Raw genomic sequence first — 44287 nt, 5'->3', positions numbered from 1 at the left:
ATTAATAGCGGTGCTGGGAATGATAGCATTAATGCAGGTACTGGGAACGATACCATTAATACTGAAGATGGGAACGATAGCATTAATGCGGGTGATGGTAATGACACTATTGATGCAGGTAATGGAGCAAGTCTTACTCCCGGATTAGGAGAGAAAGATATCCTCACAGGTGGAGCAGGAAGCGATCGCTTTATCTTAGGAAATGCTACCAAGGTTTATTATGATGATGGCAATACTCTAACTAATGGTAGTAACGACTATGCCGACATTACCGACTTCAACATCGGAGATATTATTCAACTGCAAGGAACAAGCAGTAATTACCTCCTGGCTGTTGTCAGTGTGGACACTCAAATATTAATCAATAAACCCGGAACAGAACTAGATGAACTCATTGGTATAGTCCGAAATCAAACAGGTTTGAGTCTCACAGGAACTTATTTTAGCTATACTCTTCCCATCATTACCTTAGCAGTATCTCCCACCAGCGTTAGTGAAGACGGTACAACCAACCTAATTTACACCTTCACCCGATCTGGTGGTATTACCACCAATGCTTTAACCGTCAATTACAGCATTGCCGGGACTGCCGACAGTAGCGACTACACTGGTGCAACACCCGGAACAGGTAAAACAATTACCTTTGCTGCGGGTGCAAGTACAGCCACTTTAACCATAGACCCCACAGCCGATACCATTGTTGAAAGTGATGAAACTGTGGCTTTAACATTGGCAACAGGAACAGATTACACCATTGGGACAACCACAGCCGTCATAGGAACTATTACTAATGATGACTTATTGCCTAATCTTAACCTCAGTGCTAACCAGACCATAGTTGAAGGTAATACCAACCCTCAAAACGTTACTTATACCGTTACTCTTTCCAGCACTAGCACCCAAACTATTACCGTCCAATATGCCACTGCTAACGGTACAGCCATAGCAGGATTAGACTATACCAGCACCAGCGGAACTCTCACCTTTGACCCTGGTGTTACCAGTCAAGTCATCAATATTCCCATTCTCAATGATTCTCTGAATGAAGCTAATGAAACCTTTACTCTCAACTTGACTACCGCCACCAATGCTACCCCTGGCACTGCAATAACGGCTACCACAACCATCACCGATACTCTCAGTGCTTCTGTGACTACTACTCTGCCCAGTGGTGTGGAAAACTTGACTTTAACCGGAACAGCAGCTATCAACGGTACAGGTAATGCCGTGGGTAATGTTCTCCAAGGTAATAGCGCCAACAATATCCTGATCGGTCTTGATGGAAATGATACCTATAGTTTCCTAGCTTCCAGCCCCTTGGGAACGGATACAATTACGGAAACGACCACAGGGGGTATTGATAATCTTGACTTGACGGGGACGACTGCTGCTGTAAATGTGAATTTGGGTGTTGCAACTTCACAAACGGTCAATAGTAATCTTAAACTGATTCTCTCTGCTAATAATGTGATTGAAAATGCCACAGGTGGTACAGGAAATGACCGTCTCACAGGTAATGCTCTAAATAATACCTTAAATGGTGGTGATGGAAATGACCAACTGCAAGGACTAGGAGGAGATGACATTTTGTGGGGAGGACTCGGTGATGATATTCTCACAGGAGGACTCGGTAATGATCAATATCACTTCCAAGGTAATGGGGTATTTAGCAGCAGTTTAGGTGTTGATTATATTACTCAGTTTGATGCCGGACAGGACAAAATTGCTCTCAATCTGGGAACTTTCAACGCCATTACTAACACTTTAGGACAGTCTCTAACTGATTTCGCAGTTGTTAATGATGATGAATTGGTCAACGCTAGTAATGCCCGGATTGTTTATAGTCAAAGCACTGGTAGTTTATTTTATAATCAGGATGGTAATATTTTGGGTACAGGAACGGTGTTTGAGTTTGCTCGTTTAGGGAATCTTGATATTACCCTTGCTAGTAGCGATTTTATTTTGATTGCTTTAGTTTCCTGATTTGGGATACAGCAATGCTGTATCTCCCAACATATAGCAAAATTCAAGCTATATTACAACATGAAGTGCAAAATATGGGATATGCGGCGTAAATCCTATTCATGTTGGCACAAAACCGCTAAACAAAACCGCTAAAATAGTACCAAAGAGTAAAAACTGTAGAGTAAAAACTGTAAAACTTGGATATGACCACAGCCACACCCGTTAAAACTGAATATGAAGCAATTATTGGCTTAGAAACCCATTGTCAACTCAGTACCAATACAAAAATTTTCTCCAGCAGTTCTACTGCTTTTGGCGCTGACCCTAATACTAACATTGACCCAGTTTGCATGGGTTTACCTGGTGTTTTACCTGTACTTAACGCTAAAGTTCTCGAATACGCTGTTAAAACCGGTTTGGCTTTGAATTGTCAAATCGCTCGGTATAGTAAATTCGATCGCAAACAATATTTTTATCCTGATTTACCTAAAAATTACCAAATTTCCCAATATGATTTACCCATAGCTGAACATGGTTGGATAGAAATTGAATTGGTAGATGATACAGGAAACCCCAAACGTAAACGCATTGGTATCACCCGCTTACACATGGAAGAGGACGCGGGTAAGCTTGTTCACGCAGGGAGTGAACGGCTTTCTGGTTCTACCTACTCTCTTGTAGATTATAACCGCGCTGGTGTTCCTTTGGTGGAAATTGTTTCTGAACCGGATTTGCGGACGGGACAAGAAGCGGCTGAATATGCCCAAGAACTACGGCGCATTGTCCGTTATCTTGGTGTTAGTGATGGTAATATGCAGGAAGGTTCTCTACGTTGTGATGTGAATATTTCTGTGCGTCCTGTGGGACAAGAGAAATTTGGTACTAAGGTAGAGATTAAGAATATGAACTCCTTTAGTGCGATTCAAAAAGCGATTGATTATGAAATTGAGCGTCAAATAGCCGCTATTGAATCAGGAGAGAAAATTATTCAAGAAACTCGTCTCTGGGAAGAAGGTTCACAACGCACCAGCAGTATGCGGGTTAAGGAGGGTTCTAGTGATTATCGTTACTTCCCTGAACCAGATTTAGCACCCATTGAGGTTACTCAAACAGAATTAGATACATGGTTAAATGAATTACCCCAACTACCCGCCCAAAAACGCCATGATTATGAGAATCAGTTGGGACTTTCAGCTTATGATACTAGGGTTTTAACTGAGGATAAACCAGTCGCAGATTATTTTGAAAGGGCGATCGCTTTAGGTGCAAATCCCAAGGCCGCAGCTAACTGGATTACTCAGGATATTGCGGCTTACTTGAATAAACAAAAACTGACTATATCAGAAATTAAACTGACTGCTACTAATTTGGCTGATGTAATTACCCGCATTGAAAATGGTAAAATCAGTAACGCCCAAGCTAAGGAAAAACTCACAGATTTATTAAATGGTGTTTCTCCAGAAACGGCTTTTGCTGGTCAAGAACTCATCTCAGATCGTACCATTCTTGAACCCATTATTGATGAAATCATTGCTACTAACGCTCAACAGGTAGAAAAATACCGCAAAGGTAATACCAACCTGAAAGGCTTTTTCGTGGGACAAGTCCTGAAAAAAACCGATAAACGCGCAGAACCGAAACTGACTAATCAATTAGTAGAGGAAAAACTCAATAGTCCAATGTAGGGTAATTATTATCTGATAACAAGACGCAACTTGATGATTGGGAGAGCTAATTTAGCTCTTTTTTTATCGGTAAAGTAAAAAAAGGGGTTTAACCCCTTGGCGCTAGAATTATATAATGTGCTAGGTAGATGCACCCTGATGATTTTAGAGAGCCATTAAATGGCTCTCTTTTATTTTTGAGGATAATTAAACGCAAATGAACGCAGATAAACGCAGATAAAGATAAATTATTTGATTTATTTCGTAATTTGTGATTACTTATGGTCTTTAGGGTCGGTTTATGGTCGGTTGGTTGGAAATTTTTTGAGAAAAAAATTGTCATCAACGGATAAAATTACTTATAGACATAAATACTGGACGCTGATATCAAACTAGCAGCAGAATGTATTTTAATAACAAAGGCAATATAATAATTGTGGACAAAATTATGGCAAATTGGCAAATAATTCCGGGTGGTGTGACAGCAGCACGAGGATATAAAGCAGCGGGAATTACAGCAGGACTAAAGGCTTCGGGATTACCAGATTTAGCTTTGATTGTATCAGATGTGGAAGCGATCGCCGCTGGTGTATTTACTACTAGTCATGTCAAAGCAGCTTGTGTAGATTATTGTCGGCAAGTGTTACAAGGGAAACATAGTGCTAAAGCTATCCTTTGTAATGCGGGACAAGCTAACGCTGCAACCGGTGAACAAGGAGTTAAGGACGCTCAAGAAAGTGCTGATTTATTAGGGAAGGAATTAAATATTAACCCGGAATCTATTTTATTAGCTTCCACTGGTGTAATTGGTCAAAGAATTAAAATGGATATCCTGCGGGATGGTATACCCAAGGTAGTCGCAGCGCTTTCCGACACAGGTTCGGATGCAGCCGCAGGGGCAATTATTACCACAGATTTAGTCACAAAATCTATTGCTTTAGAAACCATTATACATGATCGTCCCGTGCGTATCGGTGGTATTGCTAAGGGTTCGGGAATGATTCACCCCAATATGGCGACAATGTTAGCTTTTGTTACCTGTGATGCTGCTGTATCCTCTACACTTTGGCAACAAATGTTAACTAGAGCAGCAGATAGAAGTTTTAATTCGATCACAGTGGATGGTGATACGAGTACAAATGATTGTTTAATCGCTTTAGCAAATGGTGAATCTCGCACTCCCGCAATTACAGAAATGGGTGCAGAAGCGGAGAAGTTAGAAGCTATGTTAACTTATGTCTGTCAACATTTAGCTAAAGCGATCGCCCGTGATGGAGAAGGTGCAACTTGTTTAATAGAGGTACAGGTTACGGGTGCTTATGATGAATTATCAGCCCGACAAATCGCCAAAACCATTGTTGGCTCGTCTTTAGTGAAAGCGGCCATTTTTGGTCATGATCCGAATTGGGGACGGATAGCGGCGGCTGCGGGGCGGTCTGGTGTACCTTTTGAACAAGACAACCTCTCCATTAAATTAGGGGATATTTTACTCTTTGAAAATGGTCAACCTTTAGCTTTTGATAAAGCCGCAGCTAGTGCATATTTAAAAGCAGCGGTTCACGGTGAGTATTTACAGTCAGATACGGTGTTAATTTCCGTTGGTGTGGGAAATGGTCATGGTACAGGTAAAGCCTGGGGTTGTGATTTGAGTTATGATTATGTGAGGATTAACGCTGAGTATACAACTTAGAAAAATCGTGGCTTTAGCTCCTAGTATCTCGAACACAGGACTAAAGTCCTCAATACCAGTTAGAATATTATATCAGTTGCTTAAGTCCTGCCATTGCTCGCACCTGAAATTAGTCTAGAATTAGGTTTAAATAACAAAAATATACTGATCATAGAAACCGTTGGGGTGCGGCTTGTAGTTAGTCCTGTAAGGTAATTGAGGATATCCAAACAGTTAAAACTGTTCCCTCTTCCCTCTTCCCTGTTCCCTGTTCCCTGTTCCCTTCCCTCACAAACAACTTATTCAGCAAGCCCTATTTAAGAAATTTTCACTGGTGTATTTTATGCGTTTAAACTCAATTCGCTTCATTGTTATTGCTGGTTTTATGGGGTTACTTTCCTGGATAGGGACTCCCACCGCTTTAGCTTTAACACAGATTAAATTATCTGATATTTCCTACCATGATTGTCCTTTAGAACTAGCGACTGGAGTGGTAACTAGCAGCGGTTCAAATTCTGCTACTTGTTTTATAGTCACAGGTAAAGCTAACAACAGCACAAATAAAACCGTCTATGATGCGGACATTTTTGGGCGCATTTATGATAGAAATAATGATCCTATACTACAAAATCGTACTCGTCTCGGTGGCATAGCTGAAGTTCCCCCAGGAGTCAGTGATTTTGAATTGAGAATTTCTGTACCTAGTAATCAACCTTTACCATTGAAATTGAAACAGTTTAAAGCGGCTGGCTTCAGCGGTAAAGTAAGAAGGTAATCTTTGGATATAGATATATTTTACATGATATATAGTGAGAGTAATTCATCAGAAAACGCTGTAATACCCCATCCCTCTACAGGGTGGGGATGTAAGGCGGGTAAAAATTAAACACCCTTCAAGGGATATTAAGCGCAGCTTAATCGTGAGAGAGGGTAGTTTCATTTTTACCAATCTTAGGGATTGACTAATTCCCTAAAGTATACTATACTGAAAACAGGTCGAATTAGTAATAAAAAAATGATTGTTTTTGAATTTAAAGCCAAAGGCACAAAGCAGCAATATCAAAAAATTGATCAGGCTATACGGATAACCCAATTCATCCGTAATAAGTGCTTGCGCTTTTGGATGGACAATCAAAATGTTAAATATTACGACCTGAATAAACACACTGCGGTATTAGCTAATGAATTTGATTTTGCTGATAAATTAAATTCCATGGCTAGACAAGCAGCAGCAGAAAGAACTGCTTTTGCAATTAAGCGATTTTTTGATAATTGTAAGGCAAAAGTTCCAGGTAAGAAGGGTTATCCCAGATTTCAAAAAAATAACCGTTCAGTTGAATATAAGACAAGTGGATGGAAACTTTTAGATTACCGTAAGCACATTACTTTCATAGACAAATGTGGTATTGGTCAGTTGAAATTAATTGGAACTTGGGATTTACATTTTTACCAGATTAAGCAAATAAAGAGAGTTAGGATAGTTAAACGTTCTGACGGTTACTATATCCAGTTTTGTGTAGATGCAGAACGGAATATTGACATCAATGCTACAGGTAAAACCGTTGGTTTAGATGTTGGTCTTAACAGTTTCTACACTAATTCTCAAGGGGATAAAATTGATAATCCTAGGCATTTGCGGAAATCAGAAAAATCTTTAAAACGATTACAGAAAAAAGTTAGTCGCAAAAAGAAAGGTTCTAATAATCGCAAAAAAGCTATTAACCGTCTTGGTAGAAAACATTTGCAAGTTTCACGTCAACGTAAAGACTTTGCTGTGAAAACAGCATTGTGCGTAGTTAAATCTAACGATTTAGTGGCCTTTGAAAAACTGCAAGTGAAAAATATGGTTAAGAATAGCAAATTAGCCAAATCAATTAGTGATGCTGGATGGTCATTGTTTACTCAATGGTTAGAATATTTTGGTAAAGTCTATGGTCGTGTAATTGTACCTGTTGCACCACAATATACTTCTCAAAATTGTTCTCATTGTGGAGAAATAGTTAGAAAATCCCTATCAGTTAGAACTCATGTTTGTAAATGTGGTTGTGTTCTCGACCGTGACCACAATGCTGCAATTAACATCCTAACTAAAGCACTAAAACAAACTGGCTATGATTTAAGTACCGTCGGGCGGACGGAAACTAATAACGCTTGTGGAGAGATTACCCTCTGCTCAGACTTGGTAACAAGTTTGAATAAGGTTGCTCATTGAAACAAGAATCCCCGTCCCTCTATAGGGCGGGGAGCGTCAAGAATTACCCTCACTATCTTGAGTAAGTGACCTGTGCCTTAAAACCCTGTGACTAAAGTAACACGGGCTAAATTATTCAAAAGATCACCAACTATGTTTAAAGCCAGAAATGCTAGGATAGGAGAAAAATCCATACCACCCAAAGGAGGAATAATGGAACGAAATAGATTTAAATATGGGTCACTAATTTGACTTAAAGCCGCAAATGGTTGACTAGACCAGTCAACAGTGGGAAACCAAGTTAGTAAGACCCGAATAATCAGCAAATAGCTGTAAAAAGTGACAAAAGTGGCTAGGGTTGTAATGAGTAAATTCATGGCCGGGTGACTTTCCTGTTAAATGTCAAACATAGATTCATGATTGATTTTAATTTAGTGCAAGTCATATTGTGTGGCTTGTAATCAATATACAATATAACTACTAATTACTGGTAATGGGTAATGGGTAATGGGTAATGGGTAATGGGTAATTGGTAATGGGTAATTGGTAATGGGTAATTTGTGATACAATCTCTGTCTTCATCCTTTAATCTCGGACATTATTTCGACTTCGCTCGATAACCACCTGATTCTGACACCGGGTTATTCATTGCCAATATTAATACTCTTGACATTTCCCAATTGCTGCCGCACATCATCAATTGTGGCATTAAGTTGGGCGATTTTATCTTCGAGCGATCGCCTGGTGGCTTCTATCTCTAAATTTTCATTAGCTGAAGCCCGCATTCGTCTTTTTCTATTTGCCCCTGGTTCATTATTTTCGCCAACAGTTAACCCATTATCCTCTTCTGAGTTTGCTGTTAAGTCTAATCTAGAGGTAATCACCGCACCCAAAACACCCCCAACCACACCACCAATTAATGTTCCCAGGAGAAAACCACTACCAAAACCATCTTGCTGACTCATATTTTTAACGCCTTTTAGAAAATAAGCAACTTTGAAAATACCTTAGCTATTTTCCAGCCTTAGCTGCACCCTAGCTTAAGTCCCAAAAATGCGATCGCCCGCATCTCCCAATCCTGGTACAATATATCCCTGATCATTAACCGTTTCGTCAATAGTAGCGGTGTAAATGGTTAAACCGGGATAGACAGCAGCCAACTTTTGTAAAGCCACAGGTGCAGCAACCACAGAAACAATCCGAGTTAAAGTGGAATCAACACCTCTTTGGGTTAATTCCGCCATTACTGCCATTATAGAACCTCCTGTAGCTAACATTGGTTCGGTAATTAATACCCTGGTTTCCGGGTCAAATTTTTCGGGGAGTTTATTCAAATAACAAGTAGGTTCTAAGGTTTCTTCATTGCGTACTAAACCAAAATGATAAATTGAAGCCAAAGGTAGTACACCGGCAGATCCCTCCAATAAGCCCAAACCAGCCCGCAAAATCGGCACAACAGCCACAGGTATGCGAGAGTCAATAAAAGTCGCTGGACAGGCAGCTAGGGGACTCTGGACCATTGTTTCTTGGGTGGGCAACCATTCCCTAGTAGCTTCATAAGTTAGCCACCTGCCCAACTCAGTGATAGCAGAACGAAATAATACCGATGGCGTAGCTACATCACGGGCAACTCCCAACCAGTGCTGAATTAAGGGGTGAGGTGGGACATAAATACGCAGTTGTTGTTGCGTCATAAAGAAAAAAGGCAGCCCGTTATTATATTAAGAACTAAAAAACTATCATACTGCTATATAAAGTCAGATCCCTGACTTCTTTAAGAAATCAGGGATCTTCTTCAGGACTGAAGCAACTGGCACCTTGGTAGGGTGTGGTTCGGCAAGCTCACCAACCACTTCAGATATCAACAATCTGTTTATTTGCAGGCATGCAGTAGTAAAACACCCGACAACAGATTTTTGGTGTGACACTTACATAAGTCCCATTGTTGTTTTTACAGCAGTTCCCGGTCTGATCAAGTACAGATATTAATCATAAAACTCTTGTGGTGCGGGCATCTTGCCCGCATAAGATGTACCTCACTCAAGCAGTAGTAAAACACCCGACAACAGATTTTTGGTGTGACACTTACGTAAGTCCCATTGTTGTTTTTACAGCAGTTTCCGGTCTGATCAAGTACAGATATTAATCATAAAACTCTTGTGGTGCGGGCATCTTGCCCGCATAAGATGTACCTCACTCAAAGCTACTTGCTGTAAGTCAATGGTCGAGAGGATTTCTGGATAAAACCCTCTTCTAGAATAATCAACTATGGCTTTGGTTTTAGGTAGTCAAGAATTTGATCAAGTTTCTTCTCTAATTCTTGGTTTTTCTTCTCCAAATCGCCAATTTTATCCATGAGTCTTTGATTTTCGGAACTCTCAGCAGCCGCCCGTAACTTGCGAACATCATGACCAAAACCCATCAAAGCTGGACGTTCCACATAAGTCACACGGTGTAAAACCCGCCAGGCTTTATTGGGTTTTCCGGCTTGAGCTTGACGTAACGCTCGTGCTTCCTCATCATTACTGCGTAACCATTCTGGATCAACCACATAGTTAAAGAAGTCTTGGAAGTGATTGGTGCTACCTTCGAGGTAGAAACTCATAAACCGATAGCGGTCTACTTTTTGACCGGGTAAAATGGGTCGGTCTTTGTAGTCGGTGATGCCTTTATATTCCAACCCACTCAGGTCTACATTTAACTCAAACCCCCTACTCCGCAGTTCCGTTTTACTCATGGTTTGAGTCAAGTTTACCGTAGCTTGGGCAGTGAGTTCAACAGCAGCACCAGCAGCAAACTTTCCTTCAACCCCTAACCCTGCATTCATGCTAAAGGACCCACCAATGGTATGCTCTACCGTGTTGGCAAAACTTTGAGTTTCTGTGCGTAGTCCGCCATCGGCATCCCAAACGTAGGTATTGACAATATTACGCTTACCGGAGCGAATTTGGATACTTTCCATGCGTTTTTGCCAACCCGCAAAACTGTCAGTAGCTTGTGCCCGTTTCTCTTGGTCGTTAATTTTGCTTTGGATTTCGGCTTGTTTTGCCTTGGTGGCGGCACTTTTCTCATTGACGTTCGCCTCAGCATCCGCCTTCCCATTTTTCAGTTTTTCCTCTTCGGCTTTTTTCTTTTCCTCCTCAGTCATCTCAGTGCTGGGTTTGTCTTCTTCCCGTTGTACCGCAATTGTGCTGGGTGCAGGGCCACTGTCGATATTCCGATCCAAAGAGGTTTCATCCACTAAACGCACATCAAAGTTAGAGAAATAGGATTCTCGGCGTTTATCCTCCGCTTCAATTTGCCGTTTCAGGTCGTAGGCTTCTTGCAGACGGTAGTAACTAGCTGGATAGAGAGAGCCATACTGAGAACGCATTTCAGGAACGTGCTTAAAGAATCGCTCGCTCGTAGCACTGCTACCTGTCATCCCATCTAAGCTACCGTTCATGGTATAGGCAGGATTCATTAAAAAGGTGATGGTATTGACATCGGGAGGAATGCCATCCACAGGCAGCACTTGATAGCCGATCATTTTACCACTGCGGGCCAGTCGGGTGACAAACACATCTGCCAAAGCTGAAACAACCAACGCATAGCCAATATTTTTGGGAATAAATCGTGTCCCCAAATGGGGGAACTTGGTGCTTTCTTCGGGTGTGCCGCGTAGTTCCAGTTTATCGGTCATGCTCAGAGATGAACTGGAAGTAATGCTACTTTCATTTTGGAATTGGTAGCTGAAGTCAAAGTTACCTTTGAAACCAGCACGCATAGCCCCTATTTTTGTCGTGAGTCCAAGACCCGCGTTCATTTCTGTATCGCCACCTATAAAGACTTCGGCATTCGCACCCAAACCAGAATCCTGCGATCGCGTCCAGTTAAATTCCACATCTTCCGACATAGTTAATTCTACGGATGTCGCACCGTTGTAATCTTCTTCTAAGGTCAAGTTTTCACTGGGTACAGGAGGTGGTCCTTCGATGTAGCCCAACAACGTCGGCGCAAACTGAGCGTTACCAATCCATTTCAATTCTAAAGCCTCAACCCGCTTGTCAGGGAGTAATGTGACTCCATTGGGTGAGGGATGAGCAAAGAAACGGCGCATCATCGCTACTTTCCGCTTAGTATTGGAATCTAAGGAAACGCTACTATACTCATTACACAGCAAGGCATTAGGGATAATGGGTAAGCTGTTTTCCTCTACAACAATCGCCTCAGTCACCGTACCGTGATTGTTTCCTGCTAAGTCTAAGACTTTTCGCACAGAATCTTCAGGCTTGATTTCATTGAGAGGATAGTAAGCAACTAAATTGGCTTCTTTGCCAGTGAGACTCTGATACATATCTCTCTGAATTTCGGATTGAGTGCGGGCGACTTTCCAGATACGGACTTCGGCAAGTTGACCGTTGGTAAACTCGCTAGTACCCAAAAAGCTGGCGAGGAAAATGGGTTGGCTAGTGCTAAAGGTAGGTAGTGCTACGTTCGCACTCATTCTTTGGGCTACCAGCACTCCGTCCAGATAGCTGACAAATCCGTTGGGAGTGTTTCGTTTCCAGGTCATCGCAATGTGGTGCCAACTGCCATTAGTTGCAGTATCTCCCACTTTAATTCCTGATACACCCCCATCGCTGGAAATAATATGTAGACCGTTCCAGCCAGCAACAATATAATTATTACCTTCTTGCTGTCGGACGGCAGACTGGAAACTGGTGCCCTTGAACCAGTATTCGATCGTGATTTCATTACCAGTGGGAAATTGAGCAGAAGTCTTAATATAATCATTCACCCCATCAAACTGCACCACTGCATTCCCCGGATTGCCAATCGGAGCAGTACATCCCCACCAACTGGCACCGGATACCGTACCATTATTCCCCTGTCCAGACTGATCCCGAACGACCGTCCCTGTAGCCTCATTAAAGGGATAATAGGCTAATAAACCGGGTTCATTACCACTGAGCAAGGTTTTAGCATTAACAGCGATCTCATCATTGGTTAAAGCCACTCCCCAGATACGGACCTCCGCAACTTTACCAAAAGGTTGTCCACAACCTACTCCATTAAATACATTATTCCCAATTGCATAAACTTTACTAACTGGTTTCAAACTAGCTTTTTTGAGCTTCTCCAGTTTTTGCTTGACGGTGGCATCATTGGGGGTTTTCTTGAGATTTTCTTCTGCATCCGCTAAGGCTTTAGCTTTGGTATCGCCAACTTTCTTGCCATCAATGTAGAACAAAGTGGTGTCGCCTTTTCCAACTGCGGTAAGATGATGCCATCCTTCAGACAATAACTCCATATTGAAGCCACTATCATAGAAGATTTGTCCTAAAGGATCATTACTCAGACAAATCCCTAATTGTTTGCGATTTCTCACCAAAATATGAATATCAGCATCTTTCCCTCGAATGAGCGTATTCCATTCTCCCGCTTCAGGTAAAGGATAGACAAACCATGCTTCAATACTCCAATCTGGGGGAAGATCGAGGTCTTTATCCAACTTAACAACACTATTACTAGTGTTAAAGTTCAAACAACTACGTTGAGCATCAGGGATCCACTGTTCAAAGGTAGCATTTTTACTATCCGCAGTGGCATCATAGTTGGTTTGTCGCATCCGTCTTTGGTTATCAAAATAACTCAGTTGGACATTACCTTCGCTAGTTTCTATAGCATTAAGACGAGTCACAGAATTGACAAAACCAAGTACCGCTCCTTGAGTGACTAAACCCTTGCTATCTTTGGCAATTTGGGGCATCGTTTGGGGAGTTTGTTTAGTGGTAGATAATACCTTGAGGATTTCGTTGTTTAAGGTGTTTAAGGCTGTTTGAACTTGTTGTAGTTGATTTTCGATTTCTTTAAGACGACCTTTCCAAATCGATTCCTTTGTTCTACCATCTTTTACAACTTCTTCCAAAGTCTGCAATTCCGATTTTTTTAGTTTGATGGTGTTCTGTGTTATCGCTAAAGAACTTTTCTTACTATCGATAGTAACCTGATTTACAGCTTGTCCCGTAGAAATAATTTGCCACTGTTCATCGGCACATGCACTATAACGTTGTCTAGCATTGAGAGCAATACCATCTATTTCCAAGGAATTTTGATTTACCCTGATTTCAAAACGGTAGTAATTGCCAACTTTTTCGATGAGCCATTCGGCATCGTAATAGTAATTATTTGTACGCCATGCTTCTTCGGTTGCTTGATAGTTGCATCTGGCTGTAGCTTGAGTACCATCTACCTCTAAGTGATTGTTTGTCTGTCTATTTTGCAGTCGATAGAACTTGCCTTCAATGCAATCAATGCGCCAGTGAGCATCATACCAAGCAGAACTCTTCCAAATGGCTTCTGAGCTAGTGGACTGTTGAGCTACAACTGAAGTTCCATCCACTTCCATAAAATTGCGACTCTGTACATTGATAATTACGCACCAGTAATTGAAGAGATTATCAATTTCAGCTTGATATTTCCTTTGCTCTTCTTCAAGCTGATTAATCTCTTGTTTGATTTGATTGATTCTGGTTTCTGCCTGTCCCAGATTAGCTAATGCTGCTAGTTGCTGGTTTAATTTCCGTTTTTCTAATTCCAAAGATACTTCTTCTTTCTCTTTGATCTCCAACTGCGACAATTTTGACGGTAAGCTTGCTTGTTGGTCTGCTAAACTTGCCAAAGTTACATTATCTGTGTATTTCGCCTCCGTAATACTATCAGACAAGAGGCGAATACGATGCTTGCGAATTTCTAGTGATTGCCAATCTCCTTGAACGTTGGCAATCTCAAAACAACGTAACATACTAATTCCATCAGGAATCGTGACATTTCCAGAAACTCGATACCAACCTCCTCCTAAATCTTCAAATTTGTTTTGTTTAATTTGTTCAGGAGCAATAATCTGTTTTGCTTCAGCGCTACGACTGGCTTTTCCCCAATAGGAGAGCTTAAAAAGCTTCGTGCCTAAATTCTTCCCGTCTGCATTATCCAAATAGGCAAGATTAACAGCAGAGGAGGAAACAACCTTAAATTCAAAGCTTTCCTCATAAGTTGCTCGTTCACTGACCGCAAACAAGTCATCATTGCTATACTTAACCGCATCTAACCCGCCTGCCAGTTTACGATTGAGGGTAGCAGCACTGACATAAGCATCGCCATAGACAGTACCATTCTGTCCATTAATGGAAAAGTCAACGACTTGTCCTTCTCCAATTGCTCCCAACCGCCAATAAGCGACTAAACCGACTTCTTTACCCCTCAGTTGCAAATACATACTATTTTTGATGTCTTCAACCGTACGCTCGGTTTTCCAGATGCGGAGATCGCTGATTTTGCCTTGAAAATAGCTGTGATTAGGCCAGATGTGATTAGGCCAGTTACTACGGGCGATGTAATTCTTAGTCCGATTAATGGTTTTAGGAAGGTGTACAGACCCGGTTTTGATGACTTTACCGTTTTTGTAGAGAGTAGCATGACCCGACTCGTCAATAGTGGCGGCTAAGTGCATCCATTTTCCGGTTTCTAAGACTCCTTGGACTGTAATACTTTGGGCTGTTGTTCCCTGAAAGACCCAGAAGGTTAGATTATTGGTTGTTCCTTCATTGGCTAAAACAATGTTTTCTACACCTGATCCATTGCCAAAGTCAATAATTCTTGAGGTATTTTTAAAACTGTCATACCATACCCATGCTTCTATGGTGATGCCTTGGGAGTAGTTATGATTCATTTCCGGCAGGGCAATATGGTCATCCACGCCATCAAAAACGATGCCCCGCCGTCTGCGAGAGACGAGTTTAATATTAATCGCCGATCCTGTTGCCCATTTGCGTTCAATGACAAAATGGCTATCATCCAGTTTTTTGATGGGATAACTATTGTTATAGTTTTCTGTTCCGGCAATTTGGACTTCATCGCCATTGTCTAAGCCATGATTAGGACAGGTTACTCGTAATTTACCATCAGCCGTCTTTTCGTAGGCGGTAATCATGCCATCAAAAATTAAGCCGCCTTCTTCTTCCTCTTCTTTTTCCCAGTAACCTAATCCTTGGGTTAATCCTAAGTCAATATCAAAGGTGTTTTCATCAACGGTTTTGGCTTGATAAAGCCCTTGATAATCACTGGTCCCCATGATTTTCACCAAGTCGCCATTCGTCAATTCACTGGCTTGACCTTGGGTAGCAATTTTGACTAAATTTTCCGCATCATCTTCGTCTGTTCCTTCGGCTAATCCTGTGATCATCCCTTGGGGAGGGGGAGTTCTGTCGGCTAGGGCTTTGATTTCATCAAGGGTGTTTAAGGGCAGGAGGATTTCTCTGGTTTTACTGCGAAGGATGGTTTTGTCGGCGGTTTCATCAATCTCTGCGAGAGTTCCGTCTCCAGCAATGGCAAAGTTAAGTGTAGCTGCTCCTTTGTCAGTGGGAATGGCTAACATTAATCGTGTGGCTGTTTTTAACAGTTGCATTTCCCCGGATTGGGTTTGCTGTTCCTGTTGCAGGTCGTATTGGGTAGCGGTTAAGCCGTTTGTAATGGTTGTTCCGGATATGTCTAGGGTGCGTTTAATGATTCCAGGAATTTGACGAGGAACTAGGGTTTCATTGATTTCTTCAAAAATAGTATAATCTTTGACTTCAAATAACCCTTCTTCTGATGTCCGAATGGTGGTTAGTTCGACTTTCTGGGTTTGGCTGTTGTAAGCGAAAATATGCCAGCGATGAACATCATTTTCAATTGTCGGCACTAACACCACAGAAAACCAACCTTTATGTAGGTTATTTACCAAACATAATTCGGTGGTAGGTTCGTAGAAAAATTTCCCGTTAGCATCACGAAAGTCTAAGGTGTCAATATTATTGAGGACTCCATTAGACCCCTTATTCATGTTCTTTGTGGGGGTGTGTTTCTGCTTACTGCGCTTAAACCGCACTTCTAATTTACGGTTTAGCTTATTAGTCATCCCGTCTAATACAAACCTGTCTACCAAAAGGGTATTAGACTTGGACTGACGGAAAATATAAATGTGTCCCAATGCCGAAATTGCTTGTACTGGAGCAACAGCAGTCTCCGTGTCGGTTCGGTAACGTGACTTGAGAATAAATGCGCCCTTTTGGTCGGTAAGTTCGGCGGTTTCCTTGTCAATGACGGACTGATCATCTTTTTCTTCCTTGGGAAATTCCAGTTCTTGCCACCTTTCCCACCCAGTTCTTTCAGCTTCTTTAGTGTTGAGGTAACTATCTTCAAAGCCATCTTGCTTGACTGTGTAACGAATTTTTCCATCAATGTCAGTAGTGAGGACGACTACTTTACCTTCATGGGCAATGGTATTAATGTGTTCAAGTTTTTGATCCGCTAGTAGTAGCATATTGTATCTAAAAAACGAATTACAACAGTAATCTTATAATCAACTATCTACTGGTGTCAAGATCAAGTGGTCAATAAGTTTACATAAGTTTACATAAATTTCTCAAAAAAGATTTATTGAGAAATATTTTTATTACTACTTGACAAATATTCTTAATTAAGGCTATATTGTGATCAGGTGTTCTCTCTATAAAGAATCGGCAGACGGGAAAAGTAAGCCATAGCAAGCTTTTCCTCGTTTTTTTCCGCTATAATCCCTATGTAAAGATCCTCGTGAATTGTTATTTATGTGTATTGTTTATATTATTATTCCTTAAATATGACTTAATTTTTTAGCAATTAATCAAAATAACTTTTACAGCAAATTTCAAATTTCCCAGGGACAAAAATACCCCACCCTCTCCTGACTCTTGAGCAGGAAAAGGAGGGTAATTCTGGTAATTTTAGTGAAATATTAGTGAAATAGGTTTTTAGGGGGGAAGCTGACCTTTTTAGGTGCGTATTCAGCACAATTCATAGCTTTTTCTGTGAGAACAGTATCAGGTTTGACAGCACATTTTAAATAGTGGTTATTGGCAAAAAATTGACATTTTTTACAGGGAACTTTTTGTAAGATCTTACTATTTAAGTACATTTTATCATCAGTATGGCTGCGTATTTTATGAAAAAGTAGGAGAAAAATAGCCCAAATAAAAATAAATCCCAGAGGAGCTAAAGATAGTGCTAAATCTGGTATTTGGATATTGTGATATTGTACTTGAACTTGTATTTTTTCTTGTTCAACTGCATTTTGAGCAAGTTTATTTTCCAATACCTGCTTTATATACATCTTATTTCCCCTATTGAGCTATAATGGCTTTGACAAAAATCACAGAACCAGGTTTGCAACCCCCCCCCAAGATCAAGTCTGTTTTAATTGTGTTTTAATTGTGTTTTAATTGGGACTAATTGTTGATTGTGAAACCTCTGATTTCCAGCTTCTAACCGAGTGAGTGATTGATGTGATTTATTTAGACATGAGTGAAACTTAACCTTCAATTATAGGTTTAGCAAAAGAAAAATTTAGTTATCTCTGTCAATAGGGTTGATTTTTATCATCTGAATATATATCTCAAGTTGTAGTTGTCAACTCTGTCGAGTTTCAAACCGGATTTTTTTGATAGAATAGAATTGTATAGATTTCCAGATTAATTAACCGCTGGATACAATTATTAGACATCTCCGGTAAAAATAGTAGAGAATAGTAGAGACATTTCATGGAACATCTCTACTAAAAAACGCATATTTAATTTTCAGATGATGTCTAAGGTCAGCAATACTTACCTATTCCCTGTGATCTAATCTAGCTTTGATATCAGCAGCAAAGTCTTCATATTTCCTTAAAGGAGTGACTTCTACTTGCACTTTTTGCCCATTTTTTTTGATGATAGGTAAATCTAGAAGAATTTGATCTAATGTATCTGGACTAGGAACATCAACAATCGCAATTACACGACGAGTACCAACACATTTCCATAAATCAACTATTATTCCAGCTTGTTTAGCTTGGACTGCTGTTTCTGCTTCTTCACTCCATATAGCAAACAATTCTTGTTGGCTCATGTTATCGGGGTATTCAACCTGAAAATCCAAATGGTAGAGCATATTTACCGTTTCAACCCTTTTTTGTGAGGACTTTAATAGTTTAAACTAAAATGGATGTAGTTCTGAGTTTAACCTGGGGTAATTTCTTCTTTAACGGGACGAATAATAGGGGGTGGAGGTGGTAGTTCTGGTTGAAAGATTCCTGATAGTGCTTGTTCTAAAGTTTGTGCCATAACGATGCGGTTTTCATAGGCTACAATGACTCTGACTAAAGTGGGTAAACTATTCTGTGTAGCTTCTAAATAAATTGGTTCAACATATAATAAAGATTGTTCAATGGGAATTACTAAAAGATTACCTTGAATTACCCTAGAACCTTGTTGATTCCATAAGGAAATTTGTTGGGAAATAACCGGATCTTGATTAATTCTGGCTTCAATTTGTTCCTGTCCATAAATTAAGCGTTCTTTGGGAAAGTTATATAATAGTAGTTTACCGTAATTTTCACCGTCGGAACGTGCTGCTAACCAAGCAATTAAATTTGTCCGTTGTTTGGGTGTGTAAGGAAGTAATAAAATAAATTCTTCAAAGGGAAGATTGGGGAGACTGGTAATTAAATAATAGGGTTCAACTTGACGGGTTTCGCTTCCATAGATTTCATTGGGAATTTGCCATTGATCTTCTCTATTATAAAACACTTGAGGATCTGTCATGTGATAGATCATTAAGCGTTCTGATTGAATTTTAAAATAATCTACTGGATAACGTAGATGACTATGGAGATTAACAGGTAAATTGTTAATGTTTTGGAACATTTGGGGAAATATTTTTGACCAAGCGGTAATGATTGGATCTAAGGAATCAGCAATGTAAAATCTCACTGTACCATTGTAAGCGTCAATTACGACTTTGACGGAATTACGAATATAGTTTATCCCCTCTTTACCTGTGTCAGAATAGGGATAATGATCGCTGATTGTGTAAGCATCAACTATCCAATAAAGATAGTTTTCTCTCCCAGGAAACTGTTGATTTTTATTGTCTGTATAAGCATCAGTCGCAACTAAATAAGGATCACTATCGAACTTTAAAAAAGGAGCAATGGTGCGAATTCTTTGATTAATGTTTCGTCGTAATAATACTTTAGTTTCTGGTAAAAAATCTTGTGTAAATATCATTCTCCAATCTTTTAAATATATAGAAAATAGCCATTTTTTCCATAGAGAATTGATATTTATTCCTCCTAATCCATCGTAGGTATTATAAACATTATCACTACCGCTGGGATAATCTAATTCTTTAACTTTTGTCCCAGTCATGACGTGAGTATTGGTAATTTCTCCATAATAAATTCTGGGTTTATCAATGGGAATACTTTGACGAATATCTATACTAGAAGTATTTAACGCGCTCCCTTTCTGACTAATATCTTTGACAAAATACTCTGGTAGTCCACCCGCAGCAACGGTATTTACAGGACTCATGGTAAAACCATAACCATGGGTATAAATCATATTTTTATTTACCCATGTTTGCGCTTGGGGAGGGACATTTTCATAATTCAATTCTCTGGCCGCAATTAATACCTGTTGTTTTTCTAGATTGTCTTTTTTTGGGTTACTTTTGATTAAATATCTATCAATATCAGCATCAGGAAATTGATAATAAGGTCGAATTTGTTGTAATTGACGGTTAGTTTTTAATAATGGTTCTTGGTCCCAAAGACGAATATTTCTCATTGTTAAATTATTGGCTTTAATATCCTCTGCTGTGAGTTTTCCTATGGGGTTAAATATTTGAGAATCAACGATATCTAAATTAAAAGCTTGACGAGTCAGCGCGATATTTCGCTCTATATAAGGTTTTTCTCTTTGTAATTCATTCGGTTCAACAATGAAATTTTGCACGGTCATAGGTAAAATGAATTTACCTGTAATTATCAAAGTTAGATACATATATATACTATAGTTTATCCAGGGATGATGTGAAGATTTTTTTCTCGAAAATCCAGCTAAGTATAATAAATAAAAAGCTATAGCCATTGATAAAAAATATAATATTGTATCTGCTGGTAATTGGGCTTTAATATCGGTATAACTAGCACCATAGCTGACTCCATTATCAGAATAAAGCAGTTGATAACGATTTAGCCAATAATTTAAACCAGCTACTAACATTAAACAGCCAGATAAGCCTAATAAATGGCGTTTTTGTGGTGCAGAAAATCCTCTAAAAATACCTTGACTGAGGCTATTTGCTGATAATAAATAAGTGAGAATAACGCTAATCAATCCATATAAAGATAATCCTATTAACCAAAGTTCTAACATTTCCCAAATGGGAAGAGAGAAAATATAAAAACTTATATCTTGCTTGAATAATGGTTCAGAACGGTTGAAGGCAACAGGGTGAAAAAATAACAGAAATTTTGCCCAATTTTCAGCAATTATCCCCCCAAAACTCAAACTTAAAATCACTGCGATCGCTCGGAGCAGAAATTTGCTATAAATTAATAAAGCAATAGATAATCCCCCAACTATTCCTAAATACCAATTTTGAGAAATGATCTTTTTTCCCAACTCCCAAATCGTCTCTATTTTAAATACAATTGGTGCTGATAAATTTGATAAATTTGATAAATTTGATAAATTTGATTCACTGACTTTTCCAGTCCCATAAGCCAGAGCAATTTCTCCATAATATGCTAATATTAAACAAACTAACAAACTTAATCCTAATGTCAGCGGTAACAACCACTGCAATTTGATTTGATTGCTATTATTAGTTAATGGCAAATTTTGCTCATTTTTGCTATAATGGGGACTGAGAAAAGTGGTTAATTTTCGACTAATGTTGATTTCTGTCTCTGGAATATAATTATGATTTTGACTAGATTGTAATTTTTGAGCTAAAATTAGATTTCCCCATAAATAAACAACACTCAAACTGACAATAAACAGCCATAAACCACCCTGAGTTAACAATTTTAGGGAAAATACTTCTATATAACCAACTTCCTGAAACCAAAATAATTCCGCACCTAAATCAGCAGCTATTTTCAAAAATAACCACAACCCCAAGAATAATATAAAAACTTTAACCCACCATTTCCCAAATTTAAACATTATTTTAGTATTAATCATTGGTTATTAAATGTGATTACTAAATTAATTTTTAATCTCCTATTTATTACTCCAATAAAGTCCAGATTTATCTGGGGTGAATTTCCCTATGTTCATGCTTGACAGAACCAGGAAAATGTTTATTTTTTAAACATTCTTGAATAAATCTTTGAGGAATGTCTTGACTTTCTCCCCAATGTTGATGAATATAAGAAGCATGGACATTAGGTAAACCCCAACCTTCAAAACCTGTATTTTCATCACAGTCATAACGATAGGTATTAAACAATGGTTTTGAGTTATTAGTTATTAAATGAGAACGATGAAATTCATGACCAAAAATACTTGTGTTCATATCAATTAAAAAGGTGTTTTCTAAAACTACTGCGCGACGATATCCCAGGGTTAATTTTTTATCCATTTGCGCTAAAGTTGGTAATATTCCTACCATTGGCCAAGTTTTACCATCAAAATCAATAATCTGCTCACATAAATACATTAATCCTCCACATTCTGCAATTGTCGGTATTCCTCCTAAAATCGCATTTTTCACTTCTTGAATTAGGTTAACATTTGCAGCTAATTGTGATGCAAATACTTCGGGAAAACCTCCACCAAAATACATTCCTTGGATATCTTTTGGTAATTGATCATCATTTAATGGACTCCAAAATACTAATTCTGCACCTAATTTCTCTAATAAATCTAAGTTATCTTGATAGTAAAAATTAAAGGCTTGATCTCGTGCTACAGCAATTTTACAGAGTATTTCAGATTGAGGAACAACTACACTCCTCCCTAACTCTCCCTTTATTAAGGGTGAGATATTGGAACTTGATTTGGAACTTGATAAAGATGATGATTTTAAAAGCGGTAAAAGTTGCTCCCAATCAAAATAAATATCTCCTAAATCAGCTAAACTATCAATTATTTGATCTAATTTTGGTAATTCTGCGGTGGGAATTAAGCCCAGATGACGGTCAGGAATGGTAATATTGTCCTGTCTTTTTAATACACCCAAAATTGGTAATTTTAGAGATACAAGAGATGCTTTTAATAATGATAAATGTCGTTCACTTCCTACTCTATTTAAGATTAAACCAGCAATTTTAATTCTTGGATCTAAGGAAGAATAACCATGAGCAATTGCAGCTACAGAACCGGATAAACGACTACAATCAATTACTAATATTATCGGTATGTCTAATAATCTAGCAATATGTGCGGTACTAGCAAAGTCCGATAAATTTCCAATACCATCAAATAAACCCATTACTCCTTCAATTAAATTATACTCACTTTGGCAAGAATGATAATTAAAGCATTGTTGAACATAACTTTCTGAAGTTAATACCGGATCTAAATTTCGACAAGGAAGACCAGTAACATATTCATGAAACATAGGATCAATATAATCAGGTCCTACTTTAAAAGATTGTATATTCAGACCACGACGACGTAAAGATGCTAAAAGGGTAAGTGTAACTGTTGTTTTTCCGACTCCGCTTCTTTCTCCAGCAATAATTATAGACATAGATTACAAAATTAAAGTTCAAAATCAAAGTTCAAAATCAAATTCAAACAACTGGTAAAAATTAATTAATTTTCATTTTTCTCTTTCTTGTTGTCTTTGTTCAATTTCCGCAGGAGAAATCATACTATTAATTTTTTCAGTATCCGTCATCATCATGATAATACCTTCCACATTATCGCCGAACAAGGGACTAAAAGCAATATAACATCGAATTTGTTTACCGCGACGATTAGTACCATTGATCAATACTTCCTGAAATTTCTTTTTACTAGACACTATATCACGAATTGGAACTCGCAATTGTTCTACAGGTAAACCAATATCTAAACTAAACCAAGATTTGTTAATTACTTCCTCTTGACGTAAACCCCACATATCTTCAACCGCATGATTCCAAATTAAAATATTAAAGTTAGTATCTATTACAACCATTCCCATTTGCAGACAACTCAAAATGGAAGACGTAAAGGTATTATTTCGATTTAGTTCATAGGTACGATCGCTAAGTTCCTGGTTAATTGCTCGCAGTTGTTCATTAGCGGAATGCAATTCTTCATTCATAGTCTCCATTTCTTGATTTGTAGATTGCAATTCTTCATTAGTAGTCTCCAATTCTTCATTTGTAGATTGCAATTCTTCATTGGTAGTCTCCAATTCTTCATTTGTAGATTGCAATTCTTCATTTGTAGTTTCCAATTCTTGTCGAGAGCGTTGCAATGCTGATTGCAATTTTATATAACGGCTAATATCATTAAAAGTAACTGTTACACCGAGAATGGTTTGATCAGTATCTTGCAAGGGAATAATCCGCACATCTAAATACTGAGTTTCTGAATTAGGCTGATAACGTTCAATATTAGTTAATGTAATTGGATGACGTTCATTATATACTTGCTCAATGAGCGATCGCAATTCTAGAGGTCTATAAGATAATTCTAAATCTTGAAAAGGGCGATTGATATCTTTAAGTGTTAAATTAAATAAATTCCGAGCTTGTTCATTAATCATGATTAAAATTCCCTGATTATTAATCACAATCTGAGCGTTAGATGCTGTATCAAAAGCTAATTCTCTAACTCGAATTTCTTGAGACACATTAGCTGATTCTTGATTTTGTAAATTAGCCATTACTAATTGACGATTGCGGATATTTCCCAAAGATACTTTTGCAAAAATACGATCTTTTAAATTTATAGGTGTAAATAAATTAGTATGAGTGATTAACATTTCTGCTTTTCCTAAAAACAGATAACCATGATCATTAAGAGCAAAATGAAAACGATTGATAATGCGTCCTTGGGTTTCCGAGTTGAAATACATTAAAGTATTACGACAAACCAATAAATCTAAACGAGAAATTGGTGCATCCTGAAGTAAATCATGACGACCAAAAATAACAGCACGACGTAGATCTTGCTGAAAAATATATTTTTCATTGCTTAAATCAAAGTATTTATCCCGCAGTTCCAATGGGACAGCGTGAATATTTCTGGCCGAATAACTAGCTTGACGTGCTTGGTTTAAGGCTTCCTCATCTATATCTGTAGCGTAGATTTTTACGCGATGACGAAAATCGTCAATTCCTAATATTTCCGCTAAGATTATGGCTAAAGTATAAGCTTCTTCTCCCGAAGCACAACCAGCACTCCAGATTCTAATTTGTTCATTTTTTTGTTTATTTTTAAGAATATTGGGAATAATTTCCTTAGCTAAATATTCCCAAGCTAGAGGGTCACGAAAAAAAGCAGTTACATTAATTAAAATAGTATTAAATAAAGCTTTAAATTCATCGGGATGAACTTCTAAATAATCTTGATAATTAGCAAAAGTTTCTATGTTTAAATACTGCATCTGTTTAGTAACACGACGCATTAAAGTAGAACGCTTATAACCTGTGAAATCAAAGCCTCGGTTATTTCTTAAATATTGCAAAAGATTTTCAAAATCAACGTCTTTATGTGGAAGGTTCATAGAATCAATAGAGATGTAGCTATTCTGGATGGTAAGTTATTGATAATAACCTAAATTTATCAACTAGTACCAGACATGATTAAAGTTCGTAAAGCCAGGGAAATTTCTGCCAAAGGTAGGATAAAATCTACATTACCAGTTTTAATAGCAGCAGCAGGCATTCCCGGAAATTCAGCAGTTTTCGCATCTTGAACAATCACCGTACCACCCATTTTTTTAATTGCTTCCACGCCCATCGCTCCATCCGTACCAGTTCCAGATAATACAACTGCAATAGCCCTTGCTTGATAGCTTGCGGCCACAGACTCAAACAATAAATCAGCGGAAGGACGGAGAAAATGCACCATTTCCGACTGGGATAAAGAAACTTTACCTTCACCATTAACCAACAAATGATTATTAGGAGGAGCAATATAAACAGTTCCAGGAGTCAGTTTATCTCCTTCATTAGCCTGTATTACCTTTAACACAGTGCGACGACTGAGAATTTCCGCCATGAGGGAGGGGTGACGAGGATCTAAATGTTGAACGATAACAATAGCTGCTTTAAAATCCGCCGGTAAATCAGTCAAGACCTCAATTAGCGCCGTCAAACCCCCAGCAGAAGCCGCAACAGCCACAATATCAAAATTAGGAAGATTTGACATATTTATTTTAAATAGATGACTCAACCCCTATTATAAAGTATCAAAATTTCTCATTCATTTTATCTGTCTATTGATAGATAAAATTTTCGGCGTTGTGTGAATTGAAATTGGTAATGGGTAATGGGTAATGGGTAATGGGTAATGGGTAATGGGTAATGAAGGGGTAAATCGAAGAGCCTAACTTTCTGCTTCTAAAGCCTTTTTTGCTTCCGATAATTTTCGTTTATATTCTTCACTGATTTTTGGGTATTGTAAATTTAATTCTTGTAACTTTTGGCAAATAATATCTGCTACTATTAATCTTGTAAACCACTTGCGATCGGCCGGGACAATATACCAAGGAGCAAATTCCGTGCTAGTGTGGTTAAAGACTTCTTCATAAGCATTCATATAATCATTCCAGAAAAAGCGTTCTTGTAAATCACTAGCGGAAAATTTCCAATTTTTTTCTGGTGAGTCAATGCGTTCCAAAAACCGTTTTCTTTGTACCGACTTAGAGACATTGAGAAAAAACTTGAGAACAATCACACCATTATTAACCAAATATTTTTCAAAATTATTAATTTCCTCAAAACGCTGTTTCCATATTTGATCACCTTTAGGAAAAATGGGTAATTGTTGTTTTTTAAGAATTTCTGGATGTACACGCACTATGAGTAATTCCTCATAATAAGAACGATTAAAAATACCAATTCTTCCCCTTTCCGGTAAAGCCCTCATTGAGCGCCATAAATAATCATGATCTAACTCTTCTTCACTGGGTGCTTTAAAACTAAATACCTGACATCCTTGGGGATTGACACCAGACATAACGTGTTTAATGGTACTATCTTTACCAGCAGCATCCATAGCCTGAAAAATAATCAACAAAGAATAATTATTTTGAGCATAGAGAATATCTTGATACTTAGCTAACTGTAAAATACCCGCTTTTAATTTTCTGACAGCATCACCTTTTTGATGAAATTCACACTTATAACCTGGGTTATAATCCTTGACCAAAGAAATTTGAGAACCTGGTTTAACAATATAAGGATCATGATTCATTGAAAAAAATTAGCACTCCTATAAAACCTTTAAACTTAATTCTAGAGACAAAAACCAGACATTCTAAATATAACCTTCCTCCTCCGCGTCCTCCGCGCCTCTGCGGTTAGATAAACAACCCTGAAACCGCAGAGAGAGGGAGTCAAAAAAATCAAAAAAATCAAAAAAATAATATTTTATTTCCTGACTTCTAAGAAACAGAAGATTGTAATTTGGTTAACTCCGCTAAAACTTCCGTACTGTGAATACTAGGATTAACCTTGACAAAAGTTGCGCGTAAAATCCCTTGAGGATCAATAATAAAACTATGGCGCATAGAGAAAAAACTCATCCAAGAACCATAAGCTTTACTAACTGTTCCCGTAGTATCAGCTAACAAAGGAAATTTTAACCCTTCGGAATCACAAAATTCCGCATGAGAATCAACATCGTCAGCACTGATACCAATAACTTGAGTATTTTTCTCAATGTACTTAGATAGGTCTTGCTGAAAACGTCGAGCTTCAATAGTACAACCAGAAGTAAAATCTTGAGGGTAGAAATAGAGAACTACCCACTGACCGCGAAAATCAGCCAAAGAGATTTTACCATTGCCTGTATTAGTTGGTAAAGTAAATTCTGGGGCTAGTTGATTAATTGTCGGTAATTTACCGCCTAAAGCTTGAGCATTGGGTGTAAAATTCAACCAATTAATCACAGCTAAACAAGTAGCAAATAAAATGCTCAGAAAAGTGCGACGGGAAATCATGGTTTAAATCAGAAACATAACTTAATATAAGTTTACATTCTTCTCGTCCCCTATTTTGCATCTGAATCAGATTCCGGTGGTTTTTCAATACTTTCAATGTATTGGCTATCTATGAGAAAAGCCCCTCTAGTAAAGCGGACACCCCAATAACCACCAGGGCGACAGTCAATAACTATACCTTCTTCCCCAATGTGAATGACATCAGCAGGACGTAACATAGGCATAGGTTCAGCAGTTTTCAGGTATGGTGGTAAGCATACCACACGGACTTTACTACCAATTGGGAATTGTGGGGACATTTTGTAATAATTTGTATTCCATAATTTTGCAAGCGGTTAGCATTGGGTCTTTGCGCTTTAGCGTGAGACTAAATCAAACTTCAATTATACAACACTCAAGAAAACATATCTAGAAAATTATGTTACGTGATTTTAAAAACAGAAGTGAATTAGTTACATACCTGCGGGAACAGTTTCCCCAAGCAGCAGATGATCATGTTAGTAATATTCCAGGGGGAAGGAAAGCAGCGGAGGAAGCACTCAGAAAAATTGATCCGGTAGCTTATGCAAAAACACGGAATTTTTTAGATGGTAATGTTACTAAATTATCAGCTTATATTCGTCATGGTGTTTTAAGTTTGGGAGAAATTCGAGAATATGTACTCAAACGAGTTGACAACCCAGATGATGCTAATAAATTGATTCAGGAATTAGCTTGGCGTGACTACTGGCAAAGATTATATGTTAAACTGGAAGACCGGATTTGGCAAAATCAGGAAGAATATAAAACCGGTTATCTACCCACAGACTATACAGCCAAATTACCAGAAGATATCACCACTGGAACTACAGGGTTAGTTTGCATTGACAGCTTTAGTCAGGAATTGCGAACCACTGGCTATCTCCACAATCATATTAGAATGTGGTTAGCAGCTTATATTATTCATTGGCGACGGGTGGAATGGCAAGCCGGCGCAAAGTGGTTTTTGCAACATTTACTCGACGGTGATCCAGCAAGTAACAATATGTCATGGCAATGGGTAGCAAGTACATTTAGTCACAAACCCTATTTTTTCAACCGCGAGAATTTGCAACGTTACACAAAGGGAGTTTATTGTCATCAGTGTCCTTATTTAGGTAAGTGTGACTTTGAAGGAAGTTATGAACAAATAGAACAGCGACTTTTTCCCAAAGCGGAATTTAGTAAACAACATCATAATCAAACCTGGCAAAAAGGAACTAAACGCAAATAAGCACTTTCCTTACCTGTGTTTTGTTAATAAATGTAAAGAACAGATTCCACCAGCAAAATCAAATGATATATTAAATCCATAGGACACCAAACAGATAAGAAACCAACCAAAAAGGGCGAATGATCTAGTGTCCCCTGTCATCAGCCCAGCAAATTACAGCATTATTGATGATCAAGTGGCAAGTAGCCAATTGTGAGTGGCGAGGCCAAATCCCAGAGCGGAAAGACGTAGAGATGCTGTGTTTGTGTTCCCACTAGTCCACCTTTAGTAACTTAGATTCACTTACTTTACTTTAATCATTTGAAAGCTGCAAATTCACTATAACCCGGTCAATCTTGATCGGGTTTTTAGATGATCAGAACCTCGTTAGTAATACCCAATTGATTAAGTTAGTAAACCTCGTTTTTTTAATTTAGCTAGTGCGTCTTCAGCAGCAGCTTTTTCTGCATCTTTTTTGCTACGTCCTTTACCTTCACCATATTCTTTTCCATCAATTAATACCTTAGCGATAAATTCTGGGGCGTGAGATGGACCACCTATATGTTCTGTTACATATTTAGGAGGATTTAAAGTGACTTCCCTTTGTACCCATTCTTGCAATTGGTTTTTAGAGTCTACATTTGAGCGAGTTTCAACAATATGTTTTGATGCAGAATCAAATAATGGTTCAACAATAGCGCGAACTGTGTCAACATCACAATTGTGATCTAAATAATAAGCACCAATTACTGCTTCAAAGGTGCTACTGAGTAAGTTAGGATTTTGAAAACCTCCATCTCTAATTGTCCCTTTTCCTAATCTCATTCTCAATTCTATACCTACTTCAAGGGCGAATTTTGCTAATTGTTTTTCTTCTACTAATGCAGAACGCAGACGAGTTAATTCATCCTCTCCTTTTTGGGGATAACGACAATAAAGATATTGTCCACTGATAAAATTGAGTATGGCATCACCAAGAAATTCTAAGCGTTCATTGTGTTCCCCTTCTCCTGGGTTCTCATTGACATAAGAACGGTGGGTAAGCGCTTGACGCAGAAGTGTTTCATTATTAAATGTGAGAAGTTTGTGCATTTGTTTTATATATTAACTATGTTGAAAAACTATGTTGAAAATGAAAAAACCACTAAGTGCAGTTTGTAGAATCCTTAGATGGCTCTTGTGGTATGGCTCTTGTGGTGCGGACATCCTGTCCGCTTTAATTAGATAAATTAAAATTAATGCAGTATTGATTCAGTAATCAAACACCACTATTTTTCTCTCCCCGTCAGATTCAAAAGCCATTTTACAGCACTTTCTACATCTGGAACTTGTTCTCCTGGGGGTATAGGTGGACGTTTTACCATCACAACTTTTATACCTAGTTTCCGGGCGGCGATAATTTTAGGATATGTGGCACTACCACCGCTATTTTTGCTCACAATAGTATCTATATTGTATTTGAGTAAAATTTCCTGTTCCTTTTCTAAATTAAAAGGACCGCGATCGCTTATGATCAAACCAGGTGGTACTATGGCATTGGCATCTGGGGGATCAATCATCCGCATTAAAAACCAAATTTCTGCTAACTTTGCAAAAGTAGCAATTTCTTGTCTACCAATTGTTAAAAATACTCGTTGAGATTGATTTGATAAGGCTGCTGCTGCGGCCAGATTATTTTCCACTTCTAACCAGTTATCACCCTCTAATTTTTGCCAAGGTGGACGAATTACCATTAATCGCGGAATACCCACTTCCTCTGCGGCTATGGCTGCATTTGCAGAAATCTGATCAGCGAAAGGATGAGTAGCATCAATTAATAAATCAATGTGCATTTCTCGGAGATAAGTAGTCAATCCCGCTACACCACCAAAACCGCCAATCCTCACATTACCAAGGGGAAGGTTAGGTTTACGGGTACTACCAGCTAAAGAGGCGATCGCCTCAATACCGTGAATATTTGCTACCTTAGCAGCCAACTCAACCGCATCACCAATCCCACCTAAAATTAAAACGCGCAACATATCAATTTTGTTAACTTTGAACTTTGGATGTTTACTATTTACTGCTTAAAATAAATTTGCACCTACTATGATGTTTTTCACCTTGAATAACTAATGTTGATTCAGACTAGATTCTAGAGTTTTAACTTGGTTTTGTAATTTTTCCACGGTTTGGACATGAGATTGTTGTAATGCAACTAATAACCAAATCGAACTACCAGTAAATATTGTCAGCACAGCTATTAAAAGACTTATTAGCAATTTTACCTGAAAATTCAGACGTTTGACCTGATTTTGATCTATAATCTGGGAACTAGCAGCTATATTTTCAGGTTCATTTTCTACCACCACCTCTATTTTTAGTGCTTCCTCTTTAGGAAATGCAACTTTACTTTTTAACCATCCAGTAATCAACTGAGGACAATTAGTTTTAACCCATTTCCAAGCCAATATTTTCACCGCTGGTTTAGATATTTTGGTCATAAATTTCAGAGTTTTATTGAGAGTTCCCAACTGAAACTTTTGGTTAATTAAATTGGTGACACCGATATCATATAAACAATCTATAAGCAACTTAATTGTGATTTCTTCATTATAAACTAAAGTTTTTATCAATATAAGCACTTCATTCATCAATTTTTCTTCTCGGTCTTTTTCTGGAGAATGTTGTGTTAAATTCTTTGATATTTTTACTGGTTCAGACATACTAGACCTCTGAAATAATTAATTTTATGTTATACTTGGAGGTTTGCTTAATTTTAGATAAAAGTTATAATTACACCGCTATGGTTGAATTTACAACCGCAAAGAACACCCAAAGATACATAAAACCTAAAACTATTTATCATACCACAGAAACAATTGTGCAACAGATCTACTTTAATGTTGAGTATAAGTTTTATTTTTTTAAATTGACGATATCATGTAGGGAAACTGGCGCAGATTTTCACTTCTTGATCAGGATATGATTTCATATTCAGCCAAAATCCGCTCACTTTCATCTACCTGTTGAGTAAGTTCCCGAAATACGTGGAGCGGGGATTTTGTCGTATACAGCACTTATTAATCCGCAATTCTCCACGCAAATTTTCGCTTTATCCCCTTTTTAGCGGTAAAGTCTCCTAGGGATCAAGTGTAATTTTAATTACACATCACCCTGGTAAATCTAACGCAATTAACAAAGCTTGTTCCAGATGTGCCATGACAACTTCCGAAAGTACACCTCGTAAGCGCAAAAAGCGGGTCTTAGATAATACCCGCACCTGATCTGCCATTGCGATCGAGTCCTTCTTGAGACCGCCATCTGGTGCTAAAATTAAAACTTGAGTGGGGTAAACTCGCTTCCCGTCTTGATAGGTGGTACAGGGTACTGCTAAAACTACTGGGCTGGATAGATTAATCACATCACGACTAACAATAATCACTGGACGAGTTCCTCCTTGTTCTGAGCCTTCAGTCGTTTCTAAACGAGCATCATACACCTCACCCCTTCTCATCTTGGAGATTCCCCTAACTGCAACGCCTCCCACTGGGCTGTAGCAAATTCTACCTCTAGTTTTAGGACTTCAGCCTGATAATCTGGATCATTAGCCATTTCTGCCAATGCGGCATCAATTTCAGAACGCTTCTGTATGGCTAGTTCCCTTCGTAAAGCCTGGGCGACAAAATCATTGCGATTTTTAGCTTTTCCTTCCATAACCGCTTTATCTGTGGCTTCTAGGAGTTCTCTGGGAATGGTTAACGTCGTGCGAACGGTTTCTGTTTTCATGGCGCGTTCATTATTTTGATGACTGAAGTGATGCCTTATATCATATCGTTTTCCGCATCACACAAAATTAAAAATTAAAAATTAAAAATTAGTCGTTCTCAATTGTTTATTCTCAATTTTCCCGGATACTTTTCTAATTTATCACCTAAAACACCACCAATTGTGGCAATCTGAGAAGTATAACCTCTGGCGATCTGATATTTTAATTACAGAAAATCTACCTGTTGGGATTATGCAAACTCTGTCAACTCTGGAAATTAGCAACACTACATCTAGTCAACCAGCCTTTGATACCACTATTAAACGCCGCAAAACCCGCGCTGTCAAAGTGGGGGATGTGATCATTGGGGGTGGATACCCAGTGGTGGTACAGTCAATGATCAATGAAGACACCCTAGATATTGACGGTTCTGTAGCCGGTATTCGTCGTCTTCATGAAATAGGCTGCGAAATTGTCCGTGTTACAGTCCCCAGTCTTGGACACGCTAAAGCATTGGCAGAAATTAAACAGAAATTAATTCAAACTTATCGTGATGTACCAATTGTGGCTGATGTCCATCACAATGGTATGAAAATCGCCTTAGAAGTCGCCAAGCATATTGAAAAAGTGCGAATTAATCCAGGCTTGTATGTATTTGAAAAACCCAATACCAGCCGCACCGAATATACAAAAGCTGAATTTGACGAAATTGGTGAAAAAATCCGTGAAACTTTAGCTCCGCTGGTAATTTCCTTGCGTGATCAAGGTAAAGCCATGCGAATTGGCGTAAATCATGGTTCTTTAGCGGAAAGAATGTTATTTACCTATGGGGACACACCAGAAGGCATGGTAGAATCTGCCATAGAGTTTATCCGCATTTGTGAATCTTTGGATTTTCATAATGTCGTCATCTCCATGAAAGCCTCACGAGTTCCTGTCATGGTGGCTGCATATCGTCTTATGGCCAAACGTATGGATGATTTGGGTATGGACTATCCTCTCCATCTAGGCGTGACCGAAGCAGGGGATGGAGAATATGGTAGAATTAAATCCACCGCCGGTATTGCCACATTACTAGCTGACGGCATTGGTGATACAATTCGTGTATCTTTGACAGAAGCACCAGAAAAAGAAATTCCCGTTTGTTACAGCATTCTGCAAGCTTTAGGTTTGCGGAAAACAATGGTTGAATATGTCGCTTGTCCTTCTTGTGGACGGACTTTATTTAATTTAGAGGAAGTGCTGCATACAGTTAGAGAAGCCACCAAACATTTAACTGGGTTAGATATTGCTGTGATGGGTTGTATTGTCAATGGACCTGGAGAAATGGCAGACGCTGACTATGGTTATGTTGGTAAAACTCCTGGTTACATTTCTCTATATCGTGGTCGGGAAGAAATTAAAAAAGTTCCCGAAACCCAAGGGGTAGAAGAGTTGATTAATCTGATTAAAGCAGACGGACGTTGGGTAGAACCTTAATTTATCAAACTTTTACTTCTGTCCCCCTGTTAGATTAGATTACTTATTTTTTTAAACTAACTGCAAAGAAAGTTAATAATTTTTGAGGGGGAAGGGGTAAAAAATGATTTTTGATTTCTTTGTCAGGATCAAGATTTACAGGATTTGAGGATTTTCATAATTAGGAACTTGCCAATAAAAAACAATACCCAAAAGTTTCCTGTGGTGCGGGCATCTTGCCCGCAGAATATTAATATTAATAATATTCCTATTACTCTAAATCAGGTTCTACACCCAATGATCTTAATTGAGCAATTAATCTTTCTGTTTTTTGTCTTTCCTGTTCAGCCCATACCCAAACCTAATTCTATTCTAGGATTCCAAAAACGATTATCTACTAATTCTATTTTGAGATAAGAGGTTGAGAAAGAAAAAAAGAGCAGAGGGGAAAAGAGCAATAGTATAAAGTGCTACTCAGTAGCAAGTAGAGAAACCGCAAGTCGAAAACCGTAGAGGCGATAAGAAAGGCCGCGCGAATCCTTAAGGCGAAGCGCAGACCGACAGTACCTGGCAAAGTAATACCAAGAACCGCCGCGAAGTAACTTTATATTACTACCGCTTTGATTTTTCCAAGCACTACCATTTATAGGTGCGTTTATATAATTTTCATGCCAGTCATCTTCACACCACTCCCACACATTCCCGTGCATATCGTACAAGCCAAAAGCGTTAGGGGGAAAAGTTCCTACATCTGTAGTTTGTTGGCGATATTTACCTTTAGGTGCGGACTTATAGGGATAATTACCATTGTAGTTTACTAAATCCGTGGTGATGTTGTCACCAAAAGAGAATGGCGTTTTTGTCCCGGCTCTACAAGCATATTCCCATTCTGCTTCACTGGGCAATCTGTAGTTTTTTCCTGTCCTTTGGCTTAACTTTCGACAGAATGTAACCGCATCATCCCAACTGACAGTTTCAACTGGGCGGTTATTGCCTTTGAAGTAAGAGGGATTATGCCCCATAATAGCTTGATATTGTGCCTGTGTCAAGGGATATTTGCCCATAAAAAAGCTGGGAACTGTAACTTGATGTTGGGGACCTTCATCATCATGTCTTTTTGCCTCATTTGCCGGTGAACCCATCCAGAAAGTTCCTCCCGGTATGGCGATCATTTCTAATTTAACACCATTTCCTAAATCTTCGGTAAATGATGATTGGGGATTGATATTTACGTTAATATTTGCTGGTGGTTTGGGTGGGTTTGTGGCTGTGGGAATAACTCCTGTTTTTTTATTTGCTAATGCGGCTAAAACTTCTGTGGCTGATTGATAACGTTTAACAGGAATATCCTGTAACATGATTTCTAATACCGTTGTTAATTCCTGACTTAAAGAAACATACTTTTGCCATTGCCATTGCATTTTTCTAGTATCAAATAATTTATCTGCACCATCAGCTTCTTGAAAATGTCCCGTCAATAATCTGACACAGGTAACAGCTAAACTATAGAGATCACTACTATGATAAACCATACCCCGAAACTGTTCTGGTGGCGCGTATCCAGGAGTACCTACTGTAGTCCCCACTCTAGTTAAAATAGTTCCACTTGTTTCTTTGGAAACGCCAAAATCAATTAGAAATAATTGACCGGTTTTACTTCTAATAATATTTTCGGGTTTTATATCTCGATGAATAACTTGATTGTCATGGATAAATTGCAAAACTGGCAATAATTCTGTGAGGATAATTCTGATTTGTGGTTCTTTTAATTTACCTTGATTTTGAAACTCTTCTAATAGGTTTTGACCATCAATAAAATCTTGGACTAAATAAAGTCTACCATCTTGGGGAAAGAAGGCTTCTAAATCTGGTATTTGCGGATGTTTTCCTAATTCTTGGAGTCTTTTGGCTTCTTGTTGAAATAATTCGGTGGCTTTTTGTAAAGCCGCACTTCCAGCTTGTTGGGGTAAGAATTGTTTGATAACGCAGGGAGTATTTAATCTTTTTTCATCTATTGCTTGAAATGTTCTGCCAAAACCACCTTCTCCGAGAAACTTAATGGGACGATAACGATCATCTAGAATAATTTTACCACCACATTTTTGACAAAAGCTAGTACCTTGGGGATTTTGATGAAGACAGGTGGGATTAAGACATTGACTCATGGTAGATACTTGGTAAATCTAAGGATAATTATACTAAACAATTTTAGTTAATAACTCTGATTTTTCTCAAGTCAGAAATGGCCAAGGCCATGCTTTGCTAACAAGACGTATCGGGTTAAAACCATCAGATCAATTGCCTAAATTATGAAGAATTGTCAAGTCTTCTGGCTGTAAGGCCTTCAGTAGCATAAAATCTTGAATTGGGAATTGCTATTCCCTAGCTTCTGTGCTTGTTAATTACTCATCAGTCTAGTAATATACGCAAATAACGACTAATTAGCAATTATCAATTACTAATTACCAATCGTTGTGTTAGATTAGTCATACTTGACATATATTTTTTTTCTTTGACACAGTTGTCATTATGGTAATTACAAAGAGTAAGCTGGTTTTAAGTGCTACAGTAGTAACGCTTTCTACAATCGTTATTACTAGTCTTGGCATTCACTCCATTGGTAAAGCTTCATTTAAAGACAGTCACAAGGATTTAGTAGATGAAGTTTGGCAGATTATTAACTACCGATACGTAGATGGAACTTTTAATCAGCTAGATTGGCAAGCTGTTCGTCAGGAATACTTAAACAAGTCTTATACTGATGAAAAGGAGGCTTATAAGTCCATCCGGGAAATGCTGAAAAAGCTAGAAGACCCTTACACGCGGTTTATGAACCCGGAAGAATTTAAAAATTTACAAGTTGATACCTCTGGAGAACTTACAGGTATTGGTATAACTATTAGTCAAGATGAAAAAACTAAACAACTGCTTGTCATTGCTCCTATTGAAGATACACCGGCATTTAAAGCAGGTATTTTAGCCAAAGATATTATTCTGGAAATTAATGGTAAAAATACCAAAGGGATGGATACAAATGATGCAGTATCTCTGATTCGTGGCAAAGCAGGAACCAGGGTAAAGCTAACAATTCTGCGTAATGGTCAGAAAAAACAATTCGATATCCAACGAGCGCGAATTGAGATTCATCCTGTGCGCTATTCGGAAAAGAAAACTCCAGCAGGTAATATTGGCTATATTCGCTTGAATCAATTCAGCGCCAATGCTAGTAAGGAAATGAAAGATGCTATTCAAAACTTAGAAGCTAAAAAGGTTTCTGGATATATTTTAGACTTACGTAGTAATCCCGGAGGTTTGCTATACGCGAGTATAGAAATTGCCCAAATGTGGATGAATAAAGGCACTATTGTTTTTACTATTGACCGCCAGGGTACGCAAGATAAACAAGTAGCAAATGGCTCTGCTTTGACTAATAAGCCCTTGGTAGTATTAGTAGATAAAGGTTCAGCCAGTGCTAGTGAAATCCTTTCTGGGGCGTTACAAGATAATAAAAGGGCGATTTTAGTAGGAAATCAAACTTTTGGTAAGGGTTTAGTCCAATCTGTGCAGCCTTTAAAATCTGGTTCGGGTTTGGCTGTAACTATTGCTAAATATCATACTCCCAGTGGAAAAGATATTAATAAACATGGTATTGATCCAGATGTGAAGGTAGAATTGACTGATGCTCAACGTCAAGATTTATGGTTGCGTGAACGGGATAAATTAGGGACTCTTGCAGATCCTCAATTTGCGAAAGCTGTGGAATTATTAGGTAAACAAACCACTCAAAATACAAGTACAATTAGGAAAAATTAAATAAACATCTAGGTAAAGTAGAGTAAAGACGTTCCATGGAACGTCTCTACCAATGAACCATCTAAACCTATCACCTGACAAGAATCAGGATTTCAACTTAAATTCATCAAACTTAACAACTCCAGTATCGGGTTTTTTCGTATCAAAAAGATAGCTGCTAATTGTGCCTGTTCCTGTGTCGAAAATGCTAAAAACTGTAATATCATTACTGGCAATATAAGGCTGTGGTTGACCATCTTCTCCTAATAAGGGCGAAAGAGTTGGTACAATCGGTTGTAAACCATTAGGATCACCAATTGCGATACAATCTTTTTGATAGTTATTTGGTATTTCTCGTTGTCTTTCCCCCCAAGCAGCACCATAAGAGTTACCGACATTAGATGTTTCTAAAAAGTGCATTCCACTAGCACTGATAAAACGATTCCATAAGTGGGAATGTCCATAAAATACTAATTGCACTTTAGCAGTTTCTAATAAGGGAATAAGATCACGAATAATATAATCTTGATCTTTGGGATATTGATAATCTATTGATTTGATTTCTCCTAAATCATTGTGTTCTATTATTCCTATGGGATTAGTATAAGGTGGAATAATATTACAACCCAATGTATGCGGTGGATGATGGAACATAACAACTTTATATTTTGCTTGTTGAAATTCCTGGCTGTTAAGTTCTTGTTTTAGCCAATTATATTGTTGACTACCTGCAAAAATTGGTTCATAAATAATTTGTCCATAACCCCAATTTTCTGGATGATTAAAGTCTTTTTCTGCTTCTCGATATCGCCCTTTAGTATCTCGATCTAATCTAGGACTACGCCACATATTTGTAACATAAAGAACAACAAGACGCACATCTCCAAAACTAACAGCATAGTAGGTTTTTCCCCCTGGTTGACTTGCAGGTAAAGATAAAATTTCCTCGTAAGTGTCAGTATTAAAGGAATGATCTTTTAAGGATTTTTCGCCAGATAATTTTTTAGCAATTTCCCGGGGAATAGTATCATTAAATTCATCATCTAAACTTGCTGTTCTTTGAAATCTACCCATAACTTCATGATTACCAATACAAGTAAACATGGGTGCATTTTGAATAATTTTCCCTCCTGTATAAGTGACCTTAACTCCATTATGTTCTATCTGATATTTAGCGTGACCTTGTAAACCAGGAAAGAAAGCATTACCTCGATTATCATCAAACCATTCAGAAGCGCGGTCTGAAACATTGACTAAATCACCCGCAAACCATACTCCGTCTATTTGTCCTACAGTTTCCACAACCTTTTGTAGGTTTGCGGCCGTCATGGGTTTTAGTTGGTGGTCCGAGGTGAGGAGGATTTTTAATGGTGTTCCCGGTTGGGGAGTGGTTGTCAGGGTAAAAACTTCGCTACTGACACTTTGACCATCTTCCCGGACACTGGTAACGCGATAGGGAACTCGCACACCAGTAGTTAATTCTGTTACTAGGGCTTCATGTCGCCAAATATGACGTTGAACGGGTTTTTGGTAAATTTGCCCGTTTTGAGTCTGATTCCCGACTCGTGATTCTTGGTCTTCTCTGGTGCGGCTGAGTTTGGTAGTACGGGCTGGGGAAGTTTTCTGGAGATTTTCTCCGTAACTGACTGAATGATGATCACCAAGAAACTCGGTAAACCACACTACTTGTACTGTTGTTGGGGTTGGTAGTTGTAAAAATGGATCTGTCAGCAATTGTGGTGCTGATTTCATGATTATTTGCCCAAAATAACTCAAGTTTGCTATAACTATATTACGCAAAGGCGATCGCTCTGTTAACTTATTAATTTAAGAATAAAAATAAAGTCGTATTGACAATGCTTCTACAGCCGTTGAACTCTCGTCAAAAAACAAAACCCCCACTAAATAAATAGAGGGGGTGATGTGGTTGTAAATAATAAACCTGGCATCGAGCTATTTTGACATGGGGCTACCCCCAAACTATCGTCGCCGCAGCAGCGTTTCACCTCTGAGTTCGGGAAGGGATCAGTGTGGTTCCACCGCGCCATAGACACCAGGAAAGCCTGTTGGGAAGTCAAAAGTCAAAAGTCAAAGGTCAAAAATCAAAAATCAAGTTTTGAAATCTGAGTTTTAACTTGACAGAAACCCTGAAGACTGCATTTGAGAACGAGAAATAATAATAGCAATTAAGAATATAGAGGTCAAGCCCTCGGTCTGTTAGTACTCCTCTGCTACATACATTACTGATGCTAAAATTATCTTAGAATGCTTGCCAGAAAAAATCAAAGCAGCTTTAATTGCCCGTGCTGCTGAAATTGACTATCCAGTAGAAGCTATTATTGAAATGGCGTTCACGTAGTGTCTCTGAAAGAGAATCGCTAGTTTCCTAGATACCGAAGCATTAGGTTTCGCAGACTGCAAACCAGGACGAGGACAATAGCAAACAAGAAATATATATTAGTATTATTTGAAACTAATATATGCTACGTAATTTACTAATATTTACAAATAATTATATACAAATCTTCCTCTATTTTAACTGTTGTGATGGAGAATAAAATCATTGTTCAATTTTATCTGTGAAATTAGGACTTATGTAATTGATTCAAAATATATCAAAAAATATGACCTATATTTTTTATGAAATCATCATCAATTTTGACAATAATTTCTCACATATTCCCTAAAAACTGAAGATAATTGAAACAAGATTTTATCATTTTTTATTTTCGTGACTAAATACCTTTCTTGTAAAGACTGTAAACCATTATTAAAATCAACAACAGATAAATTTAAACCCTCTCTCAAATATTCTCTAGTAATAGGTATTTCAAACTTACTTAAATGCAATACTATTTCTTGTTCTTGGGATGATAAATGCTTAAATATTTGCTGAAAACGAGATTGCATTTGATGGGTAATGTGCAAAGTATTCTCAGATAAAAAATCAGCCACTTGACCATCATAATTCTTATTAATTAAGATACTCACACTTTTTAAATCAATAAAATTACCTGCATATAAATCAATTAATTTTAACCAATTATCTTCATTTTTTAATCCTCTATTTTGGATAATATGAACATCATATAATCCAGATACTTCTAAAGACTTAATCAGACATAATTCATTATCTAAACATTCAATTTCTGAACATTGTTCTTGACTAATCACAATTACATGACTTTGATGTTTAACCTCTGTCAGCATATTAAAAAAGTTTTGATAATCTTGATATTCAAGTTTGTATTGTCCTGCAAATTTACCAGGGATAAATATATTTTGTAAATCATCAAGAATAATTAAACATTTATGATTCGCAAAAACATCTAATAATTGTTTTAATCGTTTATCTAAAGTTTCTTGAGGTTGTTGTTGACAAACATTCAATAAATCGGTAACAAATAAATCTAAAGGTTGAGGATATTTTAAACTTCTCCAAATAACCACTGCAAATTTCTGTAAGTTTAAATCAATAAATCTTTTAACTAAAGTAGTTTTACCAGTTCCATATAATCCTGATACTGAAATTAAACGAGTATTTTGCTTAAATATCCAATCAGAGAGTTTTTCTAATTCTGTTTCTCGTTGATAAAATTTTATAATTTCAGGAGCTAAAGTTAAATCATAACTAGATAATTTAGATTCCGTATTTATATTACTTTTATCATCTTCTTTATTAGGTTGATTTAATGTTTGCGAATTAAAATTAAAATGATTATTACCAATATAAATATTTGGCATTTGAGATGATTTAATATATATCCTTTCCAAAGTAGAACAAAAATTAGTTTTTTTTATATTTTCATGTAATATTTCCGATAAAAGTTGCCATAATTCAGATCCTACATCTCCTACATGACTGCTAGAAAGATTATATTCGCTGGCAATATAATCATAAGTTTGTCTTTTCCAAGTCCCTTCAACTACAGCAGTTTGGACATCATCTAGATGTTTTCCCGTTTTTTCAAATACCATTTTATCAACGAATTTTACAACTTCATCAACAGTCATAAAAACTATATGGGGTAAAGGTTTCAGTAATTATAGCAAAAGATAATCCTATTTTTACGCATATTTTCCGATTTTATACGTAAAATTTTGTAATAAATCTCCCGATAAAATCCGATGTTTTCCAATAGACAGATGACTCAGATTTTGAAACGATAATAATTAAGTAAAAAACCAACTTACTCAAAGCAGTGTTTGATATTTTTCAGAGAATCTGATTTTACTCGTGATCAAAAAATAGAGTCACTCAAAAATTAATCACAATGTCTTACTTAAGTAGTGAACAGAAAATCCAGCAACCCCCTGTTAATATAGAGGTTAAGCCCCCGACCATAGCTAAATTTGGTCAAACAGGTACAGGAAAAACAAGTCTTTCTAATGCTTTATTTGGGGTAAATTGGCGTACAGATTATGCTGTTGCTTGTACTCAAACTGTCACCGAATACGAAGGTAAAATGTTACCTGAAATTCATCAAGGTAAAGATTTTACTTGGCGACTTTGTGATACTCCTGGTGTTGGAGAGAGTGAATATGCGGATGATCAGCATTTTGAACATATTTATGAAACTTTTCACAAAGCAAATGTAATTTTATGGGTTCTTCAGGCTGATACCCGTGCATTTGCAGAAGATCAAAAAGCAATTTTGAAATTAACCAACAACAAACAAAAAGTACCTGATGCTCATTATCTAATTGTTCTTAATCAAATTGATAGAGTACATCCTGAAAATTGGGATACTTTGAAAAATCAACCATCACCAGAACAATTATCTCTAATCCCAGAGAAATTAGAAATTGTCTATCAACGCTTCTCTCCCTACATACCCATTGAAAAACAACATATTATTCCTTGTTCTGTTGTTAATAATTATGGGTTAGACAATCTTGTCAATACAATTAACAACTTTAATTATCTCACAAATCCAATTAATAACTTGAATTAGAGGAGTTACAAAAATGGGACTTTTTCAGAAGAAAGTATCACCAGAACAACAAAAAATAGTAGATAACTTACGCAAAGTTTTAGGTGATAAAGACTTTAAACTTTTTGAAAGATTAGTTCAAGAAGAACTAGCACATTCTCCCAAAGTAGCCATTATTGGTAAATCAGGCGTTGGGAAAAGTACCACCATTAACGCCTTATTTGGTTTAGATGAAAAAGTCAGCCATACTACACATGGAACAACAGAAGCCAGTAAACAAATAATTGAATTACCCCAAGGAGGAAAATTAGAAGTTATTGATATGCCTGGTTTAGGAGAAGACATCGAACTAGATGAAGAATACGCTAAAATTTACGAGCGAACTTTACCAAAAGCGGATGTTGTTGTCTATATTATTCAGGGAAATTTAAAGGCATTAACAGAAGATCAAAAAATACTCAGAGACATTGTAGAAAAGGTCATGGTTAATTTAAAAAGTCGTCTAGTAGTGGGATTAAATCAAGTTGATAAAATTGGTCCTGGTACATGGAATACCGAATTTAATTATCCATCTCCTGAACAGGAAGACAATATCAATCGTCGTTGTCAAGATATTCAGAAGAAGTTAAGTTCTGCCCTTGCTATTAAAGTTGAACAAGTTGAATATTACTCAGCAGACAAACGATATAGACTCTATCACCTTCTAGCAGCAATTATCAAAGCATCGGGTAACGTCGGCTGGAAATTTAGTATTAATCCTGCTGATCCTATTGAACTAGCAGATCCATCTGTCCAGAATTTATTGAGAAAGGAATTGGGAATTTAGAAAATTATTCCAGTGGTCATAATTTTTGTTTAGCTAAGACGGAGGTTCAAGAATGGATTATACGGAGGTTCAAGAATGGATTATGATAATTTAGAGCCAGAAGAAAGAGAAATCCTTAAAAGATATCGACAACTTTCTCAATCTCAAAAGGAAGCAGTAACCGCTAGTAAGCAGTCTTTTATTGATTGGATTAAAACTTCTGTTTCATGGGTATGGGATAAAATTAAAGGCTATGCTAACGATTTATGGAATTTGCTGAAAGGCTTATTCTAAGAACTTTGAGAAATCACATTAAACAGGAGTAAAAGATGGAATTATCAGATGAAGAACAAGAAATTATTAGCCGTTATCGTCAACTTTCTCATGCACAAAAAAAAGCTGTCCTTGCCAGTGAAAACTCATTTGAATCATGGATTAAAACTGCTATGGAATGGCTTTGGGAAAGAATCAGTAAAGCAATAATTGAAATGCTATTTGACTATTTACAGCGTTTTCTGCTCTGATGAGGTACAAAGTTGAATCATGAAACTCTTGTGGTGCGGGCATCTTGCCCGCTAGATATGTACCTCATAACACCGGGAGGTGCTGTAAGAGATCAATGGTAAGCTAAATTTGCCCACTTGCACATAACAAATCCAAAAACAAAACCCCCACTAAATAAATAGAGGGGGTGATGTGGTTGTAAATAATAAACCTGGCATCGAGCTATTTTGACATGGGGCTACCCCCAAACTATCGTCGCCGCAGCAGCGTTTCACCTCTGAGTTCGGGAAGGGATCAGTGTGGTTCCACCGCGCCATAGACACCAGGAAAG

At 37.7% G+C, this 44287-nt stretch carries 33 protein-coding genes, 2 rRNA genes and 1 pseudogene; 13 read left to right on the top strand and 23 right to left on the bottom strand.

Features of this window, described 5'->3' with window-relative positions; genetic code table 11:
* The 5 genes from FFO06_RS16200 to FFO06_RS16180 form a co-directional block, all read left to right on the top strand.
* The coding region (locus FFO06_RS16200; RefSeq protein ID WP_201275476.1) for a Calx-beta domain-containing protein at window positions 1–1983 on the top strand (1983 nt) is incomplete at its 5' end.
* Window positions 1984–2168: 185 nt separating this feature from the next.
* Complete coding sequence (gatB, locus tag FFO06_RS16195; RefSeq protein ID WP_137908960.1) at window positions 2169–3650, top strand: Asp-tRNA(Asn)/Glu-tRNA(Gln) amidotransferase subunit GatB; 1482 nt, start codon at window positions 2169–2171, stop codon at window positions 3648–3650.
* A gap of 427 nt (window positions 3651–4077) precedes the next feature.
* On the top strand, window positions 4078–5319 hold the full coding sequence (gene argJ / locus FFO06_RS16190) for a bifunctional ornithine acetyltransferase/N-acetylglutamate synthase (RefSeq protein WP_137908959.1): 1242 nt from the start codon (window positions 4078–4080) through the stop codon (window positions 5317–5319).
* A 322-nt stretch (window positions 5320–5641) separates the two neighbouring features.
* A complete protein-coding gene (locus FFO06_RS16185) occupies window positions 5642–6073 on the top strand; it encodes a hypothetical protein (protein WP_137908958.1) in 432 nt (143 codons plus the stop codon).
* A 240-nt stretch (window positions 6074–6313) separates the two neighbouring features.
* Entirely contained in the window at window positions 6314–7510 is a 1197-nt protein-coding gene (locus FFO06_RS16180; protein ID WP_137908957.1) for an RNA-guided endonuclease InsQ/TnpB family protein, read from the top strand.
* 77 nt (window positions 7511–7587) lie between these two features.
* Here the strand turns inward: FFO06_RS16180 and FFO06_RS16175 are convergent, their stop codons facing one another.
* The 13 genes from FFO06_RS16175 to sipA form a co-directional block, all read right to left on the bottom strand.
* The gene (locus FFO06_RS16175; RefSeq protein ID WP_137908956.1) at window positions 7588–7866 is read right to left on the bottom strand and encodes a YggT family protein; all 279 of its coding nucleotides are present in this window, start codon (window positions 7864–7866) and stop codon (window positions 7588–7590) included.
* Window positions 7867–8130: 264 nt separating this feature from the next.
* Window positions 8131–8454, bottom strand: coding sequence for a ssl2009 family thylakoid membrane protein (locus FFO06_RS16170; protein WP_137908955.1), 324 nt, complete (start codon window positions 8452–8454; stop codon window positions 8131–8133).
* Window positions 8455–8529: 75 nt separating this feature from the next.
* Window positions 8530–9183: a uracil phosphoribosyltransferase gene (upp, locus tag FFO06_RS16165; protein WP_137908954.1), complete on the bottom strand. Its 654-nt coding sequence runs from the start codon at window positions 9181–9183 to the stop codon at window positions 8530–8532.
* Between the two features lie 572 nt (window positions 9184–9755).
* Window positions 9756–16832, bottom strand: coding sequence for a LamG-like jellyroll fold domain-containing protein (locus tag FFO06_RS16160; protein WP_137908953.1), 7077 nt, complete (start codon window positions 16830–16832; stop codon window positions 9756–9758).
* A 453-nt stretch (window positions 16833–17285) separates the two neighbouring features.
* On the bottom strand, window positions 17286–17660 hold the full coding sequence (locus FFO06_RS16155) for a hypothetical protein (protein ID WP_137908952.1): 375 nt from the start codon (window positions 17658–17660) through the stop codon (window positions 17286–17288).
* Between the two features lie 494 nt (window positions 17661–18154).
* Window positions 18155–18475: a muconolactone Delta-isomerase gene (locus FFO06_RS16150; protein WP_137908951.1), complete on the bottom strand. Its 321-nt coding sequence runs from the start codon at window positions 18473–18475 to the stop codon at window positions 18155–18157.
* A 68-nt stretch (window positions 18476–18543) separates the two neighbouring features.
* Window positions 18544–21558: a UPF0182 family protein gene (locus FFO06_RS16145; protein ID WP_236097166.1), complete on the bottom strand. Its 3015-nt coding sequence runs from the start codon at window positions 21556–21558 to the stop codon at window positions 18544–18546.
* Window positions 21559–21625: 67 nt separating this feature from the next.
* Window positions 21626–23071, bottom strand: coding sequence for a cobyrinic acid a,c-diamide synthase CobB (locus FFO06_RS16140; protein WP_137908950.1), 1446 nt, complete (start codon window positions 23069–23071; stop codon window positions 21626–21628).
* Between the two features lie 72 nt (window positions 23072–23143).
* On the bottom strand, window positions 23144–25042 hold the full coding sequence (locus tag FFO06_RS16135; RefSeq protein ID WP_137908949.1) for a CheR family methyltransferase: 1899 nt from the start codon (window positions 25040–25042) through the stop codon (window positions 23144–23146).
* 59 nt (window positions 25043–25101) lie between these two features.
* Window positions 25102–25689 carry a chemotaxis protein CheB gene (locus FFO06_RS16130; protein WP_137908948.1) on the bottom strand — a complete coding sequence of 196 codons (588 nt, stop codon included), beginning with the start codon at window positions 25687–25689 and terminating at the stop codon, window positions 25102–25104.
* A gap of 177 nt (window positions 25690–25866) precedes the next feature.
* Entirely contained in the window at window positions 25867–26736 is an 870-nt protein-coding gene (locus FFO06_RS16125; protein WP_137908947.1) for a polyphosphate kinase 2 family protein, read from the bottom strand.
* 190 nt (window positions 26737–26926) lie between these two features.
* The gene (locus tag FFO06_RS16120; protein ID WP_137908946.1) at window positions 26927–27484 is read right to left on the bottom strand and encodes a peroxiredoxin; all 558 of its coding nucleotides are present in this window, start codon (window positions 27482–27484) and stop codon (window positions 26927–26929) included.
* A 50-nt stretch (window positions 27485–27534) separates the two neighbouring features.
* Window positions 27535–27783: a regulatory protein SipA gene (gene sipA, locus FFO06_RS16115; protein WP_137908945.1), complete on the bottom strand. Its 249-nt coding sequence runs from the start codon at window positions 27781–27783 to the stop codon at window positions 27535–27537.
* Window positions 27784–27902: 119 nt separating this feature from the next.
* On the opposite strand from sipA, the gene FFO06_RS16110 reads away from it, so the two are divergent.
* The gene (locus tag FFO06_RS16110) at window positions 27903–28736 is read left to right on the top strand and encodes an FAD-binding domain-containing protein (RefSeq protein ID WP_137908944.1); all 834 of its coding nucleotides are present in this window, start codon (window positions 27903–27905) and stop codon (window positions 28734–28736) included.
* Between the two features lie 384 nt (window positions 28737–29120).
* On the opposite strand, the gene rnc is transcribed toward FFO06_RS16110, so the two are convergent.
* From rnc to FFO06_RS16085, 5 genes are all read right to left on the bottom strand, one after another.
* Window positions 29121–29807 (bottom strand): ribonuclease III, encoded by a 687-nt coding sequence (gene rnc, locus FFO06_RS16105; protein ID WP_137908943.1) that lies wholly within the window; start codon window positions 29805–29807, stop codon window positions 29121–29123.
* A gap of 176 nt (window positions 29808–29983) precedes the next feature.
* Window positions 29984–30736 (bottom strand): cobalt-precorrin-6A reductase, encoded by a 753-nt coding sequence (locus FFO06_RS16100; RefSeq protein ID WP_137908942.1) that lies wholly within the window; start codon window positions 30734–30736, stop codon window positions 29984–29986.
* 90 nt (window positions 30737–30826) lie between these two features.
* Complete coding sequence (locus tag FFO06_RS16095; protein ID WP_137908941.1) at window positions 30827–31420, bottom strand: hypothetical protein; 594 nt, start codon at window positions 31418–31420, stop codon at window positions 30827–30829.
* A 446-nt stretch (window positions 31421–31866) separates the two neighbouring features.
* Entirely contained in the window at window positions 31867–32211 is a 345-nt protein-coding gene (locus FFO06_RS16090) for a type II toxin-antitoxin system PemK/MazF family toxin (RefSeq protein WP_028085048.1), read from the bottom strand.
* Window positions 32208–32483 (bottom strand): ribbon-helix-helix domain-containing protein, encoded by a 276-nt coding sequence (locus tag FFO06_RS16085; RefSeq protein WP_028085049.1) that lies wholly within the window; start codon window positions 32481–32483, stop codon window positions 32208–32210. Before FFO06_RS16085 ends, FFO06_RS16090 begins: the two co-directional genes overlap by 4 nt.
* A 232-nt stretch (window positions 32484–32715) precedes the next feature.
* Between FFO06_RS16085 and ispG the strand changes: the two genes are divergently transcribed.
* The gene (gene ispG / locus FFO06_RS16080) at window positions 32716–33942 is read left to right on the top strand and encodes a (E)-4-hydroxy-3-methylbut-2-enyl-diphosphate synthase (protein ID WP_137908961.1); all 1227 of its coding nucleotides are present in this window, start codon (window positions 32716–32718) and stop codon (window positions 33940–33942) included.
* A 449-nt stretch (window positions 33943–34391) separates the two neighbouring features.
* Here the strand turns inward: ispG and FFO06_RS16075 are convergent, their stop codons facing one another.
* Window positions 34392–36086 (bottom strand): bifunctional serine/threonine-protein kinase/formylglycine-generating enzyme family protein, encoded by a 1695-nt coding sequence (locus tag FFO06_RS16075; RefSeq protein WP_137908940.1) that lies wholly within the window; start codon window positions 36084–36086, stop codon window positions 34392–34394.
* 364 nt (window positions 36087–36450) lie between these two features.
* Between FFO06_RS16075 and ctpC the strand changes: the two genes are divergently transcribed.
* Window positions 36451–37734, top strand: coding sequence for a carboxyl-terminal processing protease CtpC (gene ctpC / locus FFO06_RS16070; RefSeq protein ID WP_137908939.1), 1284 nt, complete (start codon window positions 36451–36453; stop codon window positions 37732–37734).
* A gap of 84 nt (window positions 37735–37818) precedes the next feature.
* On the opposite strand, the gene FFO06_RS16065 is transcribed toward ctpC, so the two are convergent.
* Both FFO06_RS16065 and rrf (FFO06_RS16060) read right to left on the bottom strand, forming a co-directional pair.
* Window positions 37819–39465, bottom strand: coding sequence for a metallophosphoesterase family protein (locus FFO06_RS16065; RefSeq protein ID WP_137908938.1), 1647 nt, complete (start codon window positions 39463–39465; stop codon window positions 37819–37821).
* Between the two features lie 188 nt (window positions 39466–39653).
* Window positions 39654–39771, bottom strand: a 5S ribosomal RNA gene (gene rrf / locus FFO06_RS16060).
* A 181-nt stretch (window positions 39772–39952) separates the two neighbouring features.
* Between rrf (FFO06_RS16060) and FFO06_RS22480 the strand changes: the two are divergent.
* A pseudogene (locus FFO06_RS22480) lies at window positions 39953–40153 on the top strand (hypothetical protein).
* Between the two features lie 212 nt (window positions 40154–40365).
* Here FFO06_RS22480 and FFO06_RS16050 read toward each other — a convergent pair.
* A complete protein-coding gene (locus FFO06_RS16050) occupies window positions 40366–41727 on the bottom strand; it encodes a helix-turn-helix domain-containing protein (RefSeq protein WP_137908937.1) in 1362 nt (453 codons plus the stop codon).
* 260 nt (window positions 41728–41987) lie between these two features.
* Here FFO06_RS16050 and FFO06_RS16045 point away from each other — a divergent pair, with 260 nt between their 5' ends.
* The 4 genes from FFO06_RS16045 (at window position 41988) to FFO06_RS16030 (ending at window position 43976) form a co-directional block, all read left to right on the top strand.
* On the top strand, window positions 41988–42668 hold the full coding sequence (locus FFO06_RS16045) for a GTPase family protein (RefSeq protein ID WP_137908936.1): 681 nt from the start codon (window positions 41988–41990) through the stop codon (window positions 42666–42668).
* Between the two features lie 13 nt (window positions 42669–42681).
* Window positions 42682–43473, top strand: a complete 792-nt coding sequence (locus FFO06_RS16040) for a GTPase family protein (RefSeq protein ID WP_137908935.1) — start codon at window positions 42682–42684, stop codon at window positions 43471–43473.
* 75 nt (window positions 43474–43548) lie between these two features.
* A complete protein-coding gene (locus tag FFO06_RS16035) occupies window positions 43549–43746 on the top strand; it encodes a hypothetical protein (RefSeq protein WP_137908934.1) in 198 nt (65 codons plus the stop codon).
* Between the two features lie 35 nt (window positions 43747–43781).
* Window positions 43782–43976, top strand: coding sequence for a hypothetical protein (locus tag FFO06_RS16030; protein ID WP_137908933.1), 195 nt, complete (start codon window positions 43782–43784; stop codon window positions 43974–43976).
* 189 nt (window positions 43977–44165) lie between these two features.
* Here the strand turns inward: FFO06_RS16030 and rrf (FFO06_RS16025) are convergent.
* Window positions 44166–44283: ribosomal RNA gene (gene rrf / locus FFO06_RS16025) — 5S ribosomal RNA — on the bottom strand.
* Window positions 44284–44287 lie beyond the last annotated feature (4 nt).

The organism is Dolichospermum planctonicum, from assembly GCF_005402965.1.
Classification (GTDB): domain Bacteria; phylum Cyanobacteriota; class Cyanobacteriia; order Cyanobacteriales; family Nostocaceae; genus Dolichospermum; species Dolichospermum planctonicum.
This window is presented reverse-complemented; position numbering and strand designations above follow the sequence as displayed.

What these genes read in the sequence shown, in the direction of transcription:
- gatB (WP_137908960.1), top strand. Translation starts at nt 2,169, where the DNA reads ATGACCACAGCCACACCCGTTAAAACTGAATATGAAGCAATTATTGGC.
- argJ (WP_137908959.1), top strand. Translation starts at nt 4,078, where the DNA reads ATGGCAAATTGGCAAATAATTCCGGGTGGTGTGACAGCAGCACGAGGA.
- FFO06_RS16185 (WP_137908958.1), top strand. Translation starts at nt 5,642, where the DNA reads ATGCGTTTAAACTCAATTCGCTTCATTGTTATTGCTGGTTTTATGGGG.
- FFO06_RS16180 (WP_137908957.1), top strand. Translation starts at nt 6,314, where the DNA reads ATGATTGTTTTTGAATTTAAAGCCAAAGGCACAAAGCAGCAATATCAA.
- FFO06_RS16175 (WP_137908956.1), bottom strand. Translation starts at nt 7,866, where the DNA reads ATGAATTTACTCATTACAACCCTAGCCACTTTTGTCACTTTTTACAGC.
- FFO06_RS16170 (WP_137908955.1), bottom strand. Translation starts at nt 8,454, where the DNA reads ATGAGTCAGCAAGATGGTTTTGGTAGTGGTTTTCTCCTGGGAACATTA.
- upp (WP_137908954.1), bottom strand. Translation starts at nt 9,183, where the DNA reads ATGACGCAACAACAACTGCGTATTTATGTCCCACCTCACCCCTTAATT.
- FFO06_RS16160 (WP_137908953.1), bottom strand. Translation starts at nt 16,832, where the DNA reads ATGCTACTACTAGCGGATCAAAAACTTGAACACATTAATACCATTGCC.
- FFO06_RS16155 (WP_137908952.1), bottom strand. Translation starts at nt 17,660, where the DNA reads ATGTATATAAAGCAGGTATTGGAAAATAAACTTGCTCAAAATGCAGTT.
- FFO06_RS16150 (WP_137908951.1), bottom strand. Translation starts at nt 18,475, where the DNA reads ATGCTCTACCATTTGGATTTTCAGGTTGAATACCCCGATAACATGAGC.
- FFO06_RS16145 (WP_236097166.1), bottom strand. Translation starts at nt 21,558, where the DNA reads ATGATTAATACTAAAATAATGTTTAAATTTGGGAAATGGTGGGTTAAA.
- FFO06_RS16140 (WP_137908950.1), bottom strand. Translation starts at nt 23,071, where the DNA reads ATGTCTATAATTATTGCTGGAGAAAGAAGCGGAGTCGGAAAAACAACA.
- FFO06_RS16135 (WP_137908949.1), bottom strand. Translation starts at nt 25,042, where the DNA reads ATGAACCTTCCACATAAAGACGTTGATTTTGAAAATCTTTTGCAATAT.
- FFO06_RS16130 (WP_137908948.1), bottom strand. Translation starts at nt 25,689, where the DNA reads ATGTCAAATCTTCCTAATTTTGATATTGTGGCTGTTGCGGCTTCTGCT.
- FFO06_RS16125 (WP_137908947.1), bottom strand. Translation starts at nt 26,736, where the DNA reads ATGAATCATGATCCTTATATTGTTAAACCAGGTTCTCAAATTTCTTTG.
- FFO06_RS16120 (WP_137908946.1), bottom strand. Translation starts at nt 27,484, where the DNA reads ATGATTTCCCGTCGCACTTTTCTGAGCATTTTATTTGCTACTTGTTTA.
- sipA (WP_137908945.1), bottom strand. Translation starts at nt 27,783, where the DNA reads ATGTCCCCACAATTCCCAATTGGTAGTAAAGTCCGTGTGGTATGCTTA.
- FFO06_RS16110 (WP_137908944.1), top strand. Translation starts at nt 27,903, where the DNA reads ATGTTACGTGATTTTAAAAACAGAAGTGAATTAGTTACATACCTGCGG.
- rnc (WP_137908943.1), bottom strand. Translation starts at nt 29,807, where the DNA reads ATGCACAAACTTCTCACATTTAATAATGAAACACTTCTGCGTCAAGCG.
- FFO06_RS16100 (WP_137908942.1), bottom strand. Translation starts at nt 30,736, where the DNA reads ATGTTGCGCGTTTTAATTTTAGGTGGGATTGGTGATGCGGTTGAGTTG.
- FFO06_RS16095 (WP_137908941.1), bottom strand. Translation starts at nt 31,420, where the DNA reads ATGTCTGAACCAGTAAAAATATCAAAGAATTTAACACAACATTCTCCA.
- FFO06_RS16090 (WP_028085048.1), bottom strand. Translation starts at nt 32,211, where the DNA reads ATGAGAAGGGGTGAGGTGTATGATGCTCGTTTAGAAACGACTGAAGGC.
- FFO06_RS16085 (WP_028085049.1), bottom strand. Translation starts at nt 32,483, where the DNA reads ATGAAAACAGAAACCGTTCGCACGACGTTAACCATTCCCAGAGAACTC.
- ispG (WP_137908961.1), top strand. Translation starts at nt 32,716, where the DNA reads ATGCAAACTCTGTCAACTCTGGAAATTAGCAACACTACATCTAGTCAA.
- FFO06_RS16075 (WP_137908940.1), bottom strand. Translation starts at nt 36,086, where the DNA reads ATGAGTCAATGTCTTAATCCCACCTGTCTTCATCAAAATCCCCAAGGT.
- ctpC (WP_137908939.1), top strand. Translation starts at nt 36,451, where the DNA reads ATGGTAATTACAAAGAGTAAGCTGGTTTTAAGTGCTACAGTAGTAACG.
- FFO06_RS16065 (WP_137908938.1), bottom strand. Translation starts at nt 39,465, where the DNA reads ATGAAATCAGCACCACAATTGCTGACAGATCCATTTTTACAACTACCA.
- FFO06_RS16050 (WP_137908937.1), bottom strand. Translation starts at nt 41,727, where the DNA reads ATGACTGTTGATGAAGTTGTAAAATTCGTTGATAAAATGGTATTTGAA.
- FFO06_RS16045 (WP_137908936.1), top strand. Translation starts at nt 41,988, where the DNA reads ATGTCTTACTTAAGTAGTGAACAGAAAATCCAGCAACCCCCTGTTAAT.
- FFO06_RS16040 (WP_137908935.1), top strand. Translation starts at nt 42,682, where the DNA reads ATGGGACTTTTTCAGAAGAAAGTATCACCAGAACAACAAAAAATAGTA.
- FFO06_RS16035 (WP_137908934.1), top strand. Translation starts at nt 43,549, where the DNA reads ATGGATTATGATAATTTAGAGCCAGAAGAAAGAGAAATCCTTAAAAGA.
- FFO06_RS16030 (WP_137908933.1), top strand. Translation starts at nt 43,782, where the DNA reads ATGGAATTATCAGATGAAGAACAAGAAATTATTAGCCGTTATCGTCAA.